Genomic DNA, 56,759 nt, shown 5'->3' with positions numbered 1-56,759 from the left:
CCCTGATCGGCGGAGCGATGATGCGCACGTCGTCGAGGTGCTCGAGAACCTCGGCGACGGTGGCGAAGTGGTCGAGTACGTACTGCACCCACATCGCGATGACGATCGTCGGGGCGTCGGTTGCTGTGGGTGGCTTGATGTCGTCGAGAAAGAGCGCGTGCGCCGCGAGGCCCTTCTCGTTCATGCCGTCCGACGTGCCGATGTTCCACATGCTGAGCCCGACGCTCGAGTAGAGCGATCGCCACCGGGCGGCATCCGGCTGCGGCCCGCCCGAACGCTCGAGGCCCCGCGGATAGAACCAGAGCTCGGGCTCGTCGCTGACCTCCCAGTCCATGCACCGCGAGGTGACCTTGGCGATCGGGTTGTCATTCCAGAAGACACGGGTGCACATGCGCCGACACTACTGCTCGTGGGCCGCAACCCCTAGACCCCCGTTCGTGGATGCCGGATGCTGGTGAGTCATGTCGACAAACGTGAGACTCATGGACTGTTCCCCCGAGGACGTCTTCGCCGTACTCGCCGACGGATGGCTGTTTCCGACGTGGGTGGTGGGATCGTCGCGCATGCGCGAGGTCGAGAAGGCGTGGCCTGCGGAGGGTTCGCATCTGCACCACTCGTTCGGATCGTGGCCCGCGGTGCTGGATGACGAGACCACGATGCACGAGTGGGATCCGCCCCGGCACATGCTGATCGTCGCGAAGGGTTGGCCGATCGGCGAGGCGTCGGTGCAGATCGACGTGAAGCCGCGGGGCAACGGATGCGTGGTGCGCATCATCGAGAAGGCCGTCGCCGGGCCGGGAAAGTACATTCCGCCGGCGCTGCTCGACATCGGACTCTACGTGCGCAACATCGAGACGCTGCGCCGCCTGGCGTACATCGCCGAGGGAAAGGCCGACGGCAAGTAGCTGCGCTGTCGCTCCCTGGGCACGTCTCTGCCTGGGCTTGTCGGAGGGCTTCCGGCGCCACATGGATGTTCACCGAATGGGGGCTATCCCTCGGCGCTCAGCCGGTGCAGCATCGGGTTCATGACCGCAGAAACGCCATGGACACGCATCGCGGGCTTCGGGTTGCTTGCACTGGCGGTCGTGCTCTTCGGCGTCGGCCTCGTGGTCTACGTCACCGGTTTCGAGGTCGCGGCCCTCGGCATGATGGCTGGCTTCGCGGTAAGCACGCTGGCGCTGGGACTCCTCGCGGTACCTTCGGCGAAGCGCTGATACCTGCGCCCGGTGGGCGCCTGTTCCATCTGACAAGGGCTTGACCGGCTGCGGCCGCAAGCGGATCGTGGGGGACGACTACCCATCGAAAGGCTCAATCATGCTGAAAGACCACCCCGTCGACGTTGTGCTTCTCTCGAAAGATCTGGATGCCTCGCGCGAGTTCTACGAGAAGCGCCTCGGCCTCGACGTGATCGAGGCCACAGACACCGCCATCACCTATGCCTCGGGAAACACCCGGCTCAAGGTCACGGCATCGACCGTCGGCACGAAAGACGAGCAGACCCAGGCGGAGTGGCGGGTTCTCGACCTGCGCGCCGAGCTCGAGGAGCTGAAGCACCGCGGCGTCGAGCCCGAGAACTACGACACCGACGAGCTGAAGACGGTCGATGGCATCGCCGATCAGGGGGATGCCTGGGTGGCCTACCTGATCGACCCCGACGGCAACGCGCTCGGCATAGGCCAAGCCAAGTAGGTGTGCCGCACCGTTCCACGGGGGCGTGCGACGGTACGGCACACAAAAGTCATTCGGAGCGGCGCCGCTCTTGGACTGTTCGCTCGCAACCCTAAAATCACCCCTGTCGCTCGTGGGAGTTTGCTGTTAGTTTTTCTGTGTATCGATGGGGGCGTCGGTACTCCTCTCAGACCGACTGCATTCCGTCATCGTTGACCACGTCTGCTGTTCGGTCTCCTTGAAGCGCGCTTGATCGCGCCCAACCATCAGGAGAACCACACAATGACGTCACTTCTCAAGCGCACCTTCGCGGTGCTGGGTGTTGCAGCCCTGACCGCCACGGGGGTTGCACTCTCAGCGGCACCAGCCCAGGCTCTTCCCGGCTCCGTCGTCTTCGAAGACGGCAACTGCGGCATCAGCACGGGCGAAGGAACGGTCGACGGGTTGGCCTTCACCGTGTCCAACGCCACCACGACCGACGAGAGCCTCACCTATGAGGTCGTCATCAACTTCGACACGGTCGATCAGACCATCACTCTCGCACCGGGCGAATCGCAGCGCACCGTACTCGAGCTTCCCGAAGACGAGAACACCACCGTGCAGGTGCGCGGCAACGGAGGCTTCTTCGCCGGCAATCTGGCGTCGGTCGACTGCGTCGGCAACTACAGCCCAGACGTAACCGGCAGCATCCAGTCGTCGTGTCTGCTCGACACCGGCGGCGTGATCGGCGAGATCCCTGGCGTGCTGCTGACCGCAGACAACTCGACGGGTGAGACGGTCACCGAGTACTACTTCACCGTCGGCGACGTGTCGCTCGAGGGCGGCCAGCTCGATCCGGGCGAGGTGCGCCAGCGATCGACCACCCTCGATGAAGACACCCCGACTCACGTAGAGGTCGGTTCGGTCGACGAAGAGGGCGACTACCGCGTGCTCGCCGAGGCTGACATCACACTGAACTGCATCGCCGATACTCCTGTCATCACCTCGCCCACCGAGGGCCAGATCCTCACCGGTTCTCCGACGACGATCACCGGAACCGGCACCACGGGAGACGTGGTGACACTCGGTGTGTACGACCGCGCCGTGTTCGAGAACGAGTCGGCGGGTGCGGGAGACGCCGCGCGCGCCATTCCAGTGACCGTGCCTACCGAGTCGGGCGAGGGATACCTGATCTTCACGACGACGGTCGACGCCAACGGGGAGTTCGCCGTCGAGACACCGCTTGCCGTCGGAGACTATGTCGTGCTCGCCATCGCTGGTCGCGCCGCGAGTGCCGACTCGGATGCGTCGATCTCCGGCCTCAGCAATGTCGTGATGTTCTCCGTCGCCGCGGCTCCGGTCGTTCCGGTCGCCCCCGCCGTTCCTGCCGGAACTGCCGGGGGTAAGGCACTGGCTGCCACGGGCTTCGCGCCGGTGCTGCCGATCTCGATCGCTTGCGGACTGCTGCTTGCGGGTGCCGCTGCGTTCCTGATGCGCCGCCGCTCGGCGACGCAGGGCGAGTAGCTCCAGGCTGCACGCCTGAGTCTCAGTAGTCCCCGCTGTGGACAGAAGGTACCGGCTCACCGGTATCGATTGTCCGCAGTGGGGACTTCTGCACTCATCCGAGGGCTACGAGGGTGTAGATCGCGAGGCGGATGGGCTCGTCACGGCGGCAATGATCGCCAGCACGCCGATGAAGATGGGCACTGATGCCGCCACCACGCTGAACAGCGAGGTTGCCCAGAGCGCCGGGCCGTTCACCGAGTTGCCCGCGTTGATGAGGCCGAACTGGAACACGACCCAGCCGGCCGCCTGTGCGAGCACCGCCCACAACGGTCCCCATCTCCACAGGCTCGAGAAAAGCGGCGATCTCGCGATCTGAACGACGAGAATGAATCCCAGCGCCAGCCGGGCGAAGCCGACGACCGACGCAACCCACGCCTGATTCCAGGCGGACCCACCCGACTCGGGTAGGAGGTTTACGACGCTGGTCACGATCGTCAGCGCTGCGAGGAGCATCGCCGTCACGGCGCCGAGTACGTGGCCACCGAAGATATTGCGCCGAACTCCGCCACCGAAGGCGAAGAGCATCAGGGCGGCAGCAACAAGCAGGGCGCTGATGACGCCCTGCCCCCGTGCGAATGAGGGGAGCGCGAATTGAATGATGGCCGAGGCGATCAACGCGATGCCGCCCCACAGCCATGCGCGGCTTCTGATGTCAGTCATAGTCGAACCTCCTTGTGGTCGGCTGCAGTAGATATCAGCGAGAGGGTCATGCTCGCCGAGTGATCACCGCATGCACCTCGTCGCCCACGTCCTTGCCGAGAGCTTTGCGAACCTTGGCGCTCAACGACACCATGTGACCGTTCGCACCGGTGGGCATTGCCCCGACGTTCTCGAGGGCAATCCCGTCGATCGTCGCGTCGACGCGAACGCTCCGGCCGGTTCCGAAGAGCTCCACCGAGTCGGGAATCTCGATGCAACTCCAGGTCTCGCCCTTGACGTCGACGCCGATCTTCGCGTCGAACTCCACCTTGCTCGCCTCATTGGTAGCCATACTTCACACTATCGAGACGATCAAGTTGGGGCGCGAGCGGTTGGGCCTCGACGGTCGTAATATCGAGCTCACAGCCCAACGACGGGAGGCCCCATGCGCCGCGTGACCTATTCGATGAGTGTGTCTCTCGACGGCTTCGTGCAGGGGCCCGATGGTGATTTCGACTGGCCAGGTCTCAGCGACGAGGTGTTCGATGTCGCGCTCGACGAGATCCGCGAGGTCGGGGTGCATCTCATGGGCAGGCGCCTCTATGAGGCGATGCTCTACTGGGAGACGGTCGACCACTCCGCGCTCGCGGCCCCGGTGCAGCAGTGGCTCGAGCTCTGGAATGCGCTGCCGAAGGTGGTCTTCTCGAGCTCACTCTCCTCGGTGCGAGGCAACGCGCGCCTAGCCGACTCTGAGCTCGTCGACGAAATCGCGCGACTCCGCGCCGAACCGGGCGAGGGCGATATCGCCGTCGGCGGTGCAGCTCTTGCTGCCCAGGCCGCCACTCTCGGCCTGATCGATGAATACCACATGCGGGTCTATCCCGTTCTGGTCGGGGGAGGGCTGCCGTTCTTCGCCCGCGACGAGCAGCGCGTAGACCTCGAACTGCTCGAGACCCGCTCGTTCGATTCGGGAGTCGCCTACCTGCGCTACCGAGTGCGCCGGTGAGCATTCGACTCTTTGTCGCGAGTCGGTCTGCCGCTGCGCCGTAAACGAAGATGGAGGCATGAGCCCTCAGATCGAACGGCCGAAATGGTTTCGCCAGGTGCAGGAAAGGAAAATCTTCCTCGGCATCCTGAAGTACGGCCGGCCGATGCTCTTCGAGGTCTTCGCTGAGCCCGGACCTGTCGTGACCGTCGGACTCGATGACCTGCGGCCGACTCTCGGTGTCTCCAGAGACGCCGAGCGCGACTTTCAGGAGGCCGACATGCTGGCGTCGCGCGCATTCACAGAGGGCCGCTTCGATGACTGGGTTCAGTGGCCCTATGGAGGCGTCGTCACCGGAACGCCGCCGTTCGACTGACCAGCACGTCTAGCCGCGTCGGGCCTCCCGGAATCTGCGACCTGGAGTCGCGCTCGCTCGAGTGTGCACTTTGGGTCGGTGATGAGGCCGACGACCGACCGAAATTGCACACTCGGGTGGGCTCGTCTCTGCGACCTGGAGTCGCGCTCGCTCGACTGTGCAGTTCTGGTCGGTGACGAGCGCTGTCACCGACCAGAACTGCACACTCGGCGGCGAACCCTAGTTCAGCGCGGGCACGATGTGCTTCACGATCGTCTCGAGCAGGTGGGCGTTGTAGTCGACGCCCAACTGGTTCGGAATCGTGACGAGCACCGTGTCGGCGTCGCGCACGGCGGCGTCGTCGAGCAGCTCCTTCACGATCGCGTCGGGCTCGCCCACGTAGCTCTTGCCGAAGCGCGCGATGCCGTTGTCGAGGTAGCCCACCTGGTCTTCGCGGTCACGGCTCATGTCGCCGAAGTAGGCGCGGTCCTGATCCGTGGTGATGGGCAGGATGCTGCGGCTCACCGACACGCGCGGCTCGCGTTCCCAGCCGGCGTCCTTCCAGGCCGCGCGGTAGAGCGCGATCTGTTCGGCCTGCAGGTCCCCGAAGGGCACCCCGGTGTCTTCCGAGAGCAGCGTCGAGCTCATCAGGTTCATGCCCTGCTCTGCCGTCGAGACGGCGGTGGCGCGTGTGCCCGAACCCCACCAGATGCGGTCGGCCAGGCCGGGCGACTGGGGCAGGATGCCGAGGGGCTGGCTCACGCCCGTCATCTGCGGGTTGCTCATGGCGACTCCCGCATCGGTGATGGCCGCGCGGAACAGCTCGGTGTGCGCACGGGCCAGATCGGCATCCGTCGTGCCGTCTTGCGGAACGAAGCCGAACGACTCGGAGCCGCGGAGCGCCGTCTCGGGTGATCCCCGGCTGACGCCGAGCTGCAGTCTGCCGCCCGAGATGAGGTCGGCGGTCGCTGCCTCCTCGGCCATGTAGAGCGGGTTCTCGTAACGCATGTCGATCACGCCGGTGCCGAGTTCGATCTTCGAGGTGCGGGCCGCCATGGCCGAGAGCAGGGGGAAGGGCGAGGCGAACTGCCGCGCGAAGTGGTGAACGCGCATGTAGGCGCCGTCGACGCCGATCTCTTCTGCTGCGACCGCCAGCTCGATCATCTGCAGGTGTGCGTCGGCGGCGGTGCGCGTCAGCGACCCGGGGATGGGCTGCCAGTGGCCGAACGAGAGGAACCCGATTTTCTTCATGTCGATGTAAACGCATGAAACGACGGGCCTATTCCCCGGCGCTTCGACAGGCTCAGCGAACGAACGCACTGATTAAGACGACGTAAACAATGAAAGGCACAGCCGCAACCGATCCAAATCCCAGCCCGCGACGAATAGTCTGTCGTCTAGCAGAACTGCGAGAGGACCATCCGGAATGCGCGTTTTGAGTTACAACCTGCGGAACAACAGCGCCAGTGGCGAACTCGCCGCCCTGACTGATGACTTCGATGTAGACATCTTCTGCGTGCAAGAGGCCGACACGGCGTCGCTGCCGTCGACCATGGGGCACCTGACCATGTCGCACGCCACCACAGAGAACCGCCTGGGCCTCGCGCTCTACTACCGCGCCGAGCGCTTCTCGGTCGAAGACAGCACCACGTTCACGCTCAAGAAGTCCATGCACGACCGGGTGATGTCGCCCGGAACCCAGCGCCTCCTCGGCGCCCGACTTCTCGATCGCCAGACCGACCGCTCTTTCGTCGCCGCATCGTTCCACGCCGCGCCGCTCACGGCATCCAATTCTCTGCGTCGAACCCAGATCACCGCGGCCCACGAAGAACTGCAGCGCATCGGTGTCGACATTCCGATCCTGATGGTCGGCGACTTCAACTACCCGCTGTTCCAGAACAAGCTGCGCGCCGGAATCAAGGACTCGGGCTACGAGCTGTCGCTCAGTGACAGCGTCACCTACCTGCGCTACAAGTGGGTGCGCGGTCACTTCGACTTCGTCACCTCGAACGGCTTCCGCATCGACGAGGTCAAGACCCTTCCGCAGGGCGACTCCGACCACCTGCCGATTCTGGTGAAGGCGGAGTACGACATGGCCGAGGTCGTCGGCGACTAGCCGCAGACCGACAATTCGGCCGTGAGCGACTCTTCCGTCGAGCCGCGCCGCCCGCCGAGCTCCCGCTCTGCTGCCCGCCAGGCGTCGCAGCGCGCGGCGTGGGGGCCGTTCTGGCGCACTGTCGTGATCGCTGCGCTGATCGCGCTCTGGCCGGCGCTCGCCACAGGCCTGCACACCGGATTCACCGCTACGGGGGAGCGGACCCTGGTCGTGGGAGCGGCCCCGACCGTTTCGACGCCGTCCCCCTCCGCCACCCCGGCCGCTCCTCAGCCGGTCGTCCCGCTCTCGGTGCTCAGCGACTCGCACGCCTACTTCGCCGCATCGTGGTGGCGGCAGACCGTCGAGGCGAACGCCATCAGCGGGGTCTCGATGGGGGCCTTCGCGTCGCAACCCGGCGCGGTGGCCGACACCATCGCATCCGGTCTCGACGAGGCGGCGGCCGGAGCCCAGGGCGGCTACGTGCTCGTGCAGGCCGGAACCAACGACCTGCTTGCCGGAAGCTCGCCCACCCGGGCCGCGTCAGACATCCAGGCCCTGTGGGCGGGCGTGCGCGACCGGGGATCGACCCCGATCGCCGTTCTCGTACCGCCGTCGAGCCAGGTAGGCGGCGAGGTGATCGAACTCAATCGCCTGCTGGCCGCGGCCGCCCGGCAGGCCGGCATCGCGGTTCTGGATGTCTACACCCCGGTCGCCGACACCGGTGGCCGGTGGCAGACGGGCACCTCAGACGACGGCAAGCACGCGAATCTGACCGGCGCCACCCGGCAGGCGAACGAGGTGCTCGCGCAGCTACCCGGAATCCTGGCCGGTCGCGTCGGCCAACTGGCGGAGCTGCCGTAGTCCGCTCCGTGAGCCTGTCGCAGGGTGTCCGCTCCGGTTCGGCGCATGCGCTGCCGGACGACCGGGCGCAGATAGACCGAACAGGCGCGGATATGCGAGGTGGCGGCGCCAGCTCAGCCCTGCTGCGACTCGGTGAAGTCGCGCCTGATCGCCGCGAGGGCGCCCGGCGACAACTCGAAGCCGATCGGATGCCCCGGGTTCACCACGATGCCCACCTCGTCGGCGACGCTGGCCACGAAGCGTCCTCCGGTGAGGGCCACCGTGTGCGGGGCGATCTCGAGATAGTCGGCCGGAACCCGCGCCAGGTCGGTGAAGAGCGGCAGCATCGGCGCGCCGCCCACGGTGCTGAGCACGAGGGGGCTGAACCCCTCGGCGGCGTCGCCGGATGTCTCGGTGCGGCTCAGCGCGAAGACGGGCGTCGTGAGGAACGCCGAGATGAAGACCGTCTGACGCACCTCGCCCCGGATGCCGTCAAGAAGCGACTGCTCGAGCTCGTTGTGCACGGGGTCCGCCGCGAGACGGACATCGAAGTCGGGGTCGCCGGAGGCACTGGAATCTGTCACCTCTCCAGCCTATCGACGGCGCCGAACCTCGTAGTCGGGGCTAGGCGGCCTTGCGACGCGCCACGGTCACGGCGGCGCCGCCGACGAGAAGCAGCACGGCGAGTGCGAGCCCTCCAGAGACGAGTCCGCCGTCGAGGCCGGTGTTCGCCAGGGCGGGCTTCGGCGTCACCGCCGCGGGTCCGGATGCGACGGGCGGGGTCGGCGGCGTCGGTACGACGATCGGGGCCGGGAACGCGGCGTCGAGAGCGGTGCTCACCGAGTCGGTGAGGAACGTGGCGCCCAGGGTGTTCGGGTGCAGCGTTCCTGGCTGCAGGCCGCCGTCTCCGAGGAGGACGCCGTTGACGTAGGCGGTTCCATCGGTCACGCAGGCGTCGTGGCCGAAGCTCGAGGCGAACGACGGAACGTAGGTGAAGCCCGCCGTCTGGGTAGCGCTCTGGATGGCAGCATCCAGTTTGACCTCGACGGAGTGCAGGTACGCCGTGTCGACCGTGGTGAACGGGAAGGTGTTGGGAGCGCTGCCGAGCGTGGTGAAGCAGCCGGCCGCCGGAATGGTGGCGGGGAAGATGCTGGGGTAGCCGACCACGAACACCTTGGCGTTGGGGGCCGCGGCAGCGATGGCGGCGTACGTGCTGGCCAAGGACGGAGCGACCTGAGCGGAGATCTTCAGGGCGAGCCGGTCTACGCCGTCGGCGGCGTAGCCCGCGTTGCAGTTGGGCAGGAATACGCCATCCTGAGTGGGGAAGAGCAACGGGCCGTCGGCGGTCTGCGCCAGGCACGTCTGGATCACGTCGGTGAACCCGAGGTCGTTTCCGCCGATCGTGAGCGTCACGACATCGGTGTCGGCGCTGAGCGCGGCGATCTGAGGAGAGATGTTGCCGAACTGGCTATCGACGGTGATGTCGCCGGTCTCGGCGCCGGAGCACGTGACGTCGGTGAGGTTCAGTCCGTAGGCGGTGGCCACCTGGTGAGGAAAGTTGACTGCACTCTGGCCGCACTCGGGGGTGGGCAGTCCGGTCGACGGCGTGAGCCCCAGGCCCGCCGAATAGGAGTCGCCGAGCGCCACGTAGTCGAGACCCGCGGTCACCTCGGGAACACCCGGGGCAGGAGCTGCGGAGGCGACCGAAGCCGTGAGCACCGAGCCCGTGACGAGTGCGCCGGCGACGACGGCGGCGCCGATGAAGCGAGCGGTGAAGAAGCGGGCGCGAGAGCGCGTGGCAGTGGTGTGTGACGTCATAGTGGAAACCCCCTGCGCACATACTACGGGTTGTCACGCTGTCTCTACGCACTCTTTCTGCGGGCACTACCGACCCTCGCTACCGGGCGCGTACTGGCCAGCTACCGGCGCCGAACCTGCCCGCTACCGCCCCGTTGCCGGCACTACTCGACTCCGCCCGCGCGACTACGTGAAGAGCCCATTCGAGCCCCATCGTGAGTTCCTCTCATGTCATCGTTCAACCCTCAGAGGCCACAACAGGGGCGGCTTCATCACATTGGGGAGATCAGTCATGTCACAGACATCAGAGTTCGACGCACCGGAGTCTCCGGTCACACCGTCACTCACGAAGCGTTCCAGGAAGCAGAAGGCTTTCGCCGTTCTCGCGGCCGGTCTCGTGCTGGGCGTCGGAGCCACGGTCACACTGGCCGTGTGGAACGACTCGGAATGGGTCGTCGGTGGAACGGCCGGAGCGAACGGAGACCCCGGCACGCCGGGTGTCGGGACCAGCGCCTTCGAGGTGCAGCAGAACACGTCGTCGCCGTTCGCGGCCGACGAGTGGATCGACGAGGAGGGCAACCCCGGCGGATCGCTCACCTTCACCCCGGGCGCACTCAGCCTCACCCCGGGTGACTCGGTCTACGCCCCGGTGTCGCTCAGCACGGCAGACGGTTCGGTGGCAGCACCGAGCGTGCGCCTGAGCGGAGCGGTCAGCGCAACCGACATTCCCACCGTCGACCCCGACGCACTGCTCGCGGGTGCTCTGCAGCTTCGTGTCGTCGTCGCCACCACCGCACGGGATGCGGCTCCGGCTGCGTGCACAGACGCCGCGTTCGGAGCGACCGCGACGTATGTCGTCGGAAGTGCCACGACCTCGGCAGCACTCAGCACGGCCGGCACCACGGTCAACGCTCTGACGGCAGACTCGGGCAACCAGCTCAACTACTGCTTCGAGATCTCGCTGCCGGATGACGCGGCCGACACCCTCCAGGGTCGAACAGTCGCTCCCGCCTGGCAGTTCGTCTCGGCCTCCGAGCTCGACTAACCGGCACCACCCTCGAGGCTGACGAGCGGAAGGCGAATCGATGAGCCGAGTCGCCGAGATCCGCGGGACCCACCGTGAACATCCCCATGCACACGGTGGGTCTCGTCGCCCGAGACGGCTCGCGACCGTCGTCACGCGAATCCGGGATGCGGCGCTGGCGCTTGCCGGGCTGGCCGGTCTCGCCGCCATCGCCTGGGGAATCGCGACACTGTTCTTCGGATTCTCACTCGTGACCTTCGCCACCGGATCCATGGCCCCGACGATCCCGACGGGCTCACTGGCTCTGGTTCGAGAGGTCCCGGCATCCGAGCTCGAGGTCGGGCAGGTCGTCACCCTTCAACGAGGAGGGGAACGCCTGCCGATCACCCACCGCATCATCGGCATCGAGCCCGACCCGAACGTGCCGACCGGTCGCATCGTCTCGATGCAGGGCGACGCCAACACGATCCCCGATCTCTTTCCGTATCACGTGAAGACGGGAAAGGTCATTCTCGGTTCCGTCGCCGGAGGACAGGCCGTCAGCGACGCGATCGGAAGCCCGATCACTCTGGTCGCCGTGACTCTCGGGGCCGGCGCCCTCGTCTTATGGGCCTTCTGGCCCCGCACCCAGACATCCCGCACCACCGAACCACAAAGAGGTGAGAGACGCCATGCGCGTTCAACCCGCATCCGCCAGACGCCGAGCCGCGACAGCGCTCGCCATGGTCTTCGCCGTACTGCTCATGGTGGCGGGCATCGCGCTCGTCTCAGCCCGGGCATCCGCGGCTCTCACTCTGCCGGGTGATCCCGACCCGCAACCCGGCGCCCCCGGCTACTTGAACCTCAGCGAGTCACCCGATCCGCTCGAGTTCACCGACATGAGCCCCGGCGATGTCGCCTTCGGAGAAATCGAGGTGAGTCTCGAGAACGCTCCAACAGCTCGCCTCGCCCTCGAGATGTACTCCGGCGGAGAGCTGATGGCTCACCCCAATGGGGTGTCGATGGACATCGGGTTCTGCGACATACCGTGGACGGGCATGCCGGCAGAGCCGGTCTCATTCGATCCGCCAGACCCCGTCTGCCCCGACAACCCGCAGGCGATCATGTCTGTCGACCCGGGCGCGGAAATCGGGGGCGAGGTGCGGTTCGACCTCGGCACGCTCGAGGCGGGCAGCCCGCGCTACATCCTCGTCGAGGTGCGGATGCCGGATGTCTCGGCCAGCGGCGATGAGAGCCTCATGGGGCTCGAGGGCGACTTCGCCTTCAACGTTCTCGCCGAGGGTGACGACGCAGCGGCCACGAATCCCACGACACCCGGCACGCAACCGCCTGGCTCGCAGACGCCGGGCAGTGCAGGAGCGGGTGGCAGAGGTGGCCTCGCCAACACCGGACTCGATGCGCTCGCGGTTGTGCTCATCGGTTCCGGCGCCATCGCGCTCGGCATGATCGTGCGCTACCGCCGAACCCTCACCCCCCGAAGGAGCGAGTCATGACCCCGCGCAGCACCACCCGCCGCACCCTCTCTCGCCCGACGACGCGCCGCCTCATCGGCGCTCTCGCCGGGGTGGTCGCCATCACCGTCGGGGTGGGCACCTCGATTCAGGCCGCACCGACGGATGCCGCGTGGCTCGACGCCGAGTGGGATTCGGCGACCGTGGGCACGCTCGATTGCGGCCCCGACGGTTCGCCGTTCACCACGCGGGCGTCGGGCAAGCTGCTGGGCGGAAGCCTGGCCGACATCAACCTCGACGACCTCGCCGAGCTCGACGGCATCAGCGGAGTGAACGACGCATCCGGTGTCTCGATCGCGCCGCCGCCGCCGCAGTCGAACTCGCTGGGTGAGAACGCCTACGCGAATCCGCTCACGGTCACGGCTCTCGACGCTCTGCAGGTCAGCCTCGGCGACCTCCTCCTGCTTCCGCTCAACGCCGACCTCGGTGTCGACAACAGCTACGTGCAGGTCAACGCGGATGGAACCTCGACGGGTGCGACCGGCGCGGTGAGCAACAGCGGAGCCATCCAGACCACGGCGAGCCAACCGGGCCCGAACCCGCCCACCTTCGCCACTCTGCAGTTGAGCGAGATCGTGCAGTCGGCACTCGGGCAGGATCTGAGCGCGCAGATCGCCGGCCTCGCCGACGCCTCGCTCGAGGTGGGCGCCGTGGCGTCGAGCGCGACTCTCGACGCGTGTGCTGCCAGCTGGACGGGTTCGATCCTCTCGTCGCTGCAGCGCCAGTACGCGGTGGCCGGGGTCGACCTGAACCTGACCTCGCCGACGGTCGGCACCTTCGTCACCGGAACCACGGGAGTCATCAACGGACTCGACGGCAGGGTGGAAGGCCTCGCGGGCAACGCCGGAGTGCTGAATACTCTGGCGAGCGGCCTGACCACCTCGCTCACCGCGCTGCTGGGCACTCTCGGTCTGGGCCTCGGATCGGTTTCGATCAGTCAGCTCTCGGTGAATCTCGATCTGACCGCCGTGAACGCCCTGCTCGACGACACCATCTCCGACGACGCGGGCATCGTGTCGATCGACCTGGCGACGGGGCAGATCGGGGTCGATCTCGACGGACTGCTCGGGGCGGCGTACGGAACGAACGGGATCAACGGGCTCGATCCCAACACGCAGCTGCTGATCAACGACGCCGTCATCAACGCGCTCACCGCCGCGACGACGCAGGCTCTCAGCAACTACGTCGACGACCTGAACAGCGCCATTCAGGCCTCGCTCGCCGCTCTGACGGTGTCGGGCAAGGTCGTCGTGAACGTGCTGCAGGGCACGGTGCCCGCGGTGGCGTCGATCACGCTGACGATTCCGCAGGTCTCGCTCAACACGCTCCTGAACGGATCGCCGGCCGTGACCTCGTCGATCGCCCTCGCGGGCGGCGAAGCGTGCGGTGGTCTTGCAGCAGCCGCTCTCTGCCTGCTGCTCAACTCGCTCACGGGCGGTTTGACCAGCAACGTGGCCAAGGCCCTGGGCACCGCCCTCAACGCGGCGCTCTTCACAGGCCCCACGAGCGTGGTGTCGACGACGAGTGCGGCGCTCCTCGCGCTCACCGCGCCCGTGATCACCCTCGTGGCCAACGCCACGCGGGGCCTCTTCGGAGAGGACGCCCTGCTGTCGCTGACCGCGAACGCACAGAACAGCCCCGACCCGGCGAACGCGAACCCCGAGCCGGCCTGGTCGGTTCCGGGCCCGGATGCGGCGACGCGGTCGACGGGGCAGTATGACGTGGCCGCGTTGCGGCTCACCGCGGTGGGCACCACGGTGCAGCTCGACCTGGCCCGGTCGTCGGTGGGAACCAGCGCCCCTCGCTAGGAACCCGCGATGACTGTGCCCGAATACCTCCATTGCGTCGAGGCCCCCCTCGACACATGGAGGTATTCGGGCACAAACACGACCCCCTGCCCGCGAGCTGCGTCGATAAGCGAACATAGAGGAATGACCTCGAGTGAAGTGCGGCGCGTGGCGAGAGCCCTCTACGAGTTGCCGCCCGCCGAGTTCACCGCCGCCCGCAATCAGGCCGCGCGCGACGCGTCGCAGCGATCGGATGCCGCGGCGATCAAGCGCTTGCCCCGGGCGCAGGCCCCGGCGTGGGCGGTCAGCGCGCTGGTGCGAGAAGACGCGGCGCTCTTCGACGAGCTGCTCGAGCTCGGCGAGCGGTTGCGCGAGGCGCAGGACGACCGCGATCCGGTGGCCCTGCGCTCGCTCGGGGCCGAGCGGCAGAAGGCGTTGTCTCGCGCATCCGGTCGCACGCGCGAACTCGCCGACGCGGCCGGCGTCACCCTCAGCGGCTCGGCGATGATCGAGGTCTCGCAGACCCTGCAGGCGGCGATGACAGACCCGGATGCCGCCGCGCTCGTGCGCGACGGGCTTCTGGTGCGCGGGCTCGCGGTCACGGGGTGGGAGCCGGTGCGGCTCGACGGCGCGGCCGCGTTGCCGCCCGAAGGAGTCTCGGCGGGGCGACGCACCCGGGCGGCGCGACCGAAGGTATCCGCGGCAGACCCCGAGGCGAGCGAACGGGAACGGAAGGCCGCCGAGGACGCGGCCTGGAGTGCGCTCGATGACGTGACCACCGCGCATCAGTCGGTGGCAGACCTGGCGAACGACCTGGCCGACCTCGCTGGCCGGCGCGCCGAGCTCGAGACGGAGCGCACCGATATAGAGGAGCAGCTGCGCGGCGTGGAGTCGGATCTGGCGCGCGTCTATCACGACATCCAGGTGGGCGAGCGAGACAGAAAGGCAGCCGAGCGCGCCGAGGTGCAGGCCAAGAAGAGGGCCAAGCAGGCGCAGGACCGCCTCGACCGCCTGGGCTGACCCGTTCCCTTAATGCCGGCCGCACACTCCGAAGGGGTGAAAACAGGGGTGAAAAATGCTCAACCTCCTAGTAATGAGCTCCGGTAGTCCATAGCTTTGTATCGAGAGAGCGCCGGTTCACCCCCCAAGAGAGCCGGCGCTCCTCTTTTGTCTACTGGCACCGTGCTCGAGCCCCTCAGTGGCGGGCGCCGGCCACCGGCTCTCGGCCGCGAGCCACCGCATGCAGAGCCCCGCGAGCAACGAGCCCAGCCCGCCCACGGCGAGGTCGCCGATGGTGTCGTCGTAGCCCACGTAGATGGCCGAGTCGATGTAGGTGTGGCCGGCCCACTCGCCCATCTCCCACAGCACGCCCGCGGAGAGTCCGAATGCGGTCGTCAGCACCGCCGAGCGAATGGCCGAAGCCGTTCCCGGTGCGACGTCGGCCACGATGCCGACGCGTGCGGCCACCACGAAGATCAGCCCGGCGAGCACCCCGTTCGCGGCGAAGTGGATGACCACATCGAGCCAGTCGATCGACGTGTAGAGCTCGAAGACGCCACTCCAGGCGGCCACCAGCAGGGTGCCGCCGATGGCGATATCGAAGCCGGGGCGCACGCCGAGAAAGCGGGGCACGAGCATGCCGAGCAACGTGAGCGCGAACACGGCCACCTCGACGAAACCCCAGCCGATGCCGCCCGCGATCACGCTCAGAACCCCGAGAACGCGCAGCGCGTCGGCCGCGATCTCGTCCGCGCCGCTCGGCCGCCGAAGAAAGGTGTCGGTGATCACCTTCGAAGACTACCCAGCGGCGGCGTCACCCGCGGGGGACTTGCGCGGCCGCAGCAGCACCTGCACGGGCTCGTGATCGGATGCGGCTGCGCCGTCGAAACGCGAGGTATTGATGGCCGCCTCGCGCACCTGCAGCTCGGGGCTCACGAGGATCCAGTCGATGCGCTTGGTGCCGGTCTTGGGAGAGCGGTAGTTCGAGAACGTTCCCCACGGGGCGGTGAGCCGAACGCCCGCCGCGGTCCAGGCATCCACGAGGGGGCCGTCGACGCCGGCGATCGCGTCGAACGGAACCGTACCGACATCGGTGTTCATGTCGCCCATCACGATGATCGGCTCGTCGCTCGATGCGGCGAGGGCGGCGAGCTGTTGTGCCGAGCGCAGTCGAGCGCGCCTGGAGATGTGGTCGAAGTGCGTGCTCACCACGCGAAGGGGTTCGTTCGTCTTCACGTCGATGAAGCGGGCGACCACGGCCACGCGCGGAATGAGGTTGCCCCAGGAGCGCGACCCCGCGACATCCGGTGTCTCTGACAGGGCGATCTGCTGCCAGCTCTCGAGATGCAGCCGACGTGAGTCGAAGAAGAGCGGGCATCCCTCGCCCGTACCGTCGGCGTTGCGGCCGTAGCCGATGCGGCGATAGTGCGGGCCAAGCACCGCCGAGATGAAGAGGGCCTGGTCGGGCAGGGCCTCCTGGGTGGCGAGCACGGTGGGGCGCTCGCGGGAGATGAGCTGACGCAGCAGGGGCTGGCGCCTCGACCACAGATCGGGGCTGCCGGGCGCGTTCTGCCGCATACGACGCCGGATGTTGTAGGTCATCACATGCAGGTCGGGTGCGTGGGCCGGGCCGAAGATCGGGGCGTCAGTCATGGGGCCAGCGTAGGCCGCGCTGCATGTCGTGTGCTGCATGAGCCGCGCGTCAAGGGGGTGTCTGCCGATAGGCCGGGCGACGTAACGTCGTGAACGTACGGACAAGCTGATAACGCAATTCAAGGAGTTACTCTTATGCCCCAGATCATCGAGACCGTCGACGTTTCTGTTCCCGTCTCCGTCGCCTACAACCAGTGGACGCAGTTCGAGGAGTTCCCGAAGTTTCTCGACGAGGTCGAGTCCATCCAGCAGGTGACTGACACCCTCACCGAGTGGAAGGTGAGCGTCGGCGGAGTCGAGCGCACCTTCGAGGCGAACATCACCGAGCAGCACCCCGACGAGCGCGTCGCCTGGAACAGCACCGGCGGCGAGGTCGACCACGCCGGCGTCGTGACGTTCCACAAGCTCGCCGACACCGAGACCCGTGTGACTGTTCAGCTCGACTGGGAGCCCAAGGGCCTGCTCGAGAAGCTCGGTTCCGCAGTGGGCGTCGGCGGCCACGCAGTGAAGAAAGACCTGAAGAACTTCAAGGAGTACATCGAGTCGGAGCAGCACCCCGACGGCGCATGGCGCGGCGAGGTGCAGGCGTAATTCACGCCTGATTCCGATCGAATTCAGCTCGACTTTACAAAGAGCTGAGAAATCCTTATGTTTGGAGAAGTAGAAGGCGTTGGTTCACCCCCTACGCTGAATGGGCGCCTTCTACTTTTCACTTCTTTTCTCACAGCTCGGATGCCATGACTGCCCCTGTGCCCGCCCGCGATCACGCCAACATGACTGTTGCTGAACGCGAGTTCACCTTCGACGCTCTGCTCGCCGAGTTCGGCGAGGAAGAAAACGACGTCGAGGGCGGTGCGGCCCCAGTCGACGAGACCCCGAAGGTCGCGGCTCCCGCGCTTCTGCCCGCCGAGGCTCCGGCCAAGCGTGCCGAGCCGACGCCGAGTCGCCGGGCTCCGGATGCTGCCGCCGAGAACGCCGCGCCGGCAACACGCTCCGCAGCCAAGGCGACTACCGAGCCCCGCGCGGCGTCGCCCGTCGCGAAGTCACCCGCTCAGTCCTCCTTCGCGAAGAAGGCCCGCGCAGCGCGGCGCTCGCTCACAATGCCGTCTCCCGATGTACTCAAGCTCGGCGGCCTCGTCGTCGTTGCCGGCATCAGCCTCACCCTGGTATTCGTCGCGCTCTCACGCTGAGCAATCCGTACGGTAGAGGCATGAAGTTCGCCTCCGTGAAACGCCTGCTGTTGGTCGCCGCCATCGTCGCCGTGTTGGTCGGGTCGGTGGCTGCGGTGTACTTTGCCGCGCAACCCATCTCTTTCGCCTGGGTCGCCCGCGCCCCGCTCTCGGGTGAGGTGTTCGACCCCAACAGCTCGCATCTCATCGCGGCTCCGACGATCTACGCGATCGCGGTCGTGGTGCTCGGCCTGATGGCCGCCGCGTTCTGGGCAGGCCTGACGCTGGGCGAGCGCCGCTCGAAGCGATAACTGCCCGCAACTCCGGCCAGATAGAGACCTCTGACCCTGTAGGACACCGGCCGTTCACGGATTGTCTCCCTTAAAGTTCCCTGAGAAACGACCTTGAAATCATAGATTCGAGGAGTTTTGTTCGTTCATCTCTGGGGTTTCCACGTTGCTTCGCTCACGCTTGTTCGCTCTGCCCATCTTCGCCTCGGCTCTCGCCGCGGCCCTCATCGGATCGAGTGCGGTTCCCGCCTTCGCGGCTCCGCCGGCGGCAGAGGTGATCGTCACCGAGATCGCGCCTGACAACACCGGTGTCGACTCGTTCGAGTACGTCGAGGTCGTGAACACCTCGGCGAGCGACATCACGGTCGGCGCAGGCGGACTGTCGCTCGCCTACACCTACGTCGATTCCGACGACCGCACCAGAGACGTTCCGTTCACCGCTCCCGCCGGTACGATGCTGCCCGCCGGCACCCCTGTCGTGCTGTGGCTCAACTACACCTCGGGCTCCGTCGACACGACGAAGTACACGACGGCAGACTTCCGCGCCTACTGGGCGGGCGTCACGGGCACGACGCCGGATGCCTACGCCGTCGTTCCCGTCACCGGCCAGGCCGGTATGGCCAACGCTGGCGGCCGCGGAATCCGCGTTGTCGGCGCCGACGGCACGGCGATCTCGTGGTCGTTCTACCCGGCCGGCTCGGTCGCCGTCGACCGCGTCGCCCAGTTCTCGCGCCCCGCCGACTCCACGCAGCGCAGCATGACGCTCGCCGCGTCGACCGCCGTTCCGAGCCCCGGAGTCGTCGACCCCGCCGTGCTGCTGCCGCCCGCGCCGACCGACCCGGAACCGACACCCACGACGTCGCCCGAGCCCACGACATCCCCGGCACCCACCACGGAGCCGACGACCGAACCCACCACGCAACCGACGACGGCCCCCACCACCGAACCCACCACCCCTGCCGACCCGGCACCGGCCCCCGACCCCGCACTCGTTGCCTCGCCGCTGCAGATCACCGAGCTGCTGCCCGACTCCACCAACGTGGGCAGCGCCGATGGCTACGAGTTCATCGAGGTCTACAACTCGAGCGATAGCCCGATCGACTGGTCTGACTACAGCCTGCGCTACCTCTACCCGGTCACCGACCAGACCAACTCGTCGACCGCCCTGTGGCCGAGCACGCCCCGCGACGTCGTCATTCCGTCGGGCGGCAAGCTCGTGCTCTGGGTGAAGAACCCGTCGAACAGCGCGCTCGGCCTCGCCGACTTCAACGCGCACTTCAACACGACGCTCACGCAGAACCAGCTCGTCGACGTGGTCTCGGCTGGCATGGCCAACGGCTCGGCCCGCGGCATGCAGATCGTGACGAACACCGGCTTCGCCCTCAACCGCGCGTACTACAACATGGTCTCCACGGTCGATGACGTCGATGCCGAGCAGGGCATCCAGTACGGCTTCGACGCCGCCGACATCACCAAGCAGACCCTGCTGCGCAAGGCGCCGGCCACTCCCGGCTCGGTCACCGCAGACCAGGTTCCGGCCGGCCTCGTAGTGGTTCCGGTGGATGCGCAGGCGTCCGTGGTCGTCGACAACACGGGCGACACCGTCGACCCGGCGGTCGATTTTCCGATCGACTTCACCATCACCGACGACCGCCAGGTGCGCACCGTGCGCCTCACGGTGAGCAACGATGTCGATCAGACGCCGATGGTCGTCGACCTGCTCGGCCAGCGCGTCGACCCGGCCGACACCGATCCCAATGACCCGCTCTCGCGCTACGCGTACGAGATCCCCGGCGTCGACCTCTACGGCAAGGCGTGGCTCGAGTACTCGGTCGAGGTGCGCGACGGAACCAACACCGTCACCACCGAGACCCGCCGCATCACGGTGACGCAGGGCAACACCGACCCGGTGCGCCTCAACGTGACCGAGGGCCAGTGGCTCAACAAGACGACCCGCGTCGCGGCGTCTGCGAGCACCCCGCCCGGCGCATCCCTCGACATCGATGGAGCGGCCGTCGCCGACACCACCCGGTCGCTCGAGCGCGAGCCCTACTTCGCCTTCGAGGCCGGGGGAGTGAACACCTTCTTCCGCAACGGCGTGCTCATCGGTACCGACATTCTCACCATCTTCGACGAGGGCATCTTCGAGGGAACCGAGACGATCACGACCGCCGTACCGCTGAGCTACGTCACCGCGGGCCAGCCGCTCACGCTCAGCGTGTGGGCCGGCACGAAGGCGGCTCCCGAGCTCAGCGTCGAGAACAACGACGACTTCACGATCCAGAACCTCAGGCTCGTGCTTCCGGATGGGCGGGCACTGCGCCCCGCCGGCTACGACGACCCCGCGCGCGTTCTGCAGATGGGCGACTCCGCCGGCAAGCTCGACTTCTACGACGCGGTGTTCACGATTCCCGACGACGCGTTCGGTTCGGTGGCGCACCAGTGGGACACGACCACGGTCGCCGACGGCGCACACGTGATCGGCGCATCCGCCGGCGACCAGCGCGTCGAGCGCACGGTCAACGTCGACAACACCGCCCCCGCGGTCACCACCAACATGGTCGCCGAGAGCGAGTATCGCGGCGAGTTCGTGATGACCGGCGAGGCCACGGATGCCGGATCGGGCGTGAGCGCGTTCGTCGCGACCCTCGATGGCCAGGCCGTGAAGCTGCCGTATCGAGCATCCAGCGTCGATCTGGCCGGAGGCCGGCACACCCTCGCGCTGAAGGGCACCGACAACGTCGGCAACGTGACCGACACGTCTGTGGTCTTCACGACACCGGTGGAGCAGCCGTCGGGCATCACCGTTCTGCCCGAAGAGGGCGCCGAGGTGCTCGAGGGCAAGGCCGAGCTGAAGGCCCGCGTCGACGACCCGAGCGGTGACACGCTCGCCGTGGAGTTCTCGCGAGGCTACGAGCTCGACGCCGCGAACGGCGGAGTCTCGAGCCGCGTGGGCACCACCGAGGTGTCGACCGAGGTCGATGCCGATCCGGCCGCCGCCCGTGCGCTCAGCGCAGACGAGGTGTCGGCGCTGGGCGGAGTGGACGGTCTTGACACCGAGATCAGTTCTGACACGGCGCTGCCGTACCAGGTCTTCGACGTGGCGATTCCGGCCGACGCCGGAGCCGACTACCAGACGAAGCTCACCTGGACAGGCTCGGCGAACACGGGTGCCAAGGTGCTCATGTACGTGCGCAACGTGACGACCGGCGTGTGGGAGGAGATCGACCGGCACGTGACCGTCGACTCCGACGACGTGGAGTTCGGACTCATCGCCACCGTCACCGCCGCGGACCACACCGCGAACGGAGCGATGCAGGTGCTGGTGCAGCACTCGGAGGGCTTCTCGGGTGCACCGCGCTCGACGCGAGACACCCCGATCACCCCGCTGAACGCATCCGACACCCCGCGCAGCGACTACGACTTCACCCTCGGGTGGGAATCGGACACGCAGTACTACAACGCCGACCCGAACAACTACAAGCACCAGGAGGCGATCCACAACTTCTTTTTGACGCAGCGCGACAACCTCAACCTGCAGTACGTGACGCACACCGGTGACATCGTCGACAACAGCCTGATCAACGACCAGTGGGTGCGGGCCGACGCGGCGTACGACAAGTTGGATGCCGCGGGTCTGCCCTACGGCGTGCTGGCGGGCAACCACGATGTGAACCAGATGACGAACGACTACACGCAGTACAGCCAGTGGTTCGGGCAGCAGCGGTTCGAGTCGAACCCCTGGTACGGCGGCAGTCACCTCGACAACCGCGGTCACTATGACCTGATCAGCGCGGGCGGCATCGACTTCATTCAGCTCTACATGGGCTGGGCTCCGGGCGACGCCGAGATCGCGTGGATGAACGCGACGCTCGCGCAATACCCCGAGCGCAAGGCGATCATCAATCTGCACGAGTACATGCTCACCACGGGTGGACTCGGTCCGGTGCCGCAGCGCATCTACGACGAGGTCATCGCCACGAACCCGAACGTCATGATGGTGATGTCTGGTCACTATCACGACGCCTTCACGCGCTACGACCAGTTCGACGACAATGCAGATGGTGTGCCGGACCGCACGGTCACTCAGATGCTGTTCGACTACCAGGGCCTGGCAGAGGGCGGCCTCGGCTACCTGCGCCTGATGCAGTTCGACAACGTGGGTCAGAAGATGACGGTGCGCACCTACTCGCCGTCGCTCGACGACTACGACTCCGAAGACCCGTCTCTCGAGCAGGAGCACCAGGAGTTCGTGGTGCCCTACGCGACCTTGGGCATCCAGCCGAAGACCAAGACGCTGCGCACCAACGCGTTCACGGCCGAGGTGCAGACCACGCAGACGATCGGCTCGGTCACGGGCGTCGCCAGCGGAACCGAGGCCACCATGGCCTGGCCGACCGCGCCGCTCGGCGAGGTGGGCTGGTACGTGAAGGTCAGCGATCCGTTCGGAGCGCAGTTCACGTCGGGTGTGAGCACGTTCCGGGTTGTGGCGGCCGAGGTTCCGACGGAGCCGACCGACCCCGGCACGCCGAGTGATCCGAGTGACCCGACTCAGCCCGGTGCTCCGGATGCCGGTGGGCAGCCGGGCGCGGCCGCGCCGGCTGGTTCTGGTTCGGGTTCGTCTTCGCCTGAGACGCTGGCCGCGACGGGTGCAGACCCGCGGGTCGGCCTGTGGATGGCGCTGGCTCTGCTGCTGGCCGGCCTGGCCGGCGCGCGGGTGGCCTGGCGACGCCGAACGGCGCGCCCGTCCTCGCCGGTCGAGTAGGCCGCCTGGTTCTGCGCTGGTCGAGTAGACCGCCCGCGGCCGTATCGAGACCCACACCACAGTGCCCCGCCCGGTAGCATCACCGGGCGGGGCGCTGCCTCGTGCTTACTCGAGCTGTCAAGACCGAACTTCGCCCCGTCTCCTTCTCTCTAGCCTCGAATCATCGCCACTATCGGCGACTGGAGAGAGGCAAGAGCACATGCGCGCAGCACACACGGCCTTCGACAACGACGTAGTGCTCTCGGAGCTGAAAGAGTCGGGTCGCCTCAACTCCCTGGCCATCTCCGCGACGGCGAGCGGCGGGGTGGCGGCGTTGGCTCTCGTGCTTGGCGTCGTTCTGGTGACCGCGGGCGCCTGATCCATCGCGCTCGGTTGAGACGCCGGGTCTCGTCCGCAGCGTCGAATTGCTCCTCGTTTGATTGCGGTCGACCGAGCGATCCGAGAGCATCGGGTGATGACGAAACGCGCTGCGGGCAACGCTCTGAGATGGGCATCCGTCGCGGTCGTCTGTCTTCTCGGAGGCGTAGCCGTTGTGGGGTTCGCCATGGCGGGAGACGAGATCTCGCGGGCGACGCCGCCCACGCCGCACATCTCGCAGGCTCAGCTCGTCGCCGACTTCGCGAACTGCATGGGGGCGAAGGGCTGGCCGATGGAGGTCGATCTCGAGGAGGGTAGCGCCTCGACGACGATGATGCTCATGGGGGACGCCGGAGATTCCTTCGCCGCTGATTCCGATGCGTGCAGCGCTGAGGGTGACCAGTTCGCCTACGGCGACTACACGCGCGACGAGCGCATGGGCATCTATAAGACGGTTCTCGAGTCGCGCGACTGCCTCATCGATCTGGGCTACGAGATGCGGCAGCCTCCGGGCTTCGAGGCGTACGACGGGAGCGGCGCGTACTGGACGCCGTTCGAAGACGTGCCCCATCGCGAGCTGCACACGGCTGAGAAGAGCTGCCCGCAGCCGTACTTCTAGACGGTGGCGGCCTGAGCGCGACGCTACCGAACGAGGGGGTGCCTGGAACGTGTTCGGATCTGCAGGTCTGGTTCCCACTCAACGTGAGAGAATTCGTTCTCGAGCCGGCCATGGTTCCGAAGCTCATCATCTGAAAAACCGGGGGTAAGAGATGTCTGGTATCGCAAGCCGAGTAATGCGCGAGACACGGGTGGCGAGGGCTCTGGCCGCGTTTCGTCTGAATGGCGTCTCGCACGGTCTCCGTCCTGTTATGGAACACCGTGCGCCTGTTTTCCAGAATGAGGGCACCATTCACTTCGGTGACAGGGCGGAATTCTCAGGTGCCGAGGCGAGGTCATTCATCAGGGCAATCGGAGGCGCCGTCATTGAGGTGGGCAATCGTTCGTACATGAACTCCGGAGTGACGCTAACCGCTGTGGAAAGAATAGTCATTGGTGATGACGTAAAACTCGGTAGTTTCGTAGCAATTTCCGATTACGGCTCACACGAATTATTCGCCGGCTCGGGCATCGTTCGGGCTCCTGTGGTGATCGGAAACAACGTCTGGATTGGCCGTGGGTCCTTCGTAATGCCAGGCGTGACCATTGGAGATAATTCCGTTATCGGGGCGGGGTCCGTCGTCACAAAAGATATTCCTGCAAACAGTGTCGCCTTCGGTTCACCCGCTCGTGTGACCAAGACCTTGCCGGAAACGAGCGCCCCGAGACGGTAGTTCTGTTATCGATCTACCTTTCGAGCACCTAGAACGGCATCTTTAGCCCATGCCGCGAGAGATCGGGGTAGCTTAATCGCTGCCGAAACCCGTCGCTCAGCGGGAAGTGCTGAGTCAGTGGATAGTTTGAAGTTGAAGTAGATACGCTCCATCGAGCGCTTCTTCGAGCGGGCTCGAGTCAGATTGTCGCTGTGTTCTCTCCACAGCCCAATAGCGCTTTCCTCGTGCACAACAGGGCCTGCAGCCGCAACCTTGTACCCGATCCACGCGTCGTACATTCCGCCGACCACCGCCGGGATCGAAATCTGCTTCAGGACGCTTGCGCGGAACAAAGTGCAGGGTCCAGCAGGAATGCTCGGGTTGGCCTCAGCGACGCTGAACCAGTCGAGGATGAGGCCGACCGGATAGTTCGTACACCGCCAATCTCGCCACACTTCGATCGTTCGCGTCTCGTCAAACGTTCCGTGTTCGTTTGCCACCCGAGCCCGAGCGAATACGGCCACCGCTGCCGGCTCCCGATCGAGAACAGGTACAAGATTACGCAGAACGTCGGGAGTCCACAGGTCGTCGTGATTGAGGATGGAGATGTACGGGGCACGCGCGAGTTGAATGCCCTTCGAGTGGTTAAGTGCGGGCCGAAGTGGTGTCAGGTTCGATACATAGACGAACCTGCCGTCGTGGAGATCCTCGACAAGCTGACGGCAGTCTGGGTCGTTGGCGTCATCCAGCACAAGGACCTCAAAGTTGCCGTATGACTGAGCGGTAATACTGGCCAGCGTCTCGCGAAGATACTCGCCCTTATACGTTGCGACCAATACGGATACAGCTGGATTTTCCCCCATGCGCGGAGTCTAACCGTGCATGGACGCGGGGTTGGTTATCTTCGGGCTAACGCGTGCTGACCGACCGAACTCTCATCAACGAAGCAGGTAGTCGCTTGGCTCTTCAAAGCGAGGCAAGCACGAGCGTGCCGTTGAACACGATGTGCGCGACGATCGATCCACCGATCCTTCCCGAGATCCCGGCAATCGTTGCCGCAGTCAGGCCAAATACGAAGGCGGACGCGCCCAGGATGAGTGCTGCAGTCGGATTTGACGCCTGGGTGAGATGGAGCAGAGCGAACAAGAGCGCGCTGATCAAGATCGCTACGACCGTCGCTGTCCGTGGGCCGAGCAGACCAGTGCCGGCTTGCTGAACAGCGCGTTGCATGAGCCCTCGAAAGAACAGCTCCTCGATGAACGGGGCGATGAGCACCGGAGCCAGAATTGTTCCGAACAGCCACCACGCGTCGTAGACCGTGTCGCCGAACGTAACGCCGAGTCCCACCATCCGTCCGGTCAAGGCAATCTCGATAATGCCGGCGACGGACCTGGCGAGAAGTCCTGCCCCTACTCCGAAGAACAGGTCAAGCCAGGTGATTCGAAGCCCGATGTCGCGAGCGAGGGAACCCGTTCCCCGCAAATAGCAAGCGACTAATACCGCCCCCAGGAACGGTGCCCAGACAACGGCATAACTTAGTAGAAGCACAACATGGGGGTCGTAGTAGATCGCTCCCCGCAGCCAAGCAATCAGCAAGGTGATAAAAACAAAGGCGGCAACAAAGCCCACCGCGCTCTCCAGCACTCCCCACCGCGCTCGCGGTGTCTCCCCCTGAGGCACTGTCACGTGACCAAGGTACCGGATGCTCGATTGCAACCAGATTGGCGGGTGCGGTCTACAAAAATCGCCGGTTAGGCTGGAACCCTCTTATAGCCGGGGGATTTCATGGCCAACAAACCGACGCGCAGACGGCCGAACAGCGGAAGGCTGGGGCGCACCGCTGACTACGTGGCGCTGGGCATCATCGCCGCCGCCGCACTGGTTCTGGCGGCGCTTGCTTTGTCTGGAGTTTCGCTGCGCCCAGGGATCAACCCCGACCCTACGTCGAGGCCGGCCCCGACGTCGTTTGGTCTAGCAACACCAAGTCCGACCGTTGCGCCCACGACCGCAGCGCTTGCTTCGGTAACTCTGTTGGGTGATCAGAATGCCCTAGCCCCAGACTCGTGGTGGAGCCGATCAGTCGCCGCATCCTCGGTGTCAGGGGTAACGGCGGCTCCCGTGCTCGGCTCGACCACCATTCCGGAGTCGCCGCTGACGGTAGCGGAGGTGCAACAGACCGTTGATGCAACGACCACCCTTACGGGTTATGTCATCGTGCAGGCCGGGTCAACTGATGTCGCAGAAGGCGCCTTGCCCAGAACAGTTGCATCGAGTGTCGAGAACCTTTGGAAGGCCGTGGCCATTCGTGGGGCGACTCCCATCATCGCCCTCGTGCCACCGTCCGACGACCAGGCCGAGAGTGTCGTGGCGCTCAACGATCTGCTTCAGACCGCTGCTGCCACGGCTGGCTACCCCGTCCTCGATCTGAATACACCAGTTGCGGCGCCGAACGGTACTTGGGCCGCGGGGCTATCCTCCGACGGGGTCGTTGCGAATGAACAGGGTTCACAGATTTTGGCCGAGGCTGTTGCGGTTCAACTGCCGTCATTGGTGCAAAAAAAGTAATCCCCTGGTAACGCACCACGCGTTATTCTGAGCAGGACAACTGGGGGAGTTGATCATGAACGACGTGTATCTCGAATCTGTAACCGGCACAATGGCATTCATCATGCTTGGCAGCGGTTCGCTACAACCAAGAAGGATCGCGACGGTCTACCTCATGACGGACGGCTGGCACGCGAAAAGCGCCACCCTGCACACGCGACACGCGTGGACTGGGCCGTTTGCATCACCGAGTGATGCTCTCGCCAGCTTCGTGCTGCCGATCAACGCTTAAGAATCGACGACAACTGACGGGCTGGGCATGAAGACGATAGACGACGTCTTCGAGCCTTCTCGCAACAGTCTCAACGCGATCCGTCTACTCCTTGCCACTGCTGTCATCATGAGCCATTCGTGGCTTGTGAACGGCCGTGGTGTGCCGCCCATGCTTAACGGCACTGACCCTGGGTTGGTGGCGGTGGCGGGGTTTTTCTGTATCTCCGGCTACTTGGTCACCTCAAGTCGACTCCGCTCAAGATCACTCGTCGGCTATCTGTGGCGCAGATTCTTGCGAATTTATCCCGCGTTCGTGGTGGCGCTCATCGTGGTGGCGCTTGTGTTCGCGCCGCTTTCAACGCTGGTCGATCCGAGGAATTCGGTGGACTGGGAAAGCGCCGTTACCTACGTGCTCTCCAACCTGGGTCTGTTCGTGCAGCAGACCACCATCGATCACACTCTCGTCGACAATGCTTTTCCATTTGTGTGGAACATCCCCTTGTGGACTCTCTTCTACGAGGCTCTCTGCTACGTGCTCATCGGCCTGCTGGTCTCGCTCATACCTGAGCGCTTACTCGGGGCGTCTTTGGTCGTGCTACTCGTCTTGTCAACCACGGTCTCGGTGACGTTTCGACTCTGGCCAGGGACGTTCCCCGCTCCGGTGCTTGATAACTTCGCAAGTCTTTCCAGTTTCTTCTTGGCCGGATCATTGCTCTATCGGTATAGAGAGAAGGTTCCTGCGTCAGTCATCGTCGCTACGCTTCTCGTCGCGCTCGCGGTCGTGCTGGCCGTCGCTGGTCTCTTCAAGCCCCTCGCGGCGGTGCCCATTGCTTACGCCATGATCTACCTTGGTAGTCGCCTGCCGCGGTCTTTCACTCGCATCGGACGTCGTAATGACATTTCCTATGGCATGTACGTTTATGGCTTCCCCGTGCAGCAGATCATAATCTTGGTCCTCGGCGGCGCCACTCTTCCGATCTGGCTCTTTGCGATCGCTTCGGTCACCTTGACTGTGCCTTTCGCCTGGCTCAGCTGGCTCGCGGTTGAGCGGCCGGCGCTAAGGCTCCAACGGTATATATCAAGATCGGGTGCTCGAAAACAAGTTGCCCCCTAATTGGGCGCATGCTTTGCTGTGTTCGTCAGCACGTAACGACTAACATCGGTCGTGGGGCAGCGTCGTCGGTCGGTCACAACCACGATGCTCGTTGCGCGGCAAACTTCGACTGATCTCCACGTGCTCTAAGCGACCATGAGCGTAACGGAGATGGCGAAGTGAAAGACGAAATTCCGCCCCGCATTACAAGGTTATTCGGCAGCGATAAGGCTCGCCCTCGAGTAAAACGCGTCTATGACGCCGCGTCTGGTTGGGCCCGCGCTCAGGGATCGCCCGTTGCCACCTGGGTCACGATCAACCAACTCCTCAGTCAAGGTCGAACGTCGGCTGAGATTCGCTGGCGGTTCGAAACTCACACGTTGTCGATCCTCGACCTGAAGAGGGCCGATGGCGCACTGCAGGATCGCGGGGTAGTGGGGGTGGGCCCGCGCCGACGAAGGGGGACTGAGAAGTGAAGAACAGATCACATTAATTCTGTGTAACAGGATGAAACGGGGACGCCTACCGAACTGTGGCACGATGACGGTGGGGGTTTTTGGCCGCCGTGCTGTATCGACCTGAGGGGAAGGCCGCCGACGTGGAGCTTCGCGACTACGTACGTGTTCTGCAGAAGAGTTGGATTCTGATTGCGGTACTTCTCTTTGTTGGCATTGGCGCGGCAGCCGGCTTCTCGATTCTGCAGACGCCGAAATACAGTTCTTCGGCAAAGGTGTTCGTTTCGACGTCCGGTGGGTCTACCGCTTCAGACCTACAGCAGGGGAATACCTTCACCCAGCAGCGCGTGAAGACCTACGCCGATCTCACGACCACGCCCATCGTGCTCTTGCCGGTGATTGCCGAACTCGGTCTTGACATCAGTAGTGGTGAACTCGCGTCGCAGGTCACGGCTTCTGCGCCGCTCAACACCACTCTTATCGAGATAGCGGTTACCAACGTCGACCCCGCGCTCGCGTCTCAGATCGCGACAGCTGTATCGGAAAGCCTTTCTCAGGTAGTAGAGAAAATCGAGACTCCTGCAAACTCAGGATCCGAGACATCGCCCGTCAAACTGACTTTGGTGCAGCATGCCGAAGTTCCCCAGGTTCCAGTCAGTCCCAACATTCCTCTGAACATCGGCCTTGGCGGCTTGGTTGGCTTGGCCCTTGGTATTGCCATTGCGGTATTGCGTGAGGCTTCAGACAACCGTATTCGCAACGAACGTGATGTCGAGGCGATCACAGATGTTCCGATCCTGGGCGGAATCGTCTTCGATCCGAAGGCAGCAGAACGCCCACTCATCGTCCACGACGATCCTCGTAGTCCCCGTGCGGAGTCGTTTCGCACGCTGCGAACGAATCTCCAGTACCTAGATGTTGGGCGGGAGAATCGATCGTTTGTCATCACATCTTCTATTCAGAGTGAGGGTAAGAGCACGTCTGCGGTCAATCTCGCGATCGCTCTGGCCGATGCTGGTTCACGGGTGCTTTTGGTCGACGCGGACCTGCGCCGTCCCAAGATCCACGAGTACCTGGGACTCGAGGGAGCAGTCGGACTGACCGATTTGCTGATTGGGCGCGCCGAGCCGGAAGACGTCATCCAGCCATGGGGCCAGCGCGATCTGTTCGTGCTTCCGGCTGGAACCATTCCGCCGAATCCGAGCGAGCTGCTCGGGTCGGATGCGCTACTTAAGTTGATCAGTGAATTCAACCGAGCCTTCGACGTTGTTCTCTTCGACTCGGCTCCATTGCTGCCCGTTACCGATGCAGCGATCTTGGCTCGAACGGTGGGTGGAACAATCGTGGTGTGTGCTGCCGGGCGGACCCATAAGAATCAGCTCAAGGGGGCTTTCACTGCTCTTGCGAATGTCGATGCGCCCGTATCGGGAGTGGTTTTGACGATGCTCCCGACAAAGGGTCCCGACGCCTACGGTCAGGGTCGATATGGGTACGGGTATACATACGGCGACGCTTCATTGCCCGGCGAGATGGCCTCAAAGTAAACGAGCAACGTCAACAGGAGTGCCGTCATGGTCCAATCGGATGCCGAAGGCGACTTTTTCGACGTGCTATTCGTGTGCACGGGGAACATCTGTCGCTCGCCTTTGGCCGAGCAATTGTTTCGGTCACAGACACGCTCGATGTCTGATCTCGTCAGCACGCGCAGCGCGGGAACTCACGCGCTAACAGGCAGGCCCATGACGTCTGAGGCGGCCTTCTTATCGCAGGCTCTCGGCGGTGATCCTTCTGATCATATGGCGAGGGACTTGACGACGGAAGGAGTCCAACGAGCTGACCTTATCCTTGTCGCTGCGCGTGAACACCGGGCAGCTGTCGTTTCTCTTGTTCCTAGAGCGTCCCGCAAAACATTCACGCTGCGTGAGTTTCAGCGTTTGCTCGAGACGCATGCCGAACGTACGCCGAGGGCGCAGGCCTGTCCCAGGAAGCGAAACCGAGAAGGGTTAGGTGGCTTCATCGCCGACGTCTCGTCTATGAGAGGGCTCTCACGTGTAGTCAGGAGACCCGGAGACGACGACATAGTTGATCCCTATCGTCGATCTTTCGAAACCTATGAAGAAGCCGGCCAACTCATTCTTTCGGCAGTCACCGAAGTAAGTCGGAATCTTCAGGCGGCAACCGGCTTGGCTCCTGTTCCCATTCACAACGAAACGTTGCGTAATAGTAATCTCGCAACTAGGCCAACGCGTTTCCGCTCAAATCACGCGGGAGAACAATGATTGGGCAAAAGGTCCGAGGTCGCCTAGGTTTGGGCGCCTTACGAACGACCGGTGACTGGCGCAGGCGATACGCCTACGGCCTCGTCGTCACTGACTTTCTTGTGCTCGTCTGGGTTATCTTCGGCACACAGATTGCATGGTTCGGGCTCACGAGCTCTGATGTCGAAATCAGCGGGCGCTTCAACGATTTTGGGCTGACTTATTCGACCATGTCTGTACTGGTAGTTGTTGCGTGGATGTTGCTGCTGGGCATCTTTGGAACGCGAAGCTACAGGGTTCTCGGTACCGGAACCCAGGAATATCGACTCATCGCTGATTCGAGCGTTCGTCTTTTCGGCATTGTTGCAATTGTCGCATTTCTCTTCAAGATTGATTTTGCTCGCGGCTACATTCTGATCGCGTTCCCTCTGGGCGTTTTGGTGTTGCTGTTTTCACGGTGGATGTGGCGACAGTGGCTAAGCGTGCAGCGAGCTCGCGGAGAATACTCATCCCGAGTTCTTCTCGTGGGCTCCGAGGCGTCGACGACGTACCTGGCGAAAGAGCTGGCGCGCTCGCCGTCAGCAGGATACTTTGTCGTCGGAGCGTGCATCCCGGACGGGTCGGTAGCTGGCTACCTGCAAGACACGTCGATTCCCGTGTTTGTCAGCATCGACCGGCTCTCTGAAGCGATGGAGAACACGCAGGCCGACACCGTGGTAATTGCGAGCAGTGAAAGTCTTTCTGCCGAAAAAATTCGTCAGATCAGTTGGGGTCTTGAGCCGGGGCGACAACACCTTGTTGTTGCCCCGAGCTTGACAGACATCGGAGGGCCACGAATTCACACAAGGCCCGTAGCCGGTCTGCCTCTGATCCACGTCGAGACCCCGCGATACACGGGATCCAAACAATTCACCAAACGAGCTTTCGACGTCGTCGCGGCTCTGCTTCTTATTCTTGCTCTGTCGCCGCTGTTGGTGACGATTATCCTGAGTGTCAGGCTGAGTTCATCCGGGCCGATTTTCTTCCGTCAGGAACGGATCGGCATTAACGGTTCCCGATTCTTCATGCTTAAGTTCAGATCGATGGTGACCAATGCAGAAGACATGCTTGACCAGCTTCGTGCCCAGCAGCGCGACAAGGGGAACTCGATTCTGTTCAAAATGGAGAACGATCCTCGAGTGACGCCGATCGGCCGAATCCTCCGCAGATTCTCGCTAGACGAGTTGCCGCAGCTTTTCAACGTGCTCAGGGGAACCATGTCGCTCGTGGGCCCTCGCCCGCCCCTCGAACGTGAAGTAGATCAGTATGACCCGCATGTGCACCGACGTTTTCTGGTTAAGCCCGGCATCACCGGTCTGTGGCAGGTTAGTGGTCGATCGAATCTCTCATGGGAGGACACCGTGCGCTTGGACCTGTACTACGTAGAGAACTGGTCCATTACGGGGGACATTCATATCTTGTGGCGCACGGCGAAGGCTGTCATCGCTCGCGACGGCGCCTACTAAGAGACATAGGTTGAGCGATGCGACCAAGACGACGGGCAATGTCGAGTGGCGCAATGAGCTCGCAACATGGACGTTATTTGGAGCCGCTACGATTGCGACAACACTCTGGGGGGATTTGTTATCTATGAAGCATCCGACCGCCGGACGACCGGTCAGCTGACGGGCCTATCAACACCTCGCCCCGTCTCTGCCTAAACGAACATACGTCGCACTACCAATTCATTGATAAGGAATTTCATGCCTCGCGCCCTCATTTCAGGAATCACCGGCCAGGACGGCCTCTATCTTGCAGAACTGCTCCTGAGTAAGGGGTACGACGTGTACGGCCTCATGCGAGGTCAAAACAACCCAAAGCGAGAACTAGTCGAGACCACTGTTCCCGGCGTGAAGATTTTGACTGGCGACCTCACCGATCTGTCGAGTCTCCTTCGAGCACTGGAGTCGTCTAGGCCCGATGAGTTCTACAACCTGGGGGCGATCTCTTTTGTTGCTTACTCGTGGGAGAACGCACATCTCACCTCGGAGGTGACGGGAATGGGCGTGTTGAATGCTCTCGAGGCGGTGAGGCTCTATTCGCACGACGATCCGAAAAAGGTCCGGTTCTACCAGGCCTCGAGTTCGGAAATGTTTGGAAAAGTTCAGACCGTTCCACAGAATGAAGACACGCTACTGTGGCCAAGATCGCCGTACGGTGTCGCGAAGGTCTACGGGCACTACATGACCATCAACTATCGTGAGTCGTACGGCATGCACGCGTCATCCGGAATTCTCTTCAACCATGAGTCTCCTCGTCGCGGACCGGAATTCGTCACCCGCAAGGTGACCCAGGCGGTTGCTCGCATTTCACTGGGGCTTCAGCAGGACCTCACTCTCGGAAACCTCGATGCTCGCCGCGACTGGGGATTCGCTGGCGACTACGTCGACGCCATGTGGCGAATGCTCCAGCAAGATGAGGCCGATGATTACGTCATCTCGACCAACGAGACGCATGAGATCCGCGAGCTTCTGCAACTTGCCTTCAAAGCGGTAAATATCGACGACTGGGTGCCCTATGTGAAGCAGGATCCCCGTTTCATGCGCCCAGCCGAGGTCGATCTGCTGATCGGCGATTCAACAAAAGCCAGATCTGTGCTCGGATGGGAGCCGAAGGTCGACTTCCCAGCACTCGTCACCATGATGGTGGAGAACGATGTTGCAGAGCAGAAGCGGCTAGCGAGGATTTAGCAACTATGACGACAGCTCTGATTACCGGAATATCCGGCCAGGACGGATCGTATTTGGTGGAATCGCTTCTCGCCCGGGGCTACCGTGTCGAGGGAGTCGTGCGGTCACTAGCCGAGGCGGACCTGCCGATGACCATCGATCCGGCTGTGAGGCTTCACCAGGCCGATATTGCTACTCCCGCGTCCCTGGATCGCATCGTCTCGGAGGTGCAACCAGATGAAATATACAGCCTCGCGGCTGTGAGCTCGGTTTTCCGATCGTGGCAGGAACCGGTTTACACGGCTGAGGTCAACGCCCTGCCGGTCGCGCAGCTTCTTGAGTCTGCGTGGCAGTTGCAGCAGCGTACCGGCAAAGAGGTCCGACTCGTTCAAGCATCGAGCGCGGAGCTTTTTGGTCAGGCCGTCGAATCGCCGCAGAACGAGTCGACACCTATAAATCCGGCCTCTCCCTACGGTGCAGCGAAGGCGTACGCGCACCACATGGTCGGTGTGTACCGCCAACGAGGCCTATTCGCAAGCAGCTGTATCTTGTACAACCATGAGTCGCCGCGTCGGCCTGAGACATTCGTGACACGAAAGATCACGTCGAGTGCGGCTCGTATTGTGAATGGTTTACAAGATCGCCTGGAGCTCGGAAGTCTCGATTCCCGGCGTGACTGGGGATGGGCGCCCGACTTCGCGGAAGCACTACGTCTTGCTGGGTCGGCCCCCGAGCCAAATGATTTTGTTGTCGCGACGGGTGAAACTCACTCAATTCAGGAATTTGTGGAGCGAGCCTTCGCCCGCGCTGGTATTTCCGACTGGCGATCAGTTGTATCGATCGACACCTCATTTACGCGGCCTGTTGACCCACTCGAACAGGTTGGTGACTCGGAGCGAGCGCGCAGGGTCCTGGGCTGGACCGCGACAAAAACGTTCGAGGGTATCGTCGACGCTATGGTCGACCACGACCTAGCTCTCGTTCGCGAGACTCGGGGAACTGCCTAAAAGCGGGGCGGAAGCTATTCCCGCAGATGCGCCAAAAGCAGCTGCGCAATCTTCCTGTGGCCCTGTTCGTTGGGATGAAATCCGTCAGCTAGGTAGTCGGACTTGCGGTCGAGGATGCCAACGAGGGAGATTGTTTGAGCGCCTATTCTGAGTCCGACCTTTTCATAATTTTCTTCAGACGTCCGCGCCCCTGGGAAAAATCGTTCGTCGATCTCGGGTGGCCCAAGCAAAATGACTCGAGTACCTCGAGAATGTAACTCGTCGACGAGTTCGATCAGAGCGGCCTCATATTCTGCGATCGGCACCATCACGTGTGCCCCACCTAGAAGAATTAAGACGTTGCGTAGACGCCAACGTAGTCCGGATTCGATTTTCTGAAATATCCGCTTTCGTCGCGATTGCGAGAAGTACGGACGAGCGTCCATCCAACCCGTACGTCTCCATCGCTTCGGCACACGCCTGAGCATTTGAGGCGTTGGCCTTGGTATTGCCTCGGTTATACCGTGCGCAATGATGGCCGTGTCAGCTGAAACGCGCGAACTCTTAAGCATCTCCAAAGACTCTGTGACCGGCACTGCTGGCCCTGTGAAATCGTGGAATTCCGCTCCAAGTCGGGTCGCCACGATTCGCCCATATGAATTTCCGTGAGCACCCATGCCGTTGGCGATTGAGTCGCCGAAGAGGGCGAACGATGCTGTCATTGTCGTAGCTCATTTCTGCGCCGGAACAGGGCCCGTGCTGCTAGTCGGACTGCCCCGAAGAAGACAACACAAATCGCCATCTGAATGCCGCCAAGAATTCCGAAAGAGTAGAAGGCCCATGCGGATAGTCCCATGGACAAGAGACCCAGCGCTGACGCGATGGCCAGAGCTCGAGGATCCTCCGCCGCTGAATCCATATATACACGGAGTTGCCATTGATCGTTCAAGAATTGCGACACAACGAGGATTGCAGTGACGAAGGGGAGGTTGTGATAACCGTTCCCGAAGAGTGCCTCACCAAAAAATACGACCACTAGTAGAACTGGGATAGCGACCACCATGGAGAGAATCGCGCCGTAGACGGTGCGCTGTCGCATTAGAGCATGGGCATTTACCGTGGTCTCGGACTTCGCGAAACGAGAATATGTCACATGGTTCAGGGCCTGCGTCAACCCACCGGAAGCGCTTGCACACGTTACAGCCACGGCGTACATGCCCAGAACTGCAGCGGGGCTCAGCGCGGTGAGCAGAAGCTGGTCAAGCCGCCCCCCGACGCTATCAAATGCCGCCGTGAACCAGAGCCTGAGGCTGAAGTTCCACGGAACGGGTTCGCGTCTCGCCCTATGTATGGCTGGAATCGCGTACGCGCATCCGATCACCGTCGAGAGTACGTTGCCTAAGAAAGTTATCGAGAACGCCACCTCCAAGGTGAGCGTGCCCGTCAAGAACGCCACTATGTAAGCCAGGGAAGGTAGTACGAGTGTAGCGATCCGCACGAAGTTGAATGGCCACAGTCGGCCCTGGACGAGAACAAGCTCGATACCGATCTGGCTAACACCCGACAGGATGAGCACGAGCGCGCCGATCCGTATGCCGATCGCAATTCGCTCGTCACCATTGGAAATAAGATCTGCTGTGAAGATGGCAAGGATGGCGCTGGCTGGCCCCAAAAGGGCAACAAGAATTACGCCGACCCCAGAGATGGTCGAGTGCTTCTTCTGCTGGATTGCTAGCCCCCTGGGGAGCCCCAAGAACGCGACCCAAGACAAGATCTGGGTTGATACGAAGGCGCCAGCGAGAACGCCTCGCCCATCCGGTCCGAGCGTGCGAGCGAGCAGCGGCGCTGACACCAGACTCAAGCCCATCCCTGCGTAAGTTACGAACGCCGTTTGAAAAACTCGAGCGACGGACGGTCTTCTGCCGTCAAAAAACGACAAGAAAAAGTTCTTCACTTATTCAGACGTTCATAGACATCCAGAAGTCGCTCGACTGCGGCTTCGGATAGGAGATGGTTGACCACGGCATATGCGCCATCGGCCTCGCCGGCTGCGAGTGCACCTGTTCCGCTAACTCGCTTCTCGAGTTCGCTTGTAAGTTCTGATTCAGCGATAAGGCTGATCGGGGGTGCAGAGCGGACAGCGTTGTAGATGTACGAGCTGCCCGGGTTGTCGGTCACGATGGCATAGGTGTGCAGCGCCATCGCTTCGTAGAGCGGAATGCCGAAGCCCTCGTATTCGGACGGTGCCATCAAGACCCACGACGAAGCGACGGCCTCTCTCACCGCTTCGTCTGAGGCTCCGGAGAGGTGCCTGGTGTCGGCGGGCCAATTCGCTTGGTCACCCGCGGGTCCGATCACCGTGAGGGTGATGGGCAGGCCTGTCGTAGCGCGTGCCTCCCGCACAGCTTTCGCAACGAGCCAACCCCGCTTGCGACCATGGAACGACCCGATGAAGACAACGGAAGGGCCGTCGGTTTTCCCTACACCGGCAGCCGGCGGAACCGCGGTGACGGGGGGCATGAGAATGTCGCAACGAAAGGTCTCGAACGAGTCAGGACCGATCGCGATGCGGAATGCTGCCCGAGCCCTGGAGCGCGCTTCGGTAAGGGCAAGAATGTAGTGGTTGATGCTGCGCAGGCCTTTCGACGCCCGTGCTTCTGCCAACGACGAGCCCAAGAAGGTTCTCACGATCGGGGCTCCGTTCTTCGACAGGGCCCAGTCGTCACCGAACGCGTGAATCACGTCGGCCTTTAACGAGGCGATCAAGCGGCGAAGCCGGAGCGGGGTGAGGTAGTACCGGCCGATGCGTCCCGTGGCACGAGGAACATAGACCATCGTCGCACCCTCGAGCGACGTGCCGCCGGCGAGCGTCACAACAGTGAGATCAACCGTCTCTTTCAGCTCATCGGCGATTCTGAACGCGTAGCGGCCAACACCGCCGACATGGCCCGCATGAGGCCACTCGAGACTCAGTAGCACCACCTTCACCATCTCAGCGCACCTCCTCATACAGCGCGAGATGTCTCTGCGCGATGACGTTCCAGGCGAATGTTTCGGCATGGGCGCGACATTCGTGCGCCGACGGCACTCGGCCCGACAGGGCCTGAACGATGCGATCGGCCAGGGCCTCCACGGAGCCCCGTGGCACGATGAGGGACTCATCCAACCCTCGCACGGCATCGGGAAGACCGCCGCAATCCGTCACGATCGGCGCGCGGCCGGTCGCCAGCGACTCGAGTGCGATGAGGCCGAAACCCTCGAGCGCCAGGCTGGGTACCGCCGTTATTGACGCTGACTTGTATTCCTGACGCAGCGTCTCGTCGTCGAGACGGCCGAGAAAGGTGATCTTCGCCGGGCTCGCCGCCGCCATGGCCCGCAATTCTTGCTCGAAAGTTCCGGAGCCGACGATACGCAACTCGGCGCCCGGAATGTGCTTGACTACATCGGCCCAGGCCTTGATGAGCACGTCGATGCCCATGCGCTTCTCCAGCCGCCGAACGCAGAGAACACGCGGGGCGGCACCTGGGTTCGTCATCTCTTCGCTGAATTCGAAGTCGTCGATGTCGACCCCGGGCGGAATAATGTGAATCTTGTCGGCGCTCACGCCGTAGTCGTTGGCGAGGATCTCTTTGAACGGCCGGGAGAGTACAACGAAGGCGTCGGCGTGCTTGTACGCGCTTCGTTCCACTGCGGTCTTGGCGCGTGTCACAAGCTTGTTGGCCCCGGCGACCGCGCTTTCTGCTGCCCAGGGGCCCTGAAAATGAACCACCATGCCCGCGACGGGACTCTTCTTCGGAGGCCTCGGCGTCCCGTACAACGAGAAGTGCTTGTCAACGATGTCGAGCCCCGCGGCTTCGGGAGCTCTGCGGGAGGCGAGCACGCGCGAGACGGTGCTGCCGCCGGTCGGCCCCCACGACGTGCCCCCGGCTGCTGGGTCACCGAATGCAGCCCCAGACACCTGCACGCCAGGCGTCGCCGCCATGGCGAGGTAGAGCCCTTCGAAATAGCGATTGAGTCCGCCCTGGCGGCTCGAAAACCACTCAGAACCGGTCATATGAATTTTCACTGTAGGTGCTCACTTCTCGTCATTTCGCGTCCTCGTGAGGGCGTTCGGGTTTTCGTGACTGCGTCACTTCTTCGAAGAACGCCCGATGCAACTCGGCGACCTCTGTGTCGGAGAGCAGACCCGGCGTACGCCGTGCTCCGTCTTCGAGCTCGCGTCTGATCGACACGTTTTCGGCTTCGCGAAGGCTGGCGATCAAAGACTCTTCGTCACCCATCTCGAAGAGCAGACCCGACTCGCCGTGCCTGATCCACTCGCTGGGGCCTCCCACGGACGTGGCGATGACAGTTTTACTGGCACTCAGATACTGCAAAATGTTCTGCCCAAGTGGTTCGGGCCTCGTCGACGCCTGAACACACACGTCGAGCGTGTCGATAAGCGCGGGCACGTCGTCGACATGGCCGAGAAACTGCACCTGGCCTTCTATGCCGAGTTGCTTCGCGAGATCTTGCAGCTCAGCGAGAAAACGCTCGTGCCCGAAGGCTGCGTCTCCGGCTAGAAGAAGTTGCACGTCGCGGCCTGCATAGACCCCGGCGAACGCCCGCAGCAGCAGGTCCTGGCCCTTCCACGGGTCCAATCGAGCGATCATGCCTACCCTGGCGACGACATCGTTCGACGGCGATGTGCGTCCGGTTGCCTCGATACCGGCGGCGCTGGGGATGATGACGTGTCGCGTCTTGACCGAGATGAATGGGGCGGCTGAGGCGAGCGTCGATTGCGAATTCGCGATGACGCCCGCGGCGCGAGGGAGAGCGATGCGGGTGAACAGGGCGTAGCCGATCGAGCCCAGGCTCGGCTTGTCGACCAGGTCGCGAAGGTGTAGGACCAGAGGTTTGCGGCTGCCCACGGTCGCAATCGCCGCGTACACGGCTGCCCTCGACGTGTTCGTGTGAATGACATCTGCTCCTGCAAATGCGGGGCTGCGCCGGATGCTGACGGCCTGCCCGAGTGCGGCGATGGCGAACCGAGCAATGGCTACGATCGAGCGGCTGCTGCTGGCGCCGAACCGTTGCCGCGGGCCGATCGTTTCGACCTTCACGTTCGGCAAGCCGGTGAGCGTGCCGTAGACGTTGAAGTCCCCGGATTCAGCCGGGGGTAATCCCAACGTCGCCGTCCACGTTGCTTTTTTCAGCACTCTCATCAGTGCATACTCCGCGCCGCCACGGGCCTGCGTGTGGTCGAGGTGCAGCACCCGAGGCGACGGGCCCCCGCCTCTCATGAACCCACCCATGCGCGGATCTCTTTCGCGAACGAAGAGCGGTCGAAGTCCCAGGCACGGCTGACGCAGGCGGCCGAATCCATCGTTACGACCGTTTGCGCGGCTTCCCGCAGTTCGGCCGGGCTGAAGCCCTCGAGCAGAACTCCGGTTGTGCCGTGTTGCACCGTCTCGGAGGCTCCCCCGATCGCGCTCGCGACCACCGGCGTTCCTGTCGCCATAGCCTCGACGGGCATGATGCCGAAGTCTTCGATCGGGGGAAACATGTAGAAGAGCGAACGAATGTAGAGGGCCCTGAGTAGCGCATGGGAGGGATGCTTGACGAATGTCACTCGGCCGGGGTGTTCAGACGCCTTGTGCTGTAGGTCGCCGAGCGAGGGGCCGTCGCCAGCGAGAACCACGTCGAGGTCGGCCGCGATGCCCATGTCAATCACGAGATCGAGGCGCTTGTAGGGAATGAAGCGAGATGCGCCGAGCACGAAGGTGTCTGGAAGCGAATCGAGAATCTTCTGATCGCGCTCGCTCAGCTCGTCACTCGGTGAGATGAACCCTTCGACGTCGACCGGAGGGTAGATGACCGTGCTGTCTCGGCCCCAGCTCTCCTTGATCCGGCCGCGAACGAAGTTGCTGATGGCGGCGATGGCGTGAGGCTCTTGCGCTCGCCTACGATCGATCGCCTTGAGTGGCACCGACGCGGCGCGGACGGCTAACGACGCGCCTCGCCTGTCCAGCTCGGGATTCCAGATGTACCTCGCCGGCGTGTAGGCGTAGACGTACTTTGCTGCCGATCGAGCGGGACCTGAGAAGCGTGCATGATGCGCAAACAGGTGTGAGCTGCACAGAATCCACTCGGCGTCACTCTTGCCTAGATGTCGCCAGGTAACGGGCATCAAGGGCACGGCAATTCCCTTGTGATTTCGAAGAGGCGTGCGTGACATCCACGTTTCGGAAACCCTGTCCGAAGTGAATCGCTCGGGAGCGGCATTCCAGAGAGCCTTGATCGGCGCATCCGGAAAAATCGCGGCGAGTTCTTCAACGACCTTCTCGGCACCCCCGTGAGGTTCGAGCCATTCGTGCACGATCACACCAGTCAAAACCATTCCCCCCGAATGTAGTGCTGATTCCCCTTCGCCGGACGGTTTGAACTACGACCTTTGAGCATGCGGCGCTGCATCCATGGAGACCGTGGGACGTCGAACCCTCGGCTAATTGACGCCCAGCTTACGGTACTTGGCCGAACGCGCCGCGTGCTCTTGATTAGCATGATGGGGATCTGCAGGCGGCGCTGGTCGTGTCTGTCTTGCCAAGAAATAGGCCTTGGCCGTCGATGCGAAGGCGAGCCCGATGATGATGCCGAACGTCGCGAGAAAGACATTGCCTGACACGCTTGCCACCACAATGAAAATGGAACTAAGCGACGCGGTCTCAGCGCGTCGTGCCCCAAGGTTCTTGAGCGAGATGAACAACATCACGACGCACAGGATGGTTATCAGAACGCCGGAGATGTAGCCGTACTGCATGATCGTGTCGCCGATCAAGCTGTCTGCCCGAGCCCCTGACGGATTTCCGATGACGTATTTCGCGGGGCTGAAGAAATACTGCAAAATACCCAACCGAGCCTGGAACGAGTCATCGGTGCTGGAATCGAAATCGGTGTACCGGTCGGCCGACAGAATGGTCGAGCTGCCGTCGAGGGCGTTCAGAATTCGGACCAGCACGAACCCCACGAGAACCACCAGGATGACTGGGATGAAGCGGCCGAATCCCTTACCCCGGATGAGGGCCAGGACGACTGCGCAGAGGGCGACGGCAATGAGGGCGGTTCGGACTCCCGAAAGAATGAGCGGAACAGTCAGGCTCGCCGCGCATCCGAACCAGAGGACCCTCGCAACCAGTTTTGATGTGACGGTCGCTTTGGCAAGCGCGACGACGCTCGCAAGCCCGACGAAGAGCGCGTAGGGCCCGGGTGACTCCGAGGCGCCGAAGACGCGCACCTCGAGTGGGTTCGGGGCTCCGATGCTATTGAGGTCCGAGGCGATCATCCACGACTTGTCCCATTCGGGGAGGAAGAAGAACTGGTACACCCCATAGAGGCCGACCAGGATCCCGAGTATAGGAATGACGCGATCCGCGGTGTGCCAGACATCCGGAACCCTGCCGTCGATGACAAGTGGGATCAAAAGAAGGGGCACCACGATGGCCCCTGCCGCGTAGAGAGGCGCGATTGCCGTGACAGTCCGGATGACCAGAGTGAAGGCCACGGCCACTGCGAATGCGATGACCAGACGATTCACCCAGCTGGTGCGATTGTGCTTCTCGTGTTCGTGAAAAAAGCGAATCAAGAGAACTGAAATCACGAGAATGAGCGGAACGAGCACCAGGGGATCGGAATCGACACGACCACCACTGACCAGTCTCCGAACCAACGAGATGAGGGGCACGAGCACGACGGCGAAAATGAGCACGCGACGAACGTTGTACATGCACAGCGCACTCAGAACGATCAGGGCCGAGAGGGTGATCTGCACGTCCAATCGGGATGCAGCGACTCCGGCCACAGCCCCCAGTGCAACCAGAGCGCACAGCGCCATGACGTTGCGCATCACGCTCTTCCCCATAGCGTCAACTTACAGGGGCTCGTCGCCAATCAGGCAATCATGAATGGCGTGCGGTACCGTCTAGTGAATGAAGCGGGGGTGGCATTGAGCCATCGCGTCATGACCGCATGCAGCCCTGGGGGAGGGAACTCGTGGCTACACCTCTGACTCCGAGCGTCACTGTGGCGATCGCCAGCGTGGGTCGTCCAGACGACTTGAAACAGTGCATCGCCGCCCTGCGGCTGCAGACCGATACGCCGGATGCCATCGTCGTCGTCGCGCAGAGCTCCGATACGGCAACCCAGGCGGTTGCAGCAGAGGCGGCACTGCGCACGATCATCGTCACTGAGCCGGGCCTCGCTCTCGCACTGGAGACGGCGATCCGTTCTACGGCGACCGATGTGATCGCGTTCGTAGACGACGACGCTCGAGCTTTGCCCGACTGGGTCGGTCGCATCCGGCAGGCCTATGTATCCGACCCGAACCTCGGACTTTTTGGAGGGCGAGACAACGTCGATGGTGACCGCAGTTCGGGCGGTGCCGACCTGGCGGTCGGGCGCTTGACGAGAGGCAAGATCGCAGGCAACCATCACCTGGGCAAGGGTGTCTTCCGGGTGGCCGAGCACGTCAAAGGCGCAAACATGAGCATGCGTGTAGCGCCGGCTCGGCGAGTGCCGCTGGGCCGGCTCGTCGCGGGCACCGGCGCACAGTCTCGCAATGAGTTCGTTCTGAGTCTCGGGATCACCAGCCAGGGGTATGGCGCCGCTTACGATCCGCGCCTGCAGGTCGACCACTTTCCGGCTAAGCGGGCGACGGGCGACGAACGCACTAGTTATACGCGGGAGCGCATTCTCGTTCAACGGCACAACGAGGCGCTCGCCTTGTCTCTTTACTCGTCGAGATCGCAGACGGTTGCCTTCGTTCTGCGTGCCCTGCTCGTCGGCGATCAGAAATGCTGCGGCCTCACGGTTGCGATAATCAAGATCGTGCGAGGAGAAAAGTCAGTGCTGTCAAAGCTCGGGGGAACATGGAGAGGCGTCTTCTCGGGACTCCGGGCGGCGTCGCGCAACCGATCAAGCCAATACGAGGATGCCGCGGGTGAGTAACTCAGGAGAAGAGCCGCTGCTTGACCGGCACGCAACAACTGATGAACGGCGGCGTCGGCCTAGGCGCACGAAGTCACGCCGAAAGGTTCTCGGTGTCGTTCTCGGCGTCGTCGCCCTGCTCGTCGTAGCCGTGGCCGCGTGGGTAGGCGTTCGCGGCTACCAGGCGAAGGGCGAGCTGGAGGCCGCCATCCCTCTGGTGACTCAGCTAAAGACTCAGGTCACGTCGGGGGACTCTGCCGGAGCGATCGATTCGATGAACAGGCTCACGCAGCACGCGCAGTCTGCCGCCGATCTGACGAGCGATCCGGTCTGGCGCGCGACGGAGTTGCTTCCGTGGGTCGGTAGCAACCTCACCGTAATGCGCGAGCTCTCCTCGACCGTGAATGACGTCTCGCGCTACGGCATCCAGCCGCTGACGGGGCTCGCTGGTTCCATCGGCCTCTCTGACTTCAAGCCCGTCGACGGACGGGTTGATCTGCAACCGCTGCTCGACGCGCAGGGAGTTCTGGCGGATTCATCTGCGGCCGTCGGCAATGCCGTGGCACGAGTCGACGCGCTCGATGGCGACGGCGTCATTCAACCGCTGGCGGATGCGCGATTGCAGCTTCTCGATAAACTCACCGAGGCATCGGGCGAGCTAACCATCCTGAGCAAAGCGGCCGTGCTCCTGCCCGCCATGCTTGGCGCCGACGGTCCGCGTAACTATCTACTGCTCTTCCAGAACAACGCGGAGCTTCGTTCGACCGGAGGCATCCCGGGCGCCCTTGCGCTCGTCAATACCGATGCTGGCTCCATCAAGCTGAGCCAGCAGACATCCGGCAGCAGCTTCCGGCAGTTTCCTGAACCCGTGATCGAGTTGCCGCTCGACACAAAGTCGCTTTACGGCGACAACACTGCCGAGTTCATGCAAGACGTGAATTTCACACCCAACTTCGCGCTGTCAGGTCAGATCGCCAGGGAGATGTGGAACAGGAAGTTCGGCCTACAGGTGGATGGGGTTATCTCGCTCGATCCGGTCGCCCTGTCGTATCTGCTGAAGGCGACGGGCCCCATCGCCCTCCCCAGCGGCGATCAGCTCACGAGCGAGAACGCAGTAAAGCTGCTGCTGCAGGACGTTTATGCGAAGTACGAGCAGCCGCCCGAGCAGGACGCCTTCTTCGCATCGGCGGCCGCGGCCGTCTTCGACAAAGTCGCGAGCGGCAACATTGACCCCGCTGCGCTGGTGTCCGCGCTGGGGCAAGCCGGCGACGAGAACCGCGTGCTGGTGTGGAGCGCGAACGATGAAGACCAGCAAGTTTTGGCAGGCACGACGCTGGCCGGAGGGCTGCCGAAAAGCTCCGAGACTGAGCAGCGTTTCGGCGTGTACTTCAACGACAGCACCACCGCCAAGATGGACCCCTATCTGCAGGTGAACATCGAAGCGGGTCAGGCTGTTTGCCGGAACGACGGTTTGCCGCTGAACTCGGTGCGCGTCACACTCACCAACACGGCGCCAGCGGACGCTGCCACATCGCTCCCCGACTACGTCACGGGCGGTGGGGAGTTTGGCATACCTCCAGGCAATATCCGCACGAACATAGCCGCATACGGAGCCGAAGGCCTCTACAACTTGGGACTCACTCGAGATGGGGCGGCGTTTCCATATCAACCATCTACAGAACTGGGATATGGTGTTTCGAAGGTGGAGATAGAACTCGCGCCGGGAGATAGTACGGTGCTTGACTTCCAATTCTTAGGTGACACGCCGCAAACCAAGGCCGTTTCGGTGCAACATACCCCCTTTGTTTACGCTTTAGAAACAAAGGCCCTCGAAGTCGACTGTCAAAATGCCTTACAGTAGAAGAGTCTCAACTGAGGCATGACTGGTGTGGGGGCGTTCACTTTGCCCCAGCGCAAACTATTGGGGGAAGTTCTCATGTTCAAAAAGGCTCTTGCGATCGGCGCTCTCGCCGTTCTCGCTATCTTCTCGGTTCCGACCGCGGCTAACGCTGCCTCGTACGGCGACGGCGGTGACAACGGAGCGACCGTAGTTGTGGCTCCCGGAGCGCCCGTAACGTTTTCCTTCGGCGGCTTTCAGCCCGGAGAGCCGACCGTTGCCTCGGCTCCTGACGCCGTCACTCTGAGCGCGCTCAAGGTTGTCGTTACCGCCAGCAAGCCGGCAGGTCCCAACGGAACCGTCAGCTACACCGCGTCTGCAACTCAGCCGGGCAGCTACACGATCACCGTCTCTAGCGCCAGCAATGTCGCCACCGGAACACTCACCGTCGTGCCGACCGACGCAGCTGGTTCAGGTTCAGGTTCTGGGTCTGGTTCCAACGGCGCGCTGCCGAACACGGGCTTCGAGACTCCGATGTTGATCGTCTGGGGCGCCGGTGGTGCACTCGTTCTGGGCATCGCACTCGTCTTCGTGCTGAGCGTCGTTCGCCGCAACAAGAGCGCAGCCTAATAGCTATACGTCGCAACTAACGTTGCCCGTCCCTCACGGGATTTACGTCGAAAGGCCCCAAGCAAAGCTTGGGGCCTTTTGCGTTTGAGGGCGTCAGGCGCGGTTGGTCGATGCGGAGGATGTCGAGCTAGCGAAGGTCGGAGGCTCGCGAAAGAGGTGGCTCGGCGTCGCGACGTCGAACAACGGCTCCGAGCCCAAGGCCCACGGCGAGGGCCAACGAGATCCATGCGGCAGCGATGACGATGACCGAGGCGGCGATGGCAGAAAGTTCCATGAGGAGGAGCTTATGGCGCAGCCTTGTGTAAATCGAGTATTTCTCGCTTAACTACGAAACGTCGTGTATTGTGCGGTCTCGATACGGCCGCGGGTGGCCTACTCGACCAGCGCTGCGTTACGGTCGACCCAGCCCGACGTACGTCCAGCCGGCAGCGCGCCAGGCCGTCGCATCCAGTGTGTTGCGGCCGTCGATGATCGTCGGCGTCTTGACCAGCGGCAGGGCCCACGTCGGGTCCATGTAGCGGAACTCGTCCCACTCCGTCACCAGCACGACCAGGTCGGCATCCTGCAGGGCCGCAGCCGGATCGGCCTCGTAGGTGAGCTGCGGGTGCACGCGGCTGGCCGTGTGGATGGCTTCGGGGTCGGTGGCCACCACGTTGGCCCCACGGCCCTTCAACTGCACGGCCACGTCGAGCGCGGGGCTGTCGCGGATGTCGTCGGAGTGCGGCTTGAAGGCTAGGCCCAGAACGGCGATCTTCTTGCCGTGCACCGAACCGCCGAGCGCCTCGACCGCGAGGTCGACCACGCGCTGGCGACGGCGCAGGTTGATGGCGTCGACCTCTTTGAGAAACGCGACGCTCTCGCCGCGGCCCAGCTCCTCCGCGCGAGCGGTGAACGCCCGAATGTCTTTCGGCAGGCATCCGCCGCCGAAGCCCACGCCGGCCTTCAAGAACTTCCAGCCGATGCGGTCGTCGAGGCCGATCGCGGTCGACAGCTGGGTCACGTCGGCTCCGGTGACCTCGGCGATCTCGGCCATCGCGTTGATGAACGAGATCTTCGTGGCGAGAAACGCGTTGGCCGAGACCTTCACGAGCTCGGCGGTCGCATAGTCGGTGACCACCAGCGGGGTGTCTTTGCTCAGCGCCGACTCGTAGACGCCGTCGAGCAAGGCCTTGGATGCCTCGGCCTGGGCGGCCTCGGGCGGCAAACCGTAGACGAGACGGTCGGGCGAGATGGTGTCTTGCACGGCGAAGCCCTCGCGCAAGAATTCCGGGTTCCAGGCGAGCATGGCTCCGGAGCCGCTCGCGGCGACCTTCGCGGCCAGGTCGGCAGCGGTGCCGACGGGCACTGTCGACTTGCCGACCACCAGGTCGCCATCCGAGAGATAGGGAAGCAGGCCCTCGAGGGCGGCGTTCACGTACGTGAGGTCGGCGGCGTAGCTGCCCCGCTTCTGCGGGGTTCCCACGGCGATGAAGTGCACCTGCGAGCCGGCTGCATCCGCAAGATCAGTCGAGAAGCGCAGACGGCCCGTGGCGGTGGCAGAGGTGAGGATCTCGGGGAGGCCCGGCTCGAAGAACGGCGCCTTTCCGGCTGCCAGCGCCTCGATCTTGGCCTGGTCGATGTCGATGCCGATAACCTCGTGGCCCAACTCGGCCATCGATGCGGCGTGAACCGCGCCCAGATAGCCGCAGCCGATTACAGAGAGCTTCATTTTCTGCCTTCCCCCGATGTGGCAAATTGAGGCACTCCGTCGTGCTTTTGCATGCCTCATTCCTACCAGAGTTCGGGGGCAGCAAGCCCTACGCCGTCTCGCCCCGCGGCATCGTGTGGGGCCTCCACGCCAGCTTGCGCTCAGACAGCGAGCGGATCAGGGGCGCCGTGTCGAGGTCGACGGGCTCGTGGGAAGAGTCGGAGACGTCGAGCGGTTCGCCCGGAGACAGCACCAACTCGACGACGTGCTCGCCGGTCTCGGCGATCGCCGGAACATCGATCTTTACGACACGGCCTCGCCGCTGTGCGGCCTGCGAAAAGTTCGTGATCGCCTGCGCGACGTCGTCTGTGGTGATGAAGGTCTTGCCTTGGCAATCAACGCGCTTCATAGGTCTCGTCTCCCTCGACTTGTCCACTTTCGAGCGTGGCGCACGCGCAGGCCCTCCCCGAGGGCTTGACTTTACTGGCCATGCGCGCGAAAGTTCGACAAGTCGAAGCCAGGTTGACTACGTGCGGGCAGATGCGTCGACTCAGGCGCTGGGAATCAGGCCGTCGCGGCGATAGCGGTCGAACAGCGCCGTGAACGAGTCCACCGTGCGGTGATGGGTGTGAAAGCCCGCGAGGCGACTCTTGCTGATGTCGGTCACCACCTCGATGTCGCGCCCGAGGTCGGCATCGGTGTGCCACCACGACGCGAGGCGGGTGAGGTCGGGCTCAACCAGCGCGTGCTTTTGGGCGAGCTCCGCCCATATGCTCTCCATGCCGATCATCTGCTGCTCGAGCGGTCGCGGTGCCGTGTCGAAGCCCTCGGGCTCGACGCCGAAGTAGGCGGCGAGCTGCGGCCACATCCAGCGCCAGCGAAAGACGTCGCCGTTCACCACGTTGAAGGCCTCGTTCGCGCCGCTCGGAGTCGTGGCGGCCCACACCATCTGCTCGGCGAGCACGGTGGAATCGGTCATGTCGGTGAGACCGTTCCACTGCGTCTCGCTGCCCGGAAAGATGAACGGGAGGCCGAGGTGCTTGCAGATCGAGGCGTAGGTGGCGAGGGTGAGCCCCATGTTCATGAGGTTGCCGACGGCGTGACCGATCACCGTGTGCGAGCGGTGCACCGACCACGTGAACGTCTGTCGCTCGGCGGCCGCGAACAGCTCGTCTTCCTGCGCGTAGTAGAAGTTGGGGGTGTCGAGGCGCGGCTCCTCTTCATGAAACGGAGTGTCGGGCATCTCGCCCTGCGCATAGGCGTCGAACGGGCCGAGGTAGTGCTTGAGGCCGGTCACGAGCGACGCGTGCACTACGGGCGACGAGTCGAGGGCGGCCAGAAGATCGCGCACCATGCCGCCGTTCACCGCGATGTTCTCTTCTTCGGTGGCCTGTCGCGCCCAGGCAGAGAAGAAGACGTGACTGATGCCCTGGCCCTCGAGGGCCGAGCGCAGGCTCTCGGGCGACCGCAGGTCGGCAGAGATCCATCGCACCCCGGCGACCGGCCGGCCCTCGCGACGGGCCAACGCGAGCACTCGCCATCCATCGCCCGCCAATCGGTCGACCAGGGCCGAGCCGGTAATGCCGGATGCGCCCACGACGAGCGCGACCCGGTCGGGCGAGGGCGACGCGACGTCGCTCTCGGCGAGAGAAAGAGGAGCGGGGGAGGAGGTGTTGCTGTCAGAAGTCATCGCTCTCGGAAACCGGCTCGCGCGCGGTGATATTCCGACATCCGTCGTTTTGGCACGTGAACAGAGGGTGTGCACCCCCGCGCCGGGGTGACCCGGGCGCTCGTTGCCGATAGGCTCGCTGCGCGCGACCGAACGCGTGCGGCGAGAGAAAGCACAGGTATTACCGATGGCCGAAGCGACAGAACTGCGTCTGACAGAGACCGCGATTCCCGGACTCGTCATTCTCGATCTGCCGGTGCACGGTGACAATCGCGGCTGGTTCAAAGAGAACTGGCAACGCGAGAAGATGCTGGCGCTCGGCCTGCCCGACTTCGGACCGGTGCAGAACAACATCTCGTTCAACGGCAAGACCGGAACGACCCGCGGCATCCACGCCGAGCCCTGGGACAAGTACGTGTCTGTGGCCACCGGCCGCATCTTCGGAGCGTGGGTCGACCTGCGTGAGGGCGACACCTTCGGAGCTGTCGTCACCGTCGAGCTCGATGCCGGTCGCGCCGTCTACGTGCCGCGTGGAGTGGGCAACTCGTACCAGACTCTCGAAGAGGACACGGCCTACACCTACCTGGTCAACGACCACTGGAGCCCGGCCGCCTCGTACACGTTCCTCAACCTCGCCGACGAGACCGCGAACATCCAGTGGCCCATCGCGCTCGACGACGTCGAGATCAGCGCGAAAGACCAGGCCCACCCGCGTCTCGGCGACGTCGTGCCCATGAAGGGCGCGCGCACGCTCGTGCTCGGCGCCGGCGGACAGCTCGGCCTCGCCCTGCGCGCCGAGTTCCCCGACGCGGAGTACGTCTCGCGCGCCGACTTCGATGTGGCCGACCCGGCCAGCTACACCTCGCGGCACTGGGGCGACTACGACACCATCATCAACGCCGCCGCGTACACCAAGGTCGACGAGGCAGAGACGGCCACAGGCCGACCGGATGCGTGGGCCGCGAACGTCTCGGCCGTCGCGTTGCTCGCATCGGTCGCCACCGCCAACCGCCTCACCCTCGTGCATGTCTCGAGCGACTACGTCTTCGACGGAACCGCCGCCGAGCACCCCGAAGACGAGGCGTTCTCGCCGCTGGGCGTCTACGGCCAGACCAAGGCCGCGGCCGACGCTCTGGTGTCGACCGTTCCCAAGCACTACATCGTGCGCACCAGCTGGGTCATCGGCGAGGGCAACAACTTCGTGCGCACCATGGGGTCGCTCGCCTCGCGTGGAGTGGCTCCGAGCGTCGTAAACGATCAGATCGGGCGCCTGACCTTCACGACCGACCTGGCCGCCGGCATCCGGCACCTGCTGTCGTCGGGTGCTGACTTCGGCACGTACAACCTCACGAACGAGGGCGAGCCGCTCTCGTGGGCGGCCATCGCCGCGCGCGTCTACGAGCTCACGGGTCACTCCGCCTCTGACGTGACCGGGGTCTCGACCGAGGAGTACTTCGCGGGCAAGTCCGTGGCCCCGCGGCCGCTCGGCAGCGTTCTGCCGCTGGGCAAACTGGCGGCCACCGGGTTCGTTCCCCGCGACGGCGACGAGGCATTGAAGCAGTATCTCGGGGCGTAGCGCGACGCGTGATCGGTGCCCCGCGGCAATCGCCGTGAAACATGTCTTCGTTAGCCTCGAGGCATGAACAGCGCGCGCACTCGTCGATGGGCCTGGCGTGCTCTCGGCGTGATCGCGGTCGCGGTCGTGGCGATCACGTTCTGGCCGACGCCCGTAGACAAGCCGTTTCACAGTGCGCTCGTGCGGCTGCTATATATGCTGCACCGACATGGCTTGCCCGAGTGGGTCACCTACTCGGTCGTGGAGTCGGCATCGAACGTCGTGATGTTCGTTCCGCTCGGCGCGCTGATCGCCCTGCTGGCCTGGCCCTCGCTGTGGTGGATCTCGGGCGTTCTCGGGTTCTTAGCGTCACTCACCATCGAACTCTCCCAGGCCCTGTTGCTGCCACAGCGGTTTGCGTCGGCCGGTGATGTGGCCGCGAACACCGCGGGAGCACTGCTCGGTGGCGCTGCTATATGCATTTTGCGTTATGTACAGCTCGGGCGCGAGCGGCGTTAATCAATCCCTTGGGCTGGCAATTCTCTACCCAAAGACCGTGCATCCGTGGCCCGATCCGTGGATCGCTGCCCACGCCCCCTAGAGTGAGAGCAAGTCACCCCTAGAACCTGGTTGTCTTGCTGCCCTGCGAGGGCCCGATGGCCGAGAGGGGCCTTGTGACCGACACAGTCAAACCGCGCATTACATTCACCAAGACGAAGCCGGGTGGTGCGCGCACCAGCCCGACCAGCGAGTACTCTTCGCTGCTCAACACCGTTCGCGATGCCGGCCTTCTTCGCCGCCGCAAGGGTTTCTACTACGCCATGTTCGGTGTGCTGCTCGCAGCGCTCGGCGGCGTGGGCGTCGGAGTCGTTCTGCTGGGCGATTCCTGGTTCCAGCTGCTGATGGCTGCCGCGCTCGGCATCATCTTCACGCAGTTCGCCTTCCTCGCTCACGAGGCCTCGCACCGCCAGGTGTTCACCTCGGGCAAGGCCAACGACATCGCGGGCCGCACGCTCGCCAACCTCTTCGTCGGCATCAGCTACTCGTGGTGGATGACGAAGCACTCGCGTCACCACGCCAACCCGAACGTGCTCGGCAAAGACCCCGACATCGAGCGCGACTTCGTGTCGTTCACGCCCGAAGACGCGGCCAAGTCGCGCGGCCTCTACGCCTGGGCCACCAAGCGCCAGGGATATTTCTTCTTCCCGATCCTGATGCTCGAGGGTCTCAACCTTCACATCCACGGCTTCCGCACCGTCTTCGGCAAGGGCAAGGTCGACAAGCGCTGGCTCGAGATCGTGATGCTCACCACGCGCATCTCGGCCTACGTGCTCGTCATCTTCCTGCTGCTCGAGCCCGGAATGGCGTTCGCCTTCATCGGTGTTCAGCTGGCCGTCTTCGGTGTTTACATGGGCGCGTCCTTCGCTCCCAACCACAAGGGAATGCCGACTCTGCCGCACGACAGCAAGGTCGACTTCCTGCGTCGTCAGGTGCTGACCTCGCGCAACATCCGCGGCGGCTTCGTCATGGACACGTTCATGGGCGGTCTCAACTACCAGGTCGAGCACCACCTCTTTCCGAACATGGCGCGCCCCAACCTCAAAAAGGCTCAGGCCATCGCGAAGGAATACTGCGAGAAGCACGACATCCTTTACACCGAGACCGGTCTGCGTCAGTCGTACGGCATCGTGATCCGCTACCTCAACCGTGTGGGTCTCTCGGCCGGCGGAGATCCCTTCGACTGCCCGGCAGCGCAGGCGTTCGGGCGCTAGTCGCTCGGCAGCAGCAGCCGCTGCTGCTGGTGCTGCCGTAGCTACTGCTGCTGGTGCTGCCGTAGCTACTGCTGCTTTGCCGCCGCCGCCGCCGCCGCTGCTTCTGCTGCTTCTGCCGCTGTAATTCAGGAAAAACCGTTCTCCTCGTGCGTTTTCGCACGGCGAGAGGCGGTTTTTCCTGTTTTAGAGCGCCGCGGCCATAAGTGCTCTCTTCGCCGAACGCGGGAGAGGATCGTCTCGAGGGTCTCCGGCCAGTCGAACATGACCATCTCGTAGGTGAGTCGCATGGGCAGATAGCCGAGCCTGATGAGCGTGCGGTCGCGAAGGCGGTCCGCGTAATAGCGTTCCTGGCCGGTGTGGAACTTCTTGCTGTCGCACTCCAGAACGAAGCGGTCGCCGATGATCAAATCGACGTATCCGACCTCGGAGATTCGCACCTGAACAGAGACGCGAAGGCCGAGGGCTCGAAGCCGTAGCCGAACGAGGGTCTCGGTGCCTGACTGGCTTCGCGCGTCGGCGCGGCTGAATGCGCGAACGTAGCGTCGGGGGAGGCGCGCGAATGCCGACTCGAGCTGACGCAGGGTGAGGAGGCCTTGGTTCAAGGCGGAGTCGATGACAACGACGGCATACTCCTCGGGCTGGCACTGCACCGTATCGATCAGTGCGTCGATCACCGACGCGACGCCGTCGCGCGGTGAGTCCCGGTGCGTGCGCCAGTGCAGGCAGACGCGCTTCGAGACCGAGCTTCCTTGCGGCTGCAGTGGAGCTGTCCTGCCTGGCCGCGATGGCTGGGATACACCGCCTCGCAACCTGCTGGCGTTGGTCGGAACGGCGACATGGAGCGTGGAGTCGGGCGGTGACCAGAGTCCGATCACTTCGGCCGCAGAGAGCGACGTGGCCACGCCGCCCACGGTGACGGCGCGCATTGCGAGGGGCGCCGCACCGGGCGTTGCGTACCACCCTCGTCGCAGACGAAGCAGCTCTCCACGGGTAACTGCACGGGCTATCGAGTGATGCGTCATGCCGAAGGCGAGGAGTTCTTTTCGAGCGACGATGTGGCCGCGGGGTCTGTTCATGCGAATGATGGTTGCCGCCACGCAGACGCGTCGGGGGCCTGTGAGGCGGATCTGTGGAGCGATTAACGTGATCGGCTGCGGTGGCGGAGGGGAGCGCGCGCTCTTATTCAGGGAGAGCCAGGGAGCGGCGTGCGAAAAGGTCGGTTTCGGCGCGTTCTTCCTGAATTGGAGCGGAGGCGGCGGGTGGAGCGTCGGCTGAGAGAAGTACTCATCCGTGTCAGCTGCCTGCGTGATGTAGTGCCGTCGTGCCGAGGTGTTCGGCGGCGGGCCGCGCTCGAATTCAGGAAAAACTGGTGCGTCGAGGGCGAAAAGCGCGGTTTGGGCGCGCTTTTCCTGAATACGGGCGGCGGCGGCATCGGGCGAGTGCAGGACAACCGCCGAACCGCGCCCAGCGCCACCTACCGAGGCCGGCGCGCCACCTACCGAAGCCCGCGCACCACCTACCGAGGCCCAGCGCTACCTACCGAAGCCCGCGCGCACCGCCTACCGAAGCCCGCGCACCACCTCCGCTGCAACATCCACAGCGCCTCGCGGCAGCTGCCTGTCACGCCGATGTCGACTCGTTTGCCGACGCTGCCATCGACGCGAGGGCACCGCAGGGGTGAACGGGTGTGCATAATAAGTAGGCGCTCACCCTTTGTGAACGTGAACAACGATGAGGTTTGAACGCGTGGCAAAGGATCCCGAGCCGGTGGCGAAGAAGTCACGGGCCCCGAGCATGCACGATGTGGCGCGCCTCGCCGGGGTCTCGCATCAGACCGTCTCGCGCGTCATCAACGACCTGCCGAACATCCGTGAAGAGACCAAGCAGCGGGTGCTCGACTCCATGGAGCAGCTGCAGTACCGGCCCAACCGGGCCGCGCGTGCGCTGGTCACGTCTCGCTCCCGCACCATCGGCATCCTGTCTGCCTCGCGCACGATGTACGGCCCCGCCGCCAGTATTCAAGCCATCGAGGATGCGGCCAGTGCGGCCGGATACTCGGTCACGACGGCCAGCATCAGCGGCTACGAGTCCACCTCGATCGTGCGCGCCATCGACCGCCTGCTCGACCAGGCGATCGAGGGTCTGGTCGTGATCGCGCCGCAGCGCCGGGTGTTCGACACCCTTGCGGGCATGTCGTTGCGCTTGCCGATCGTCACGCTGCAATCCACGGGCACCGAGAACGACAAGTCGCTGTCGGTCGATCAGATCACGGGGGCGCGCCTGGCGACCCGCCACCTCATCGAGCTTGGGCACAGGTACATTTACCACCTCGCCGGTCCACAGGACTGGATCGAGGCCGAGGCCCGCATGACAGGCTTTCTCGACGAGATGAACGCGCAAGATATGCCGACGACGGCACCTATCTTGGGCGACTGGACAGCCGAGTTCGGCTACTTCGCGGGGCGCGAGCTGCTGCGCATGCGCGACTTCACGGCGATCTTCGCGGCGAACGACCAGATGGCGCTGGGGCTCATGCATGCGATCCGCGACGGCGGCCTCGAGGTGCCGCGAGACGTCAGCATCGTCGGCTTCGATGACATTCCTGATTCGGCACACTTCTGGCCCCCGCTCACCACCGTGCGGCAGGACTTCGCCGAGCTCGGCCGGCGCTGCATGGCGTTGCTGTTAGGCGGGCTCGAGGCGGGCGAGGAATATTCAGGAAGCATTCTTCCGACCCTCGTCGTGCGCGGTTCATCGGCTGCACCGTCGTCTGGATAACGATCGTGACACGCCGAACAATCGAGGTTGACAGGGTGATCATGTACGGGTCTAGTATGAACACGCGTTGTGAACGTTCACAAGGATTGTGGTCGCAACAACGCACCAGAGCAGACAAGGGAGTCGTCGATATGGCCAGCAGCATTCGCAGCGCAGCTCATCCGCCTTCTCTCTAGTTCTCACCCCTATGCCGCGCAAGGCTCCCTGCCCTGCACGGCGAACGAATCGGTCTTCGGGACGAGGCCGAATCGCGCACCACTGCAGACAACGACGTCCACTGCACATTCGAAAGGAATTCACACAGTGAAAATCAAAACCCTCCTCGCCGGCGTCGCCGCCGGCGCGATGATCATCGGCCTCTCGGCCTGCTCCTCCGGCTCAGGCGGCGGAGAAGGCGGCGGAGACGGCGGCCTCATCGGCGTCGCGATGCCCACCAAGTCGAGCGAGCGCTGGATCCAGGACGGCAACGCCGTGAAGTCGCAGCTCGAAGACGCCGGCTACACCGTCGACCTGCAGTACGCAGAGGACGACATCCCCACCCAGGTCTCGCAGATCGAGAACATGATCACCAAGGGCGCCAAGGCCCTGATCGTCGCTTCGATCGACGGCACCACGCTCACCAGCGTGCTGCAGGACGCCAAGGACGCCGACATCCCCGTCATCGCCTATGACCGCCTGATCCGCGACACCGAGAACGTCGACTACTACGCGTCGTTCGACAACTTCAAGGTCGGCCAGCAGCAGGCATGGTCGATGCTGAACGG

Annotated in this window: 57 protein-coding genes (2 of these 57 cut by a window edge); 35 read left to right on the top strand and 22 right to left on the bottom strand. The window is 63.7% G+C overall.

The window, feature by feature from the left end:
- Positions 1-391: the beginning of a linear amide C-N hydrolase gene (locus ASE64_RS04305; protein ID WP_055776328.1), read on the bottom strand. It extends 545 nt beyond the left edge of the window; the window shows 391 of its 936 coding nt (coding positions 1-391); it begins with the start codon at positions 389-391; the stop codon falls past the left edge of the window.
- Positions 392-461: 70 nt separating this feature from the next.
- On the opposite strand from ASE64_RS04305, the gene ASE64_RS04300 reads away from it, so the two are divergent.
- From ASE64_RS04300 to ASE64_RS04285, 4 genes are all read left to right on the top strand, one after another.
- On the top strand, positions 462-905 hold the full coding sequence (locus ASE64_RS04300; protein WP_055776327.1) for an SRPBCC family protein: 444 nt from the start codon (positions 462-464) through the stop codon (positions 903-905).
- 120 nt (positions 906-1,025) lie between these two features.
- Positions 1,026-1,214 carry a hypothetical protein gene (locus tag ASE64_RS04295; RefSeq protein WP_055776324.1) on the top strand — a complete coding sequence of 63 codons (189 nt, stop codon included), beginning with the start codon at positions 1,026-1,028 and terminating at the stop codon, positions 1,212-1,214.
- 100 nt (positions 1,215-1,314) lie between these two features.
- Positions 1,315-1,689 (top strand): VOC family protein, encoded by a 375-nt coding sequence (locus ASE64_RS04290; protein WP_055776320.1) that lies wholly within the window; start codon positions 1,315-1,317, stop codon positions 1,687-1,689.
- Positions 1,690-1,950: 261 nt separating this feature from the next.
- A complete protein-coding gene (locus ASE64_RS04285; RefSeq protein ID WP_055776318.1) occupies positions 1,951-3,171 on the top strand; it encodes a hypothetical protein in 1,221 nt (406 codons plus the stop codon).
- Positions 3,172-3,276: 105 nt separating this feature from the next.
- Here the strand turns inward: ASE64_RS04285 and ASE64_RS04280 are convergent, their stop codons facing one another.
- Positions 3,277-3,873, bottom strand: a complete 597-nt coding sequence (locus ASE64_RS04280; RefSeq protein ID WP_055776315.1) for a hypothetical protein — start codon at positions 3,871-3,873, stop codon at positions 3,277-3,279.
- A 46-nt stretch (positions 3,874-3,919) separates the two neighbouring features.
- Complete coding sequence (locus tag ASE64_RS04275) at positions 3,920-4,204, bottom strand: DUF1905 domain-containing protein (RefSeq protein ID WP_055776312.1); 285 nt, start codon at positions 4,202-4,204, stop codon at positions 3,920-3,922.
- A 93-nt stretch (positions 4,205-4,297) separates the two neighbouring features.
- On the opposite strand from ASE64_RS04275, the gene ASE64_RS04270 reads away from it, so the two are divergent.
- Entirely contained in the window at positions 4,298-4,858 is a 561-nt protein-coding gene (locus ASE64_RS04270) for a dihydrofolate reductase family protein (protein ID WP_055776308.1), read from the top strand.
- Positions 4,859-4,916: 58 nt separating this feature from the next.
- The gene (locus ASE64_RS04265) at positions 4,917-5,213 is read left to right on the top strand and encodes a hypothetical protein (RefSeq protein ID WP_055776305.1); all 297 of its coding nucleotides are present in this window, start codon (positions 4,917-4,919) and stop codon (positions 5,211-5,213) included.
- 219 nt (positions 5,214-5,432) lie between these two features.
- On the opposite strand, the gene ASE64_RS04260 is transcribed toward ASE64_RS04265, so the two are convergent.
- Positions 5,433-6,443: an LLM class flavin-dependent oxidoreductase gene (locus ASE64_RS04260; protein ID WP_200920093.1), complete on the bottom strand. Its 1,011-nt coding sequence runs from the start codon at positions 6,441-6,443 to the stop codon at positions 5,433-5,435.
- 175 nt (positions 6,444-6,618) lie between these two features.
- On the opposite strand from ASE64_RS04260, the gene ASE64_RS04255 reads away from it, so the two are divergent.
- Positions 6,619-7,308 carry an endonuclease/exonuclease/phosphatase family protein gene (locus ASE64_RS04255; protein ID WP_055776302.1) on the top strand — a complete coding sequence of 230 codons (690 nt, stop codon included), beginning with the start codon at positions 6,619-6,621 and terminating at the stop codon, positions 7,306-7,308.
- 21 nt (positions 7,309-7,329) lie between these two features.
- Positions 7,330-8,148 carry an SGNH/GDSL hydrolase family protein gene (locus tag ASE64_RS04250; RefSeq protein ID WP_055776298.1) on the top strand — a complete coding sequence of 273 codons (819 nt, stop codon included), beginning with the start codon at positions 7,330-7,332 and terminating at the stop codon, positions 8,146-8,148.
- Positions 8,149-8,261: 113 nt separating this feature from the next.
- Here ASE64_RS04250 and ASE64_RS04245 read toward each other — a convergent pair whose 3' ends face one another.
- Positions 8,262-8,711: an SseB family protein gene (locus tag ASE64_RS04245; protein ID WP_055776295.1), complete on the bottom strand. Its 450-nt coding sequence runs from the start codon at positions 8,709-8,711 to the stop codon at positions 8,262-8,264.
- A gap of 40 nt (positions 8,712-8,751) precedes the next feature.
- The gene (locus ASE64_RS04240) at positions 8,752-9,945 is read right to left on the bottom strand and encodes an SGNH/GDSL hydrolase family protein (protein WP_055776290.1); all 1,194 of its coding nucleotides are present in this window, start codon (positions 9,943-9,945) and stop codon (positions 8,752-8,754) included.
- 271 nt (positions 9,946-10,216) lie between these two features.
- On the opposite strand from ASE64_RS04240, the gene ASE64_RS04235 reads away from it, so the two are divergent.
- The 4 genes from ASE64_RS04235 to ASE64_RS04215 all read left to right on the top strand — a co-directional run bounded on the left by ASE64_RS04235 (position 10,217) and on the right by ASE64_RS04215 (position 15,266).
- Complete coding sequence (locus ASE64_RS04235) at positions 10,217-10,969, top strand: SipW-dependent-type signal peptide-containing protein (protein WP_055776287.1); 753 nt, start codon at positions 10,217-10,219, stop codon at positions 10,967-10,969.
- Between the two features lie 40 nt (positions 10,970-11,009).
- Positions 11,010-11,753, top strand: a complete 744-nt coding sequence (locus ASE64_RS04230; RefSeq protein WP_055776284.1) for a signal peptidase I — start codon at positions 11,010-11,012, stop codon at positions 11,751-11,753.
- A gap of 684 nt (positions 11,754-12,437) precedes the next feature.
- Positions 12,438-14,267 carry a choice-of-anchor G family protein gene (locus ASE64_RS04220; RefSeq protein ID WP_055776279.1) on the top strand — a complete coding sequence of 610 codons (1,830 nt, stop codon included), beginning with the start codon at positions 12,438-12,440 and terminating at the stop codon, positions 14,265-14,267.
- A gap of 123 nt (positions 14,268-14,390) precedes the next feature.
- Complete coding sequence (locus ASE64_RS04215) at positions 14,391-15,266, top strand: hypothetical protein (protein WP_055776277.1); 876 nt, start codon at positions 14,391-14,393, stop codon at positions 15,264-15,266.
- Between the two features lie 117 nt (positions 15,267-15,383).
- On the opposite strand, the gene ASE64_RS04210 is transcribed toward ASE64_RS04215, so the two are convergent.
- Both ASE64_RS04210 and ASE64_RS04205 read right to left on the bottom strand, forming a co-directional pair.
- The gene (locus ASE64_RS04210; RefSeq protein ID WP_055776275.1) at positions 15,384-16,034 is read right to left on the bottom strand and encodes a hypothetical protein; all 651 of its coding nucleotides are present in this window, start codon (positions 16,032-16,034) and stop codon (positions 15,384-15,386) included.
- Between the two features lie 9 nt (positions 16,035-16,043).
- Positions 16,044-16,898 (bottom strand): endonuclease/exonuclease/phosphatase family protein, encoded by an 855-nt coding sequence (locus tag ASE64_RS04205; protein ID WP_055776271.1) that lies wholly within the window; start codon positions 16,896-16,898, stop codon positions 16,044-16,046.
- A gap of 135 nt (positions 16,899-17,033) precedes the next feature.
- Between ASE64_RS04205 and ASE64_RS04200 the strand changes: the two genes are divergently transcribed.
- The 7 genes from ASE64_RS04200 (at position 17,034) to ASE64_RS17880 (ending at position 24,810) form a co-directional block, all read left to right on the top strand.
- Positions 17,034-17,489: an SRPBCC family protein gene (locus tag ASE64_RS04200; RefSeq protein ID WP_055776268.1), complete on the top strand. Its 456-nt coding sequence runs from the start codon at positions 17,034-17,036 to the stop codon at positions 17,487-17,489.
- 146 nt (positions 17,490-17,635) lie between these two features.
- On the top strand, positions 17,636-18,088 hold the full coding sequence (locus ASE64_RS04195) for a hypothetical protein (protein ID WP_156351636.1): 453 nt from the start codon (positions 17,636-17,638) through the stop codon (positions 18,086-18,088).
- Positions 18,089-18,108: 20 nt separating this feature from the next.
- Positions 18,109-18,378 (top strand): hypothetical protein, encoded by a 270-nt coding sequence (locus ASE64_RS04190; protein WP_055776261.1) that lies wholly within the window; start codon positions 18,109-18,111, stop codon positions 18,376-18,378.
- A 145-nt stretch (positions 18,379-18,523) separates the two neighbouring features.
- Positions 18,524-23,122, top strand: a complete 4,599-nt coding sequence (locus tag ASE64_RS04185; RefSeq protein ID WP_055776258.1) for a metallophosphoesterase — start codon at positions 18,524-18,526, stop codon at positions 23,120-23,122.
- A gap of 199 nt (positions 23,123-23,321) precedes the next feature.
- Positions 23,322-23,480, top strand: a complete 159-nt coding sequence (locus ASE64_RS17320) for a hypothetical protein (RefSeq protein ID WP_156351635.1) — start codon at positions 23,322-23,324, stop codon at positions 23,478-23,480.
- 96 nt (positions 23,481-23,576) lie between these two features.
- Complete coding sequence (locus tag ASE64_RS04180) at positions 23,577-24,098, top strand: hypothetical protein (RefSeq protein WP_156351634.1); 522 nt, start codon at positions 23,577-23,579, stop codon at positions 24,096-24,098.
- A 250-nt stretch (positions 24,099-24,348) separates the two neighbouring features.
- Complete coding sequence (locus ASE64_RS17880; protein ID WP_326938949.1) at positions 24,349-24,810, top strand: acyltransferase; 462 nt, start codon at positions 24,349-24,351, stop codon at positions 24,808-24,810.
- Positions 24,811-24,815: 5 nt separating this feature from the next.
- On the opposite strand, the gene ASE64_RS17070 is transcribed toward ASE64_RS17880, so the two are convergent.
- Both ASE64_RS17070 and ASE64_RS04170 read right to left on the bottom strand, forming a co-directional pair.
- On the bottom strand, positions 24,816-25,652 hold the full coding sequence (locus tag ASE64_RS17070) for a glycosyltransferase family 2 protein (RefSeq protein ID WP_082465879.1): 837 nt from the start codon (positions 25,650-25,652) through the stop codon (positions 24,816-24,818).
- Positions 25,653-25,755: 103 nt separating this feature from the next.
- Positions 25,756-26,418 (bottom strand): CPBP family intramembrane glutamic endopeptidase, encoded by a 663-nt coding sequence (locus ASE64_RS04170; RefSeq protein ID WP_156351633.1) that lies wholly within the window; start codon positions 26,416-26,418, stop codon positions 25,756-25,758.
- Between the two features lie 156 nt (positions 26,419-26,574).
- Here ASE64_RS04170 and ASE64_RS17875 point away from each other — a divergent pair, with 156 nt between their 5' ends.
- From ASE64_RS17875 to ASE64_RS04135, 8 genes are all read left to right on the top strand, one after another.
- Positions 26,575-27,354 carry an SGNH/GDSL hydrolase family protein gene (locus tag ASE64_RS17875; protein ID WP_326938948.1) on the top strand — a complete coding sequence of 260 codons (780 nt, stop codon included), beginning with the start codon at positions 26,575-26,577 and terminating at the stop codon, positions 27,352-27,354.
- A 55-nt stretch (positions 27,355-27,409) separates the two neighbouring features.
- Positions 27,410-27,625, top strand: a complete 216-nt coding sequence (locus ASE64_RS04160; RefSeq protein WP_156351631.1) for a hypothetical protein — start codon at positions 27,410-27,412, stop codon at positions 27,623-27,625.
- Between the two features lie 27 nt (positions 27,626-27,652).
- Positions 27,653-28,720 carry an acyltransferase family protein gene (locus ASE64_RS04155; RefSeq protein ID WP_055776243.1) on the top strand — a complete coding sequence of 356 codons (1,068 nt, stop codon included), beginning with the start codon at positions 27,653-27,655 and terminating at the stop codon, positions 28,718-28,720.
- 544 nt (positions 28,721-29,264) lie between these two features.
- Entirely contained in the window at positions 29,265-30,698 is a 1,434-nt protein-coding gene (locus tag ASE64_RS04150) for a polysaccharide biosynthesis tyrosine autokinase (protein ID WP_326939020.1), read from the top strand.
- Between the two features lie 27 nt (positions 30,699-30,725).
- Positions 30,726-31,433 (top strand): arsenate reductase/protein-tyrosine-phosphatase family protein, encoded by a 708-nt coding sequence (locus tag ASE64_RS17915; RefSeq protein WP_082465878.1) that lies wholly within the window; start codon positions 30,726-30,728, stop codon positions 31,431-31,433.
- Positions 31,434-31,534: 101 nt separating this feature from the next.
- A complete protein-coding gene (locus ASE64_RS04145; RefSeq protein WP_235480488.1) occupies positions 31,535-32,917 on the top strand; it encodes a sugar transferase in 1,383 nt (460 codons plus the stop codon).
- 237 nt (positions 32,918-33,154) lie between these two features.
- Positions 33,155-34,141 (top strand): GDP-mannose 4,6-dehydratase, encoded by a 987-nt coding sequence (locus ASE64_RS04140; protein ID WP_055776237.1) that lies wholly within the window; start codon positions 33,155-33,157, stop codon positions 34,139-34,141.
- A gap of 5 nt (positions 34,142-34,146) precedes the next feature.
- Positions 34,147-35,127: a GDP-mannose 4,6-dehydratase gene (locus ASE64_RS04135; protein WP_055776234.1), complete on the top strand. Its 981-nt coding sequence runs from the start codon at positions 34,147-34,149 to the stop codon at positions 35,125-35,127.
- 14 nt (positions 35,128-35,141) lie between these two features.
- Here the strand turns inward: ASE64_RS04135 and ASE64_RS17060 are convergent, their stop codons facing one another.
- The 7 genes from ASE64_RS17060 to ASE64_RS04100 form a co-directional block, all read right to left on the bottom strand.
- On the bottom strand, positions 35,142-35,828 hold the full coding sequence (locus tag ASE64_RS17060) for an SGNH/GDSL hydrolase family protein (RefSeq protein WP_082465877.1): 687 nt from the start codon (positions 35,826-35,828) through the stop codon (positions 35,142-35,144).
- Positions 35,825-37,060: an oligosaccharide flippase family protein gene (locus ASE64_RS04125; RefSeq protein ID WP_156351630.1), complete on the bottom strand. Its 1,236-nt coding sequence runs from the start codon at positions 37,058-37,060 to the stop codon at positions 35,825-35,827. The genes ASE64_RS17060 and ASE64_RS04125 overlap by 4 nt, the downstream gene beginning before the upstream one ends.
- Positions 37,057-38,097 carry a glycosyltransferase family 4 protein gene (locus ASE64_RS04120; protein WP_055776226.1) on the bottom strand — a complete coding sequence of 347 codons (1,041 nt, stop codon included), beginning with the start codon at positions 38,095-38,097 and terminating at the stop codon, positions 37,057-37,059. Before ASE64_RS04120 ends, ASE64_RS04125 begins: the two co-directional genes overlap by 4 nt.
- A 1-nt stretch (position 38,098) precedes the next feature.
- The gene (locus ASE64_RS04115; protein WP_055776224.1) at positions 38,099-39,160 is read right to left on the bottom strand and encodes a glycosyltransferase family 4 protein; all 1,062 of its coding nucleotides are present in this window, start codon (positions 39,158-39,160) and stop codon (positions 38,099-38,101) included.
- Between the two features lie 31 nt (positions 39,161-39,191).
- Positions 39,192-40,310 (bottom strand): glycosyltransferase, encoded by a 1,119-nt coding sequence (locus ASE64_RS04110; RefSeq protein WP_162234540.1) that lies wholly within the window; start codon positions 40,308-40,310, stop codon positions 39,192-39,194.
- Positions 40,311-40,384: 74 nt separating this feature from the next.
- A complete protein-coding gene (locus ASE64_RS17745; RefSeq protein WP_235480487.1) occupies positions 40,385-41,074 on the bottom strand; it encodes a glycosyltransferase in 690 nt (229 codons plus the stop codon).
- A gap of 516 nt (positions 41,075-41,590) precedes the next feature.
- Positions 41,591-42,913 carry a hypothetical protein gene (locus ASE64_RS04100; RefSeq protein ID WP_156351629.1) on the bottom strand — a complete coding sequence of 441 codons (1,323 nt, stop codon included), beginning with the start codon at positions 42,911-42,913 and terminating at the stop codon, positions 41,591-41,593.
- Positions 42,914-43,134: 221 nt separating this feature from the next.
- Between ASE64_RS04100 and ASE64_RS04095 the strand changes: the two genes are divergently transcribed.
- The 3 genes from ASE64_RS04095 to ASE64_RS04085 all read left to right on the top strand — a co-directional run bounded on the left by ASE64_RS04095 (position 43,135) and on the right by ASE64_RS04085 (position 46,534).
- Positions 43,135-44,088: a glycosyltransferase family 2 protein gene (locus tag ASE64_RS04095; RefSeq protein WP_162234539.1), complete on the top strand. Its 954-nt coding sequence runs from the start codon at positions 43,135-43,137 to the stop codon at positions 44,086-44,088.
- Positions 44,081-45,928 (top strand): DUF4012 domain-containing protein, encoded by a 1,848-nt coding sequence (locus tag ASE64_RS04090; RefSeq protein WP_162234538.1) that lies wholly within the window; start codon positions 44,081-44,083, stop codon positions 45,926-45,928. Before ASE64_RS04095 ends, ASE64_RS04090 begins: the two co-directional genes overlap by 8 nt.
- A 75-nt stretch (positions 45,929-46,003) precedes the next feature.
- On the top strand, positions 46,004-46,534 hold the full coding sequence (locus ASE64_RS04085) for an LPXTG cell wall anchor domain-containing protein (RefSeq protein WP_055776210.1): 531 nt from the start codon (positions 46,004-46,006) through the stop codon (positions 46,532-46,534).
- 127 nt (positions 46,535-46,661) lie between these two features.
- Here ASE64_RS04085 and ASE64_RS17315 read toward each other — a convergent pair whose 3' ends face one another.
- The 4 genes from ASE64_RS17315 to ASE64_RS04070 form a co-directional block, all read right to left on the bottom strand.
- Complete coding sequence (locus tag ASE64_RS17315) at positions 46,662-46,808, bottom strand: hypothetical protein (protein WP_156351627.1); 147 nt, start codon at positions 46,806-46,808, stop codon at positions 46,662-46,664.
- 117 nt (positions 46,809-46,925) lie between these two features.
- The gene (locus tag ASE64_RS04080; protein WP_055776208.1) at positions 46,926-48,242 is read right to left on the bottom strand and encodes a UDP-glucose dehydrogenase family protein; all 1,317 of its coding nucleotides are present in this window, start codon (positions 48,240-48,242) and stop codon (positions 46,926-46,928) included.
- Positions 48,243-48,330: 88 nt separating this feature from the next.
- Entirely contained in the window at positions 48,331-48,630 is a 300-nt protein-coding gene (locus ASE64_RS04075) for a hypothetical protein (protein ID WP_055776205.1), read from the bottom strand.
- A 141-nt stretch (positions 48,631-48,771) separates the two neighbouring features.
- Positions 48,772-49,911, bottom strand: coding sequence for an SDR family oxidoreductase (locus ASE64_RS04070; RefSeq protein WP_055776202.1), 1,140 nt, complete (start codon positions 49,909-49,911; stop codon positions 48,772-48,774).
- A gap of 166 nt (positions 49,912-50,077) precedes the next feature.
- On the opposite strand from ASE64_RS04070, the gene ASE64_RS04065 reads away from it, so the two are divergent.
- From ASE64_RS04065 to ASE64_RS04055, 3 genes are all read left to right on the top strand, one after another.
- Positions 50,078-51,466, top strand: a complete 1,389-nt coding sequence (locus ASE64_RS04065; RefSeq protein WP_055776199.1) for a sugar nucleotide-binding protein — start codon at positions 50,078-50,080, stop codon at positions 51,464-51,466.
- 63 nt (positions 51,467-51,529) lie between these two features.
- The gene (locus ASE64_RS04060; RefSeq protein ID WP_055776197.1) at positions 51,530-51,964 is read left to right on the top strand and encodes a VanZ family protein; all 435 of its coding nucleotides are present in this window, start codon (positions 51,530-51,532) and stop codon (positions 51,962-51,964) included.
- Positions 51,965-52,101: 137 nt separating this feature from the next.
- Positions 52,102-53,217: a fatty acid desaturase family protein gene (locus ASE64_RS04055; RefSeq protein ID WP_055776194.1), complete on the top strand. Its 1,116-nt coding sequence runs from the start codon at positions 52,102-52,104 to the stop codon at positions 53,215-53,217.
- Positions 53,218-53,342: 125 nt separating this feature from the next.
- Here the strand turns inward: ASE64_RS04055 and ASE64_RS04050 are convergent, their stop codons facing one another.
- A complete protein-coding gene (locus ASE64_RS04050) occupies positions 53,343-54,293 on the bottom strand; it encodes a type IV toxin-antitoxin system AbiEi family antitoxin domain-containing protein (protein WP_156351626.1) in 951 nt (316 codons plus the stop codon).
- Between the two features lie 718 nt (positions 54,294-55,011).
- Between ASE64_RS04050 and ASE64_RS04040 the strand changes: the two genes are divergently transcribed.
- Positions 55,012-55,995, top strand: a complete 984-nt coding sequence (locus ASE64_RS04040) for a LacI family DNA-binding transcriptional regulator (RefSeq protein WP_082465946.1) — start codon at positions 55,012-55,014, stop codon at positions 55,993-55,995.
- A gap of 345 nt (positions 55,996-56,340) precedes the next feature.
- Positions 56,341-56,759 carry the 5' end (the start) of a multiple monosaccharide ABC transporter substrate-binding protein gene (gene chvE, locus ASE64_RS04035; protein WP_181035701.1) on the top strand. 661 nt of this gene lie beyond the right edge of the window, so 419 of the gene's 1,080 nt are visible here — the first part of the coding sequence; the start codon lies at positions 56,341-56,343; its stop codon lies beyond the right edge, outside the window.

Origin of the sequence: Agreia sp. Leaf210 (genome assembly GCF_001421485.1) — a bacterium.
Classification (GTDB): Bacteria; Actinomycetota; Actinomycetes; order Actinomycetales; family Microbacteriaceae; genus Agreia.
Note: the sequence above shows the minus strand (reverse complement) of the source record. Positions and strands in the feature narration are given on the sequence as shown.

Coding starts and splice junctions, on each gene's coding strand:
- ASE64_RS04215 (WP_055776277.1), top strand. CDS start 14,391: ATGACCTCGAGTGAAGTGCGGCGCGTGGCGAGAGCCCTCTACGAGTTG.
- ASE64_RS04275 (WP_055776312.1), bottom strand. CDS start 4,204: ATGGCTACCAATGAGGCGAGCAAGGTGGAGTTCGACGCGAAGATCGGC.
- ASE64_RS04195 (WP_156351636.1), top strand. CDS start 17,636: ATGACTGCCCCTGTGCCCGCCCGCGATCACGCCAACATGACTGTTGCT.
- ASE64_RS04205 (WP_055776271.1), bottom strand. CDS start 16,898: ATGACTGACGCCCCGATCTTCGGCCCGGCCCACGCACCCGACCTGCAT.
- ASE64_RS04280 (WP_055776315.1), bottom strand. CDS start 3,873: ATGACTGACATCAGAAGCCGCGCATGGCTGTGGGGCGGCATCGCGTTG.
- ASE64_RS04180 (WP_156351634.1), top strand. CDS start 23,577: ATGACGAAACGCGCTGCGGGCAACGCTCTGAGATGGGCATCCGTCGCG.
- ASE64_RS04300 (WP_055776327.1), top strand. CDS start 462: ATGTCGACAAACGTGAGACTCATGGACTGTTCCCCCGAGGACGTCTTC.
- ASE64_RS04200 (WP_055776268.1), top strand. CDS start 17,034: ATGCCCCAGATCATCGAGACCGTCGACGTTTCTGTTCCCGTCTCCGTC.
- ASE64_RS04295 (WP_055776324.1), top strand. CDS start 1,026: ATGACCGCAGAAACGCCATGGACACGCATCGCGGGCTTCGGGTTGCTT.
- ASE64_RS04140 (WP_055776237.1), top strand. CDS start 33,155: ATGCCTCGCGCCCTCATTTCAGGAATCACCGGCCAGGACGGCCTCTAT.
- ASE64_RS17915 (WP_082465878.1), top strand. CDS start 30,726: ATGGTCCAATCGGATGCCGAAGGCGACTTTTTCGACGTGCTATTCGTG.
- ASE64_RS04240 (WP_055776290.1), bottom strand. CDS start 9,945: ATGACGTCACACACCACTGCCACGCGCTCTCGCGCCCGCTTCTTCACC.
- ASE64_RS17875 (WP_326938948.1), top strand. CDS start 26,575: ATGGCCAACAAACCGACGCGCAGACGGCCGAACAGCGGAAGGCTGGGG.
- ASE64_RS04235 (WP_055776287.1), top strand. CDS start 10,217: ATGTCACAGACATCAGAGTTCGACGCACCGGAGTCTCCGGTCACACCG.
- ASE64_RS04270 (WP_055776308.1), top strand. CDS start 4,298: ATGCGCCGCGTGACCTATTCGATGAGTGTGTCTCTCGACGGCTTCGTG.
- ASE64_RS04110 (WP_162234540.1), bottom strand. CDS start 40,310: ATGAGAGTGCTGAAAAAAGCAACGTGGACGGCGACGTTGGGATTACCC.
- ASE64_RS04075 (WP_055776205.1), bottom strand. CDS start 48,630: ATGAAGCGCGTTGATTGCCAAGGCAAGACCTTCATCACCACAGACGAC.
- ASE64_RS04040 (WP_082465946.1), top strand. CDS start 55,012: ATGCACGATGTGGCGCGCCTCGCCGGGGTCTCGCATCAGACCGTCTCG.
- ASE64_RS04220 (WP_055776279.1), top strand. CDS start 12,438: ATGACCCCGCGCAGCACCACCCGCCGCACCCTCTCTCGCCCGACGACG.
- ASE64_RS17315 (WP_156351627.1), bottom strand. CDS start 46,808: ATGGAACTTTCTGCCATCGCCGCCTCGGTCATCGTCATCGCTGCCGCA.
- ASE64_RS04155 (WP_055776243.1), top strand. CDS start 27,653: ATGAAGACGATAGACGACGTCTTCGAGCCTTCTCGCAACAGTCTCAAC.
- ASE64_RS04120 (WP_055776226.1), bottom strand. CDS start 38,097: ATGGTGAAGGTGGTGCTACTGAGTCTCGAGTGGCCTCATGCGGGCCAT.
- ASE64_RS04285 (WP_055776318.1), top strand. CDS start 1,951: ATGACGTCACTTCTCAAGCGCACCTTCGCGGTGCTGGGTGTTGCAGCC.
- ASE64_RS04290 (WP_055776320.1), top strand. CDS start 1,315: ATGCTGAAAGACCACCCCGTCGACGTTGTGCTTCTCTCGAAAGATCTG.
- ASE64_RS04070 (WP_055776202.1), bottom strand. CDS start 49,911: ATGACTTCTGACAGCAACACCTCCTCCCCCGCTCCTCTTTCTCTCGCC.
- ASE64_RS04050 (WP_156351626.1), bottom strand. CDS start 54,293: ATGAACAGACCCCGCGGCCACATCGTCGCTCGAAAAGAACTCCTCGCC.
- ASE64_RS17320 (WP_156351635.1), top strand. CDS start 23,322: ATGCGCGCAGCACACACGGCCTTCGACAACGACGTAGTGCTCTCGGAG.
- ASE64_RS04085 (WP_055776210.1), top strand. CDS start 46,004: ATGTTCAAAAAGGCTCTTGCGATCGGCGCTCTCGCCGTTCTCGCTATC.
- ASE64_RS04230 (WP_055776284.1), top strand. CDS start 11,010: ATGAGCCGAGTCGCCGAGATCCGCGGGACCCACCGTGAACATCCCCAT.
- ASE64_RS04260 (WP_200920093.1), bottom strand. CDS start 6,443: ATGAAGAAAATCGGGTTCCTCTCGTTCGGCCACTGGCAGCCCATCCCC.
- ASE64_RS04190 (WP_055776261.1), top strand. CDS start 18,109: ATGAAGTTCGCCTCCGTGAAACGCCTGCTGTTGGTCGCCGCCATCGTC.
- ASE64_RS17060 (WP_082465877.1), bottom strand. CDS start 35,828: ATGACAGCATCGTTCGCCCTCTTCGGCGACTCAATCGCCAACGGCATG.
- ASE64_RS17070 (WP_082465879.1), bottom strand. CDS start 25,652: ATGGGGGAAAATCCAGCTGTATCCGTATTGGTCGCAACGTATAAGGGC.
- ASE64_RS04115 (WP_055776224.1), bottom strand. CDS start 39,160: ATGACCGGTTCTGAGTGGTTTTCGAGCCGCCAGGGCGGACTCAATCGC.
- ASE64_RS04160 (WP_156351631.1), top strand. CDS start 27,410: ATGAACGACGTGTATCTCGAATCTGTAACCGGCACAATGGCATTCATC.
- ASE64_RS04060 (WP_055776197.1), top strand. CDS start 51,530: ATGAACAGCGCGCGCACTCGTCGATGGGCCTGGCGTGCTCTCGGCGTG.
- ASE64_RS17880 (WP_326938949.1), top strand. CDS start 24,349: ATGGAACACCGTGCGCCTGTTTTCCAGAATGAGGGCACCATTCACTTC.
- ASE64_RS04265 (WP_055776305.1), top strand. CDS start 4,917: ATGAGCCCTCAGATCGAACGGCCGAAATGGTTTCGCCAGGTGCAGGAA.
- ASE64_RS04065 (WP_055776199.1), top strand. CDS start 50,078: ATGGCCGAAGCGACAGAACTGCGTCTGACAGAGACCGCGATTCCCGGA.
- ASE64_RS04055 (WP_055776194.1), top strand. CDS start 52,102: ATGGCCGAGAGGGGCCTTGTGACCGACACAGTCAAACCGCGCATTACA.
- ASE64_RS04255 (WP_055776302.1), top strand. CDS start 6,619: ATGCGCGTTTTGAGTTACAACCTGCGGAACAACAGCGCCAGTGGCGAA.
- ASE64_RS04080 (WP_055776208.1), bottom strand. CDS start 48,242: ATGAAGCTCTCTGTAATCGGCTGCGGCTATCTGGGCGCGGTTCACGCC.
- ASE64_RS04135 (WP_055776234.1), top strand. CDS start 34,147: ATGACGACAGCTCTGATTACCGGAATATCCGGCCAGGACGGATCGTAT.